The sequence below is a fragment of the Mucilaginibacter sp. genome (assembly GCF_025359345.1).
Classification (GTDB): Bacteria; Bacteroidota; Bacteroidia; order Sphingobacteriales; family Sphingobacteriaceae; genus Mucilaginibacter.
On record NZ_JANYGQ010000009.1, the window covers coordinates 288,358 to 345,554 of the forward strand.

The following is a 57,197-nucleotide window of genomic DNA, read 5'->3' on the forward strand; positions in this document are numbered from 1 at the left end:
CCGCCAAACGCAATTACCTGTTTGGGCTACTGGTAACCATCGGCGATAACACCTTCAATCACTAAAAATTATTCACCCATAAAATCAAAAAAAAATGAAAACTCTAAAATTATGCTTCGCACTCTTGATCATCACATTTGCGGTTAAGGCACAAAGCGCCGATAAGTACACCGCCGCCATGCAAAAAGGTATGGCCCTGGTTGACAGCGCCAACACACCAGAGCAATTTACAAGCGCAGCAAACTTTTTTGAACGGGTTGCTGCCGCCGAAACAAAACAATGGCTGCCGCAATATTATGCTGCCTTTTGCAACCTCCACGTGGCCATAATGGGTAAGCAGGACAATGATACTAAAGACGCCCTGTACGATAAAGCCATGAGCTATGCCGAAAAAGCGGATGCCATAAAACCTGCCAATAGCGAGGTGTTAGTTTTGGAAGGCTATATAACGTTTATGAAGATGTCGGTATTTTCGCAGCAAAGGGCTATGTCGATGATACCAAAAGCAAATGCGCTGCTGGACAAAGCATCAGCAATCGACCCTGAAAACCCGCGCGCCTACCTGGTGAAGGGGCAGGATACATTTTATACCCCTGAAGCATTTGGAGGCGGCAAGGCAAACGCTAGAGGCCTTTTAACAACAGCCGCCGATAAGTATAAAAATCAAAAGACATCGGGATTTGAGCCTGCATGGGGCGCACATCGTTGCCAGGTATTATTGCAGCAATGTAATTAAGCCCGATAGCTAAATTAAAATTTGTAATTTATGCCATGTTTATTTAACAACCACGATGGACACTGAAATAGGTTTTAAAGAGGATAATTTGCTGCGGGCCAACCTGAAATATGGGAGCATTGGGTTGGCCGTAGGTATTATATTAACCGTATTGCACGGCGTATATGATGGCTTTTCGTGGCAAAATGCTTTTATCAATGTGCTTTTCAGTTGCACCATAACGCTTAGCATAACTAACAGCGTATTTATTTACGAATGCTTTTTTAAACCCAAAACAACGGTCTTCTGGAAATTTGTTGCGGGGTTTTATTGCTGCTGCCTGGTGGGCATGTTTATTGGCACAGAGATCTCGCACCTTGTTATGCGGTGGGTATTTAACAAACGCTTTTGCTTTAAAGATGACCTGGCCGATTACAGATTTAATGCTTTTATAGTAATTATAGTGAGCTCGCTGCTGCTGTTATACAAGGCACAACAAATGAACATGCAATCGTTGCTAAAAGCAAAAGAACTCGACCTTGCAAAAGTAAACCAGCTTAAAACCCAGGCCGAACTGCAAACGCTGCAATCAAAAATAAACCCGCATTTTTTATATAATGCGCTTAATTCTATCGCCAGCCTGATACACGAGGACCCGGATAAGGCCGAAGACATGACGCTTAAACTTTCAAAGCTTTTCAGGTACAGCATCAACTCCATGCAAGAAAGTTTTGCTACGGTAAAAGAGGAAATTGAAATATTGAATACCTACCTGGATATCGAAAAAATACGTTTTGGCAAACGGATAAACTTCAGCCTGAATGTTGCCCCCGGTATAGAAGATAGGCTGCTGCCACGTTTCCTGGTGCAACCACTGGTTGAAAACGCCCTTAAACATGGCTTGAAAGATTCTACCGTGGGCGGACGCTTGAGCGTAGACATTACCGGCGATGGAAAAAACCTTGTTGTAACCGTTGCCGACAATGGCATACCTTTCCCTGATGAGTTGAATATTGGCTACGGGCTGCAAAGCACTTATGATAAGTTAGAATTGCTTTATGGCGGGGGTTACGAGATAAAAATCAGCAATGTGCCCGAAAAGAGTATAAAGATTATAATACCCAATAAAAATGAGCGCTAACTGGAAAACGATAATTATTGACGACGAGGAGCTTGCACGCCAACGTTTAAAGCGCCTGCTAAAAAGCTACGACGAATTTGATATAATTGACGAAGCTGAAAACGGCGCCGAAGGTTTATCTCTAATTAATAGCCTAAAGCCCGATCTGGTTTTCCTGGATATAGAAATGCCCGTATTAAACGGCTTCGAAATGCTCGCAAAACTGGCCCAGCCGCCAAGGGTAGTATTCACCACAGCTTACGACCAGTATGCCATAAAAGCTTTTGAAGAAGGGTCGATAGATTACCTGTTAAAGCCGGTAGAAAAGGAACGCCTTGAAAAAACCATAAAAAAACTGCACCAGTTTAGGGCTGCGCCTGCGCCGCTTCCGCTGCAGGAATTAATGCGGCAGTTACAAATAAAAACCATCAGCAAAACCCTCACCGTTAAAATAGGTGACAAAATACTACTGATTAAACTTGCCGACATTATTTATATTGAAGCAGAAGACAAATACGTTTTCCTGCATACTGCCGATGGTAAAAAGCATTTGACCGAATACACCTTATCGGCACTGGAAGAGAAACTGCCTGAACAGTTTATCCGCATCCACAGGGGCGCCATTATAAACACAGAGCACATAAAAGAAATAAGGAAAGGTTTTAATGGCGCTTTTATTTTTGTGATGAATAACACAGCCGAATCAAGGATAACCTCAGGCCGGTCATACGGCGATGAACTTAAAACAAGGTTGGGGCTATAAACCAAAACCCAACGCATTCTGCCATGAACTATGAACCATCAAATATGAACTCTTAGGCCACCAAATTTCCAAACAACTGTATGTGCCAGCTATTCTTAAATGGCACTTCCCATTTGTTCTCAAGCTCGGTTAAATTTTGCACCAGGTTATTAAACACAATGGTATCGGTGTTAATGTCACCTTGCTTTAGCAGTTCTTCAAATTGGGCCCGTGGAGCCGACAGAACTTCACTGCCCTGGCGGTAGGCCAGGTTAAACCTGTCGAACAAATTGATACCAAACTGTGCCTCAATCTGCTGCATAAAATGCACCGATTTATCAATCGAGCAGCCGCTGGCGCCTGCCTGGCTTTCATCTACAATTAAAACTATGAAGCGGTTATACCTTATTTCGGCTTTGGCTTTTAACTGGTTGTTGTGCGCCGTCCAGCCGGTGGTAAAGTTGTCGAGCAATACTTTTATTTGCAGGGCTTCGTTATCAGTTAGTTCCCTGTCGCTTTGATAAACCCAAACTCTCGAATTTTCTGAAAAATGCATGTACAAAACTATGCATTTATTAACTTAGAAATTATTTTTGTTGACGGGTTAACATCAGGAGTTTGTAAAATGAAGAAAATAGGACTATTTGCAGTCGTAATTTGTGCGATAACCGCCATCTGCAGCTTTAAAAGCGGCATGAATGAGCAGGACTGGCTTTTGTGGACGAACAAGTGCCTGATGCAGGCATACAACCCGGTGCCCGATACCAAACTAAAGAAATTCGAGTTCACCGTAACCAGCGACTCCTTTATCCGTTTGCGCAAAACCTATGCGAAAGGCAAAGAGGAATACTACTCCTTTAACCTGCACCAGCTTAATGATATCGATTATTTCGGCAGCACAGTAGCCGGCACCCTGCAATTAAAAACCGTGGCCGACGACATCATCGTACAAACCCGCAACGACCGCAAAGGTGATGTAGATTCGATGACAACAGTGCTCAACGTTCCGGTAAGAAATATGGAACCCGAGCGACTTGATAGTTTACGAGAGGCCTTTAATTTTTTTAAGGGAAAAGGGCTATAAGCCTAGCTTTCGTGGGCCTTTTCTTTCCCTAGCACACTATGGCTATAGCTGTAAGTAAAATAGATTACCAGTCCAATTACCAGCCATATTAAAAACCTAAGCCAGTTGGTATACCCCAGCTCCGTCATCAAATAAAAACAACTTAGCAAGCCAAGCACCGGTATTAACGATAAGTTTTTAACAACAGCCATTACGGTTAATACCGCCGACAGGATAATAAACAAAAAGAATGGGAAATTTTCGTGTGCGTTTTTGCCGGTGAACATATTCCAAACATAATCCCTCGTAAAATATGCGCAGACCACAAATATAACAGGCACAATATACTTTGAATTGATATAAGGCAAATGGAATTTTCCTTTTTGCGCGGCCTCTCTTGGCAGTAATAACACCCCGCCGCAAACCAGCACAAAGGCAAACAACGTTCCGATGCTTGTTAAGTCGGTAACCTCGGTAAGGTTCATAAACAATGCCGGTATAGCCACTACAAAGCCGGTTACAATAGTTGCAAACGATGGAGTACGATATTTAGGGTGAATCCTCGAAAATGCTTTTGGCAACAAACCATCACGGCTCATGCTCATCCATATGCGTGGCTGCCCTAATTGAAATATCAACAACACGCTGGCAGTCGCTATTACAGCGCTGAACGATATAATACCGCTTAGCATGGTTAAGTGCAGCTTGGTAAACACATAAGCTAATGGGTCGCCAACGGCTAATTCTTTATAGCTCACCATGCCGGTAAGCACCAGGGCTATTAAAATGTAAAGCACCGTACAAATAATAAGCGAGTAAATCATCCCCTTGGGCAAATCCTTTTGCGGGTTCTGGCATTCCTCGGCCGTGGTTGATATCGCGTCAAACCCTATGTAGGCAAAAAACACGCCCGAAACCCCCTTCATCACCCCGCCAAAACCGTTAGGCATAAAAGGGTGCCAATTGGCGGGTGTAACGTAAAAGAAGCCGACCGCTATCACAACCAGCACAATCGCTATCTTTAAAAAAACCATGGCGTTGGTGGCTTTCTTGGTTTCACGAATGCCTATGTAAACCAGGTAAGTAATTGCAACAACAATTAGCAATGCGGGTAAATTAGCAATAAGCCTGAAGCCGCCAAAACCGGGTGCGTTGGCCCATGCTATGGCGCCTTGTTTAAGAGTGTCTGTAATTTCAGTAAGTTTGTGTGCGGCTATTAACGTTTGCACCTGCTCATGCGCTTTAAATGCGGTAAAATAGTCCATCGTCAGGTATTCCGGCATATGGATGTGGAAACCTTCCAGCAGGTTTACAAAATAGGTACTCCATGATATGGCTACAGCTATATTGCCTATGGCGTATTCCATTAGCAAATCCCAACCAATAATCCATGCGATTAATTCGCCAAACGATGCATAAGCGTAGGTGTAAGCACTGCCTGCAACCGGTATCCGTGATGCAAATTCGGCATAGCATAAAGCCGAAAAACCGCAGGTTACCGCGGTTAGTACAAAAAGGATGGTTACGCCGGGGCCGCCATTAAACGATGCCAGGCCGATGGTAGAAAATATCCCCGCCCCAACTACGGCGGCTATGCCCATCAGGGTTAAATCTTTTACGGTAAGTTCTTTTTTTAAATGGCCTGAATGTTCTGCATCGCTAAAACCGCTTGCTACATCGGCCAATATTTTATGGATATTTTTTTTACGGAATAAACTTTTCGACATCAGTTATTAATTATTACGGTCAGCCTTGTAAACATAACCATTTTTTCTTTATTCAATAAGTATATGCTTATTTTGCACGATGAAGATAGGAATAAATGATGTTTTAAAACAAGCAAGGCCATTTTTTATACCTTATCTTATTTTAATGGCGGCGTGCGTAATTATTAAGCTGCTGTTTACCAAACACCAAATATATTTTGCTGTAAACGGGCAATACTCCGATTTTGCCGACCAAATTGCACCTTATATAACCGACCTGGGCAACGGGTGGACAATAATAGCCCTATCGGCCATATTGGTATTATTTAATTACCGTACCGCCTTCTTAATGGCCACTACCTACGCAATAACTTCACTTTCAGTACAAATTGTAAAATATATTGCCGACGCATCGCGGCCAGCTTTGCTTTACCAGGATGAACTTAGCCGGATACACCAGGTAAAAGATGTTTACCTGCTCAAATACTACAGCTTTCCTTCGGGGCATACGGTAACCGCTTTTTCAACAGCATTACTGGTTACCTACCTTTTAAAAAATAAAAACTGGGGTTGGCTGCTCTTTCTTGTGGCCATAGCAGTAGGCTATTCGCGGATGTACCTGAGCGAACATTTCTTTGAGGATGTTACCGTAGGTTCGGCGCTTGGGGTGGTTTTGACGATATGGTGGATAAGCTATATCGATAGCAAACAATTCATTCACTCGCCTAAATGGAACAGGGGATTATTGAAAAAGTCCTAAGCCGGTAGTCTGAAGTCGACAATCAAATATGACGGGCAACAAAGAATACTTACTTAGGACTATATATTTTTTCCGAATCCGAAATCAAATTAGCTTAACGAAAGCTTCTTTCTTCTTCGTACTATCGTAACAATTATCAACACCAGCACAATTGCGCCGCCACCAAAAATGGCAACTTTAAGCACGGGCGACAGGCCTTTGGCGTTTGATAAATATTGGTCGTTACGCTGCAATTGTGGCGATAATTTAATTGACGATGCGAATGCTTTGTATTCGTCTTTCACCAATTCTTTTCTTAAATCGGGGTATACATATTCAAAAGTATAGGTTACGTCCTGGGTGTACAGTAACGTAAAGTTTACCATCTGAAGATTGCCTGTACCGTCATCATTTTTCAAGGTAAATAATTTGGCCTTTAATGTTCCGATAGTGGTATCCCGTTGGCGGATCGCACTTGAATAAGCACCCGACTGGCCCTGTATGCTGGCGATGTATTTTTTCAACACTTCGTTAAGGTCGGCTTCCTTTTTTAGGGGTGTATTATTTTTTTCGTTAGGTGCAGCAATCACAGTCATAAAACCATATGATGCGTTGGCTGAATAAATATGCTGGCCTAATGTATCTTTTTTCTGATAGCCGACAGGCAAACTAACTGTAACGAGGCTATCTATCTTTACAGACTGAAGTTTTACCTGGCTAAACGCCGTTATAACATATAATATAAGGGCGAAACTTAATAATATCTTTTTCATATCCTATTAAACTCATAAAAAGCCAATTGGTTTGAATTATATAAGTTATTGTAGCTGTGAAATGATATTTAAGTGACACATTGTGCTATTTTAGAGGTGATTATAATAATTGATCAAATAAATCACATCAGCTAAACGATGTAATTTGCGAGGCCAATTCCCCTTTAATAGCTCTATTCATCGATTTCAATTAACAAATTCGAGCACACAAAAAAAGCGGCCACCTTTACCGGGCAACCGCTTTTTAATTTATTATTAGTCTCAGTTATAGCTTATCCATCTCCCCCTTCACAAACTCCGCCAATTCCTTTACATAGGCAGCGCTAAAATCAAATTTAATACCTGCGGTTTCGTAAATTTCTTTAATGGTTTTGGTGTAGCCAAGCTTCAGGGCGTCCAAATATTGCTGTAAACCTTTTTCGGGGTTTTCCTTGTAGTTTTTCCAAACCGCAATTGCGCCAAGCTGGGCCATGCCATATTCAATGTAATAAAACGGCACCTCGAAAATGTGCAGCTGTTTTTGCCACAGATTTTTCTCGGCTTGCTTGTGCCCGCTCCAGTCGGCAAAGCCTGCACCAAATGGTTCATAAATTTGTTTCCAGGCCTCGGTACGCTGGGCATCGGTATGGTTAGGGTTGGTGTATATCCAATGTTGAAACTGGTCGACAACCGCTACCCAGGGCAATGTTTTCAAAACATCAAAAAGCTGGTCGCGTTTGGCGCGTTTAAGGTCTTCTTCGTTATCAAAGTAAACATCCCAGTTATCCATCGATATCAGTTCCATGCTCATCGAGGCCAGTTCGGCAACCTCGCTTGGGCAATGCTTAAAGTCGTTCAGCTCCAAATCGGCAGTCAGGAAAGTATGTACTGCATGGCCGCCTTCGTGTACCATAGTGGTCAGGTCGCGGAAAGTATTGGCCGAATTCATGAAAATAAACGGGGCGCCGGTTTCTGATAAAGGATAGTTATAACCGCCTGGAGCCTTGCCTTTACGGCTCTCCACATCAAACAGGTTATTATCCTTCATAATCTCCAGCCGCTCGCCCAAATAGCGGTTGATGTTGCTGAAGCATTGGATTGATTTTTCAATCAACTCTTCGCCGCTGTTAAATGGTTTTAACGCCGGTTTGCCTGATATATCAACATCCATATCCCACGGCTTCAGTGATTTTAAGTTTAAAGCCTCTTTACGTTTTTCGGCCTGTTCGCGCAGTATGGGCACTATCTCTTTTTCAATGGCTTCATGAAATGCGTAGCAATCCTGCGGAGTATAGTCAAACCTGCCCAGCGCCTGGAACATATAATCCCTGAAGTTTTCAAAATCGGCGTTAAGTGCAACTTTGTGCCTTAGTTCGCGCAGCTTATCAAAAAGCCTGTCAAGCTTGTCTTTATCCTGTAGGCGGCGCTCGGTTATTTTTTCCCAAACTTCCTGCCTTTTGGCGCGGTCGGTGTCTTTTAAAAATACCGAAGCTTGCTCCAAAGTAAATTCCTTCTCGCCAATATGCACCGACATAGAGCCAGTTATCGACTGGTATTTTTGCTGTTCAACCTGTATCTCGGTTTGCAATGGTATGTTCTCTTCCCTAAAAAGTTCCAGCGATTTTTTTACGCCGCGCAAGTAAATAAAATATTTATCGTGATCAAGTTGATCAAAGTAGTCGCTGGCCACCAGTTTTTTGTTCAGTTCATTGCTATAAGGTGCTATTTTGGGTTCGATCTCGGTAGCGAAATATTGGAACTTTTGCAGCAGTTCTTCGCTGTTTGTATCGCAGGTCATGCGGATATAGCGCCACGCAAAGTCCTCCTCTAAAGCGGCTTCAACTTCGCTGCGGTCATGCAGCCATTTTTCAAGTTCCTGTACTGAATTTATTTCGCGGTCGCGTAGTTCGGTATAAAGGGGTTCCAGGCTTTCCCATTTAATCTCGAAGCCTTCGGGTATATAAGTGCGTGTTTTTTTGTGGATCATGTGTATTTTATTTGCAGATGCACGTTTAATGTGCGGATATGCAAATGTGCGGATGTGCGGATGATAATCAAAGGAATTAGTGCAGAAATGTTTTGATGAGTTATAAAAATTACAATCTAATTTTCTAAATTTATCTTATGACTGTCACTAAATTCGATTCACTACAAGGCATCCCTACTAATTTACTAAAACATAGTATCGAAGTGTTTAGTACCGAACAAGGATTTAAGCGATGGTTAAACACTATTAACTTCTTTTTTGATAAAAAAGCACCGATTGAATTTATAAATACCGCCGAAGGTATTAAGTACATTGATGACCGATTGACTGGAATAGCTTACGGAGATAACGCCTGAAGGTATCTACCAAAATTTCTGTCTTTCCCGACTTTTCGGTCTTTAATGACTTTCCCGTCTTTACTGACTCTTCTTATACAACGTCTCCGACACCACCTTCAACCCATCCTCATAACTTGTGGGTTTAAACTTAAAGGCCTTCTCAAATTTCGATGAATCGAAAATATAATTGTGGTTAAACTGGTAATACATTTCCACAACGCCCATTACCACTTTTTGGAACAGACCGGTAAGCCAAAGCATAATTTTATTTATCGCCATATATTTTGGTGCAACGCCATAAATGCGGGCGGCCATTTCTATAAACTGTTTGCCGGTAATGGCGGGGGCAGTTGGCATATGCCATATTTGGTTATCGCTTTCGGGGTGCTGCCCCAATAAAAACATGCCTTTGCCCATATCCGGGATATAGCTAAAGTTGTGCAGTTTGTTGGGGTTGCCAATCCATTGTGCGGACTGTTTTTTGGCGAATTTATCAAGCACCATCATATCTACAAAGCTGTTCATGTTGTCGGTGCCGTAAAAGTCGGCGCCACGGGCTATGCTGGCGCGGATGTTGCCGGCTTTGGCCTCGGCCATTAGCTTATCGGCAATTTTGGCGCGGATGCTGCCCTTAACGCTGCTTGGCTTGTAGGGTGTATCTTCTTTCATTGGTCCGTCAACAAGGCCGTACATATACACGTTGTCGAAAAATATCAGGCGTGCGCCGGTTTCTTTACCCAGCCTGATAAAATTGTCCATAACAACCGGCCATTGGGCAGCCCAAACTTTTTTATCATAAACCAATCCTGCAGTAAGATAAATAACTGTCGAACCTTTTGAGGCTGCTATCAGTTCATCATAATTAAGCAGGTCCGCCTTTCTCCAGCTTACGTTTTTGTTGTTGCTTTCAATTGGTTTACGGCTAACCAAACGGATGGTTTCGTTAATGTTTTCTAATTCGCGGGTAAGTGCATTTGCTACTGCGCCGCCGGCTCCTAATATAGTGTGCATAATGTTTCGTTTTTGATTTAATCAAAGGTACAGGTAGTTTACAGGCGAAAACGTTAACAAAAGATAAGGATTTGTTAATTTCGGAAGTCGGATTTCCGATGTCGGATTTATTTGAAGGGCGAAGAAGTCAGGTTTACTAAAATTTTCAATTCCGAAATCGAACATCCGACTTCCGAAATTCCCTATTTAGATTCAACCATGATCCTTCTCCTGATTCGGGATAGCGAAACGGGTGTGATTCCCAAAAAATGGGCTATGTAATGCTGCGGCATGCGTTGCAGTATTTCGCGACCGGTGCTTATGCTTAGGAGGTCGAGGTAACGTTCTTCGGGTGTTTTGGTGATGAAGGATGAAACGCGGTCTTCGTAGCAAATTAAGTAATGCTCGGCCAGCAGCCTCCCGAAGCGTTCCATCTTGTAGCCAAGCATGGGGTTTGCCAGCATGGCCTGCATGTTTTTTTGGGTGATGGTTATCAGGTCGGTATCCTCGAGTGCCTGGATATAATGCACCGATGGCGTTTGCGTGAGGAAGCTTTTATACGAGCTTACATATTCGTTTTCGAAGCTAAAATAACCGGTAATTTCCTCGCCGTCTTTAACATGAAAATACCGCACCGAGCCTTTCACAATAAAGCCAACATCTTTACACACAGTGCCGGGTTCGATAAAGTTTTTTTTCTTTTTCAGGGTGACGAATGACAAGTATGGCGCAAAAACTATCCATTCAGCCTCGTTAAAGTCAACGTACTTTTTAAGTTGTTCGCGGAAGATGGCTTGTGCTTTTAGTTCATCCATAGGTTTTTGATGTGCGGATATGCAAATGTGCGGATGTGCGAATACTTATCAAAGCAAATTAAAAAAAAACGTCATGCTGAACTTGTTTCAGCACCTCACATGCTGTGTCTGCGCTACGCATTGCAAGCATTACTTCGCGCGTGACTACCTTTCTAATGGGGTGCCGAAATAAATTCGGCATAACGGACTGGTATGGACTACCTAATCCAAAGCCTGTCCAGCAAAAAGAACACCGCAAATACCACGCTTGCAATGCCATTAGTAGTCATAAATGCAAAGTTAACACGGCTTAAATCGTTAGGTTTAACCAGTAAATGCTGGTAAATAAGCATCGCGCAGAAAAATACAATACCTGCGTAATACAGATATCCAAACCCAACCGGCGTTAAAAATGCAGGCGCAATAACAAACAAGGCCGACAGCACATGCAAAAAGGTAGACAACCTTAAGGCATTTACCTTACCCAGCCAGGCGGGTATAGAGTGCAGGTTTTCGCTGCGGTCGAAATCTTCATCCTGCAACGCATAGATGATATCGAAGCCGCTTACCCAGCACAAAACTGCGAACGAGAAAAACAGCGGCGTTAAAGCAAATTGCCCCGTAATAACTAAATACGCCCCAATTGGCGCCAGCGATAAACCCAAACCCAGCACCAGGTGACAAAGTGCTGTAAACCGTTTGGTGGCGCTATAACCCAACACCACCAGCAATGCCACCGGCGAAAGGTAAAAGCACAAATTATTTATAAACCACGTAGTAATTATAAACAGGAGGCAGTTAACTATCGTAAATGTTAAAGCCGATGTTGGGCTTATCCGTCCTGATGGTATATCCCGCTGTTTGGTGCGCGGGTTTTTTGAGTCGATGTCCCTGTCCAGGTACCTGTTAAAAGCCATGGCCGAGTTGCGCGCAAACACCATGCACAAAATCATCATCACCAGTTTCTCCCAGTCAAACCGGAAACTGGTGGTAGTAACTGCCAAAAAATAGCCGATAAAGGCAAATGGCATTGCAAAAATGGTGTGCGTAAACGTAACTAATGACAGGTACTTTTTCATGTATCTAAACTAAGCCTCTTTGTCATTGCGAGGTACGAAGCAACCGCATGCTATACAGAGCGCTATGCAAAGTTCGCGGTTGCTTCGTACCTCGCAATGACAAGTTGAAGAGGAACATTCAAAATTAATTAAAAATCATTACCATTTCGCTCTTTCGTACTGAACGGGCCATTTTACTTCGTGACCCAACTGGTGAGCAGCACGCAGCGGGAAATAAGGATCGCGTAAAAACTCGCGGGCTATCATTATTAAATCAGCCTGGCCGGTTTGGATGATGTCGTCGGCTTGTTTGGCCTCGGTTATTAATCCAACTGCGCCGGTCAATATCCCGGCCTCTTTTTTTACTTTTTCGGCGAACTCAACCTGGTAGCCCGGCTTCAATGGTATTCTAGCCAGCACGTTGCCACCAGATGAGCAATCAACCAGGTCGATACCTTTATTAATTAAAATTCTAGCCAACGCTACCGAATCATCGGCAGTCCAGCCGGCTTCGGTCCAGTCGCTCGAAGAGATGCGTATAAACAATGGGTTTTCTTTGGGCCACGTTTCCTTTACACTTTCAATAACCTCCAGCAAAAAACGGATGCGGTTTTCAAACGAACCACCATACTCATCGGTCCGATGATTGCTTAATGGCGATAAAAATTCGTTAATCAAATAACCGTGCGCCCCATGAATCTCAATCACTTTAAAACCTGCAGCTAAAGCACGTGCGGCGGCGGCTTTAAAATCGGCTTTTACTTTTTCAATACCGGCTTTATCAAGTTCCAGTGGCATTTCTTCATTTGGACTAAACGAGATAGGACTCGGTGCAACAGTCTTCCAGCCATTTGGCTGCCCCGGCGCCAACCACGCGTTGCCCAGCCATGGCAATTCATGACTGCCCTTGCGCCCTGCATGGGCCAGCTGTACACCAGCTACCGAACCATTTTGATGTATAAAATCAGTTATCTCTTTAAGCTTTTCAATATGCTCGTCTTTATAAATGCCCAAATCGCCGTGCGAAATGCGTCCTTCCGGCGATACGGCCGTAGCCTCGGCAATTACCAACGCTGCACCACCAACGGCGCGACTACCCAAATGCACCAGGTGCCAGTTATTGGCAAAACCGTCCACACAGCTGTATTCACACAAGGGCGACACCACCAGGCGGTTCTTGAACTCGATATTTTTTATTTTTATAGGGGAGAATAGATGTGGCATGATTTATTTTTTGCAAAGATGGGAGAGCGCAGCGACAAATTTCTCATTGAAACGTGATTTTTACGGCAGGATGATGCGAACTTCGCCATCTTGTCCTTGAGGAACTAAGCAATCGCGTAATTGTCTGAACCATGATTTGCTTGGTTTTGCGATTTCTTGATTTGAACGCGTGCACCAGGCATCCTTCAATCCTAAAATCAAGCAAATCACGGTTCAGACAAAAAGTTTGCCGCGCTCGTTCCTCGCTTGCAATGACAATTATTACATTTATTTAATTAAAAACATATTCCCTCCCCCTAACCCCCACCACCGCAGGCACGTGATTTCTCTCAAAAAAATCATACCCCGGTTTAATCGTCTTCCAAAATGGTATTGAACGGCTTGAAGTATATTTTTTCATGTGTTCACTATTCATCCGGAACGGAAAGATATCAACCTGAACGGTTTGCTGCCCGGCTTTAAGCGCGTTGTAAACAAGGGTGTATATCTCGTCAATGCCGGCGTCGGTCATGGCATAACACCCGGCCGACATGCAATTGCCGTGTATCATAACAGAATTACCGGTATAGCCTTTTAAACGTTCAAGCTTGTTGGGGTAGCCCACATTCATAGCCAGGTGGTAATTGCTTACCGGGTTTAATTGCTTCGGCCCGATGGTATAAAACCCTTCCGGGCTTTTATTGTCGCCCTCTACAATTTTTGTGCCTAAGCCGCCGAATAAGTACAAATGGTATACGGCTTAAAAAGCTGGTATTTACTGCCTTTTTTAACCCAAACCTCCAGTAAATACAAATCTTTAAAGAGCCTTATATAAATAGGAGATTTAGGGTTTAAACCCTTACTTTTAAACTCCGCCTGTAGTTTTGGCCAAACGGTTTCCCGCACGGTTTTGGCGCGGCTGCTATCGGGCAAACTATTTTTGGGTTTGATGAACAGCCCGGTCACCAACAACAGGATAAATATTTTAGGCATCACGAAAGGTTTATTTCAGCATAAACGATTGTGTGCCAGTAATATTTTAGTTAAAACTAAAAAAATAGTTAAAAAAACACCTATTAGCTTTAAAGGTGACTTCCACTCTCGCTGCCTGCATCATAATTCATGAATTGCTTCAATCAGCAAGCGATATTATGGTCCAAAGGAATTTTAAAAGTAAATGAAATAAATAGTTAACAAAGCCACTATGCTTATGTTTACGAACAGGAATAATTTATTATCAATAAAAGCTCTCCGTTGATATAACATTACAAGTATAAAAATTTGAATTACAGCAAAAATTGACGACCATAGAATATCGTACCTGCTGCTATCACTCCCTTCGCCGTACAATAGAAATTGAACAAACGACGAAACAACTTGAAAAAAGAAATATACTACAACGTTTATGGCTAATACGAGTATATTAAGAATTGAGCGCTTCATTTTTAACCTGGCTTGTCGGGGTTATCTATTGGATTGTTTCACTCATTTTTTTGAAAAATCCGACATCGAACATCCGACATCCGAAATCAACGTACATCCGATATCAACTCTATATCCCCAACACCTGCTTCAATTTCACATATCCCGTTTTACTAACCGGCACCTTAGCGCCCGATTTTAGTATAGCAAGGTGAGCGTCCTTCTCATAAGGGTCGATACGGGTGATTTGCTGGATGGCTATGATGTATGAGCGGTGCACCCTCACGAAGTATTTAGGGTCGAGTGTTTGCTCAAAGAAGTTCATGGTTTTATTTTTCAGGTACGAGCCCTCTGCAGTGTAAACGCTAACATAGTCGTCATCGGCAGCAAGGTACAACACATCCTGAACAGGGATGATCTTCACTTTGGTACCGGTTTTAACTACAATACGCTCATGCTGCGCCGGCGAGTGCGATGCGGTTTCGAGCAGGTCTTCGGTATGTTTTTTTACCGGGGCTGGTTCTGAGTTTGAGGTTGACAGGTATTTGTCAATAGCCTTGTTAAAACGGTCTTTATTAAAAGGCTTTAGCAGGTAATCAACCGCATGCGCCTCAAATGCTTTTATGGCATATTCATCAAACGCTGTAGTAAATATAACGGCTGGTGGGTTTTCAACCAGCTCCAGCATTTCAAACCCGTTTATTTTGGGCATTTGCACATCCAGGAAAATTAAGTCGGGCTGGTATTGCTGAATGGCTTTGAGGCCTTCAAAACCATCATTGCATTCCTGCATTACTTCAATTTGCGGATAAGCCTGCAAATACTCTAATACAACCATACGGGCCAAAGGCTCATCGTCAATAATTAAGGCACGTTTCATATTTATAACTGCGGTACTTTAATAATAGTTGTAAATATATTATCATTTGCATGAGTTTCCATCAAATCATTTCGTGCAAAAAGCAAATAAAGTCGGCGTTGTACCCCGCGGAGGCCAAAACCGGTGCCTTTACGCGGTCTTGATGTCTGGGGGTCGTATGGGTTTTGTACCATCAGTATCAGGTAGTTGCCATCCATTTCGGCACGTATACTTACCACCACATCGCCAATAGTATCGTACAGGCCAAATTTTATGGCATTTTCAACAATTGGCTGCAAAAGCATCGAAGGCAGTACCGCCTCGCCCGAACTTTTGTCGCAGCTTATCTCCGTTTGCAAACGGTGACCAAAACGTACTTTCTCAATATCAAGGTAAAGGTTAAGATGGGTAAGTTCCTCCGTTAATGGCACCTGCTGCTGGTCGTCCTTTTTTAATGTACCACGTAAAAAGTCCGATAGCTGGTGTATCATCCGTCGCGCCTCATCAGGTTTAAAACCAATCAGGGCGTTTATACTGTTCAAACTGTTAAACAAAAAGTGGGGCTGCAATTGCTGGCGCAGGTTATATAATTCCGCATCGCGGGCCAGCTGTTCCGCTTCGGCTTTGCGTTTCTCATTTTCCTTTTGATCGAGCTGGGTGTAATACAGCATGCTGATCATGGCCACCCACCCTATCGCCAAAAAGTTGATGAAAAAGCGAATGGTTAAGGAGTTTAATAAAAAGTTGGTATACGCCGGACCAGTAGCCAAAAACGGCAGTATCCACCTGGCGCCGAACGTGCATATGGCACCAAGCGCAGCTATCCAGATCAATATGTTCAGGTAGTTGCCTTTTTCGGGCTGGTAGTAGCGCAGGTTATTGTTGATGAGCCAGCAAGCTGATGCGAGTAATATGGAGCAAACTAAACCCTCGGTAGATGCGATGTACCAAATAAAACCAAAACTATGCACCACATAGGTTTGCAGGCCGGCCCATACCAGTCCACACGCTGCGAATGCGGCGTAAAGACGGGGCGTGCTTATGTGATTTGATAGGGCCATTAATAGTTAAGCGGTTTAGTGGGTTGATTGGGTTACCTCTTGGGTTAACTGTTACAAATTAATAACTGCGGATATCTACTCCGGCAAAAATTGAAACGCCCTTTAATACAAGTACCTTTTCGCTCCCAACACTTGCGGTGCTTTTCATCCGCTTGTCTTCGATGCCTGCAAATACAGCGGCAATATCAGGCACTACCTGCCAGTGCGGCGGAACAATCATTTTTACACCGCCAAATATCTGGGTGATATCAATGATAACTTTTCCGTTGATATCAGCCTGGGTAAAATCAAGCTCTGCACCACCAAAAACGTTTACAATTTCGCCACCTCTGAAGTTTTTCGATAGCACAGTTTTCTTTACCGAGCCAAATACCGAAACGGTATCCAGATAATCGTCGCCTGTTGGCGGGTATGGTGAAGGGCCGCCAGGAGGAACATTAGGAGATGTATAATCCACGGTTGGTTCGCCGGGAGTTGGTGGCACGTAAGTGCTGCCATCCCATTTGCCCCAGTTTCCTTTGAAATCCTTCTTCCAGTTTTCCTTGTCAAAATGATGATGGCGCCTTAATATCATCCATAAACCAAAGGCAATAATGGCCAGCGGCCAAACTATCCTGTCGGCACGATCAACGTTTTCGTTTATCAAAAATATAACACCTAAAGCCAGCAGTATAAAAGATGATGGTTTGTGAAAATTTGATTTTGCGCCTACAAAAAGGCCCCAGGCTATAAGCCACATTGGCCAGCTAAATAACCAACCCGGAACAAAAAAGAAATCGAGCTGCTTAATTAGCAGCATGGCTCCTACGGCCAGTAAAATAATCCCTGCCAGGGCTTTGCCATTGCGGGGATTTTGGGGTTGTACTATATCGTTGTCCATTATATTATTAGCAAATTAAATCTTATCCAAAACTAAGGTAACATTATAAGTATGGCAAACAAAAATTGGTGGTATATTTAAAGATGTCGGTAAGATAATGTAAAGTGTCGGTGAAAAAGTTGATGGTCTTAATCTTTTTCCCTGCAAAACCGGGAGGCGTTACTGACAAAATAGTCCGAAGAGCTAAATCTGCACTCAATTTACCCCCACTTCAACACTCCAATCAGCACCACTTTTTACGTGGTAAGTCTTCGCAAAATCGCCCATATTTATGGCGAATGAAAGCTGCAAAAGGCTATTGATATAAGCCAGTGATTTACCCTCTTTCACCTCGCCAAAAGTCTGACTGTAGGGCATATTTCCTTTGTAAACCTGCCTGCCTTTATTGTAGATGGTTACGCGTACTATGTCGCCATATTTAGGGTTTAGCTTGTTGAATAATGTACCCGGAATGTTGGTCCAAACGTTGCCGTATTGCACATCAAGCACCGGGATATCACCCTTAATAATTTTACCATTTATTACCGCCTGCTGGTAAGGGATGCTCACCACTTTTGCCGGCAATACCGGGCCAACCTGCGCATAGGTAATAACGCCGGCAGCGAGCCGTGCGGCGGTAAAAGAATAAACATCGCGCCCATGGAAGGTGTATGATTTTTGCGAGTCCTTACGGCGGTTTACCGCTTCGTTAATTTCCCGTACCTCGTCTATTCCTAATGATTGTGCCACAAGCGTTAAGGTACCATTATCGGGCGTCACGATGTAATGCCCGGTCTTTGTTTTCATCACCACCGATTTACGCGCAGTGCCAACCCCGGGGTCAACTACTGATACAAAAACTGCTCCGGCGGGCCAGTATCTTACGGTCTGCTCCAGCCTGTAGGCTGCTTCCCAGATGTTGTAAGCGGGAATCTCGTGGGTAAGGTCGAACAGCTTCAAATCGGGCGAAACACCCATCGCCACGCCCTTCATGGCCGAAACGGCGCCGTCCTTTAAACCAAAATCCGACTGAAAAACAACTATTTTGTTTTGTGCCGATGACAGTTTTATCGACGATAAAAACAACAATAAACTGAGCCATACTAATCTTTTATTCATGCCGGTTAAAAATTACTGCCGCAAATTAATCGATTTTTATAAATGTATGCCGATATGCGATAAATATCTACATTAGTGCACCTAATTATCAACAATGGAACAGGAATTTACCACCTCCACTTTTTTCAAAATTCTTTACGGATTTCTTGCTATAATACTAATTGGTTTTGCCATATTTTTTTTTAACAACGGTACCGGTAAAGCCGGCCCGGCCCTGTTTATCTTCCCGGTAGTAATGCTCGCGCTTGCAGTTGTAATCATTATCAACCTTTATAAAAGGAAAGTTGTGGTTTCGGATTACGGCGTGGCTTACACCAGTGTTTGGGGCACAAAAGAGCTTGTTAAGACTGATATAAAAGGATTTAGGATTGGTGATAAAGCTACTGTAATTGAACCCGCCGCAGACGGGTATTCCAAAATAACAATAAGGGATTTTTCGAGCATTGGTAATTCCAAAGATTTAATTGCTTTGCTTGGGTACAGCTACTCCGACTTAAACAAAATTGAGTACGACGAACAAAAAGAATTGTTATTACAGGATGAAGAACTTGGGCGCACGGCCGAAGACAGGGCAGGGAAACTTAAAACACTTTCGCGCTATACCACAATTTTTTCGACCGTTGGCTTTGTAATGTTTTTTGTCATCCTGTACCTGCGGTTAAATCATCCCCTGCTGCCGGTTTTTCTTTTAATATACCCGTTGATCGGCATCCTGCTGTTTGGGTTCGGCAAAGGGGTTATCCGGTTGTTCAGTAAAAAAAACAGCCCTTATCCGGCTGTTGGCATCGGGACAGTTTTTTCGGTAATAGCGCTTGTTTTCCAGGCTATGATAAATGACCAGGTACTTGATTACCATAATTTCTGGACTCCGTTCTTCGTCATCGGCATTATGGTACTCGTACTGTTGTGCGCCATGATATTTAAACGGCCCGCAGCTAAAACCGGCGAGCTCATTTTTGCATTATTGATTGCCGTAGGGTACGGCTGGGGTGGCACATTACAGGTTAATTGCGGTTTTGATAATGCAAGTCCGCAGGTTTATAAAGCCACTGTGCTTACTCACCACATTAGTCACGGCAAAACCACCAGCTATCATATACTTTTAAGCGAATGGGGGCAGCATAACCAAACGGAAAGCGTTACCGTGTCGCAATCTTTTTATGAAAACGCCCCTTTAAATTCCCAGGTTAACGTAAATTTAAAAAAGGGGGTGCTTAACATCCCCTGGTATTACCTAACGTTATAAATTGTAAGGAAAAGGTATTTGATAACTTTAAAACATTTCAACATCCATAAATAAAGAAAGCCACCCCAGTCGCCCGGGGCAGCTCTCAACCGCTATGAAAAATCTTTAAATTATGCTTTGTAAGTTGGCTCGTGGTATTGGTCACCGGCATGCCTGCTGTGTTTCATCACCATCCAAGCACCCAAGCCTATTATGGCCATCGGCCACACAACCCTGTCGGCATCGTTAATGTTATCGGTTAGCAAACAGGCTGTACCAAATACGATCAGCCACACCCAAATTGCTTTTTTGAAATTATATTTAGCGCCCATGTACAAACCGTAAGCGATGATAGCCATAGGCCAGCTAATCAGCCAATCGGGAATGAAGAACAGGTTCATCTGGTCGATGAGTAATAAACCACCAATAATGACAATGATTATCCCGGCCATTGTTTTGCCATTATGCTTAACGGGGTTATTTATGTTAGTTTCCATTGTTTTTAGTTTTAAATCTTACCCAATATTACGGCAGTATTAAGGCGTGGACAACGGAATATTGGCGAGGTATTAACAGAAATCGGTAAGTGGCTAAAAAGTGTCGGTGAAAATGGAGTACCTTAAAAACTTTGTCATTGCGAGCGAGGAACGAGCGCGGCAACCGCGAACTTTACAGGGCGAACAGAACGGGAAAGCTTGCATTGGCGGTTGTGCACGGCGTGCGGTTGCCGCGTAGCGCTTGTAATGACGTATTTGTTAGTAACTGATTTTTAGTGGCTAAATTTTGAGTATTTACGCATCCATCATGGGTTTCCCGTCAGCAGATAAGCTTCGGCAGAAAGCCGAAAACGCTGCCGGCCTGTGTGTTGGGCAGGGCATAAGGAACTTTTTGCATACAAGTTATTAAAGCGATTGGGTGGCCCGGCAAAAAGATTCCAGCCCGCAGCGTTTTGGGATTTGTGCGTGAAAAGCCATGTGCGTAAAGAAGCATTTCTGCTGACTTGATTTTTGGTTACTTTGTATCAAGACAAAGTAACAGCCCCCGCGGCAATTGAGCGGGGTGAACACTACGTTCTTAGACGAAATAAAGCTTCGAAGCTACCCGTACGTCATCACCTATTTTTCAGGTAAACCCTGATTGATACACCAATGACAAAATTGATAATTAAGGCACTTATACCTCCGGCTCCTGCTGGCTCAAACAATGAAAGCTGCCCAGCCCCCATATAATATCGGTCGAATCGATACCAACAACCTTCCGGTCAGGGAAACAACCCTGCAGAATATCAAGAGCGATGGCGTCCCTGTCGCAGCGGAAGGTAGGCATAACTACCGCCGAGTTGGCAATGTAAAAGTTAGCGTACGATGCCGGCAGGTGCTGGTCTTCGTAGATCACCTCGCGCGGCATTGGCAGCTCAACAATGTTAAGCTTTTTACCGTTTGGCAGGCGCATTTTTTTAAGCATTTCAAGGTTATCCTGCAGTAGCTGGTAGTTGGTGTCGTCTTTGTCTTCTTCAATAACAGTAACTACGGTATCCTCATTTACAAAACGTACGGTATCGTCAATATGGCCATCAGTATCGTCACCAATAATGCCCTCGCCAACCCACAGCACCTGTTCAACACCATAGTAATTTTGCAGGTATTCTTCAATTTGCTGCTGATTTAAATGCGGGTTACGGTTCTCATTAAGCAAACAGGCGGTTGAGGTAATTAAAGTACCGGCCCCGTTAAAATCAACCGAGCCGCCTTCCATTACAATACCGGGGTGGTAAACCGGCAGACCAAACCGCTCCCCTATTTTTGTTGGAATAACATCATCCAAATCAAACGGCGGATATTTATTGCCCCACGCGTTATACCCCCAATCAACAATGGCCTTCTGTTTGGTTTCAGTATTTATCAAAAATGCAGGACCATGATCGCGGCACCAGGCATCATTGGTTTCAAATTCGAAAAACTCAATTTGTTTTAAATCAACCCCGGCAGCCAATAATTGCTGCTTGGCAAAAGCGGCCATCTGCTCATCCTTTACGTTGATGCGCACCAACTCACCTTCGCTTATCACCTTGATGAACTCGCAATATCGTGGATAAATCAAATCTATCTTACCAGGCCACGAAGCCTCCTTGTGTGGCCAGCTAAGCCAGGTGGCGGTGTGTTTGTGCCATTCGGCAGGGAAGTGGAAGTTATTTTGCTTGGGGGTCATGGGTGATGATATGTAATTTTATGCGCCCGTCATTGCGAGGTACGAAGCAACCTCTACTAAGGACAAGTCGCCAACTTTCATAGTTTGCTCTGTACAGTTTAGAGGTTGCTTCGTACCTCGCAATGACGCGTGGGTTTTAATCCTCGTCAAGAAACCGTTTTGTGATGGGCTGATAACTGTCAATCCTCCTGTCTCTCATAAATGGCCAGTGGCTGCGATAGTAATCTGACTTATCCAAATCCAACTCCTTAACCACAACTTCCTCATCATCAGTTGAAGTTTGATGTATCAGCGCACCAAATGGGTTGGCAAAAAACGAACCGCCCCAAAACTTAACGCCGGCTTCTTCGCCAACACGGTTCACACTTACCACGTGCACGCCGTTTGCTACCGCATGCGAGCGTTGAATGGTTTGCCATGCGTTATATTGCTCAATATTGGTTGCTTCGTCCTGCGTGGTGGCCCAGCCTATGGCTGTTGGGTAAAATAATATTTCGGCGCCCATCATTGCCGTAATACGCGATGCTTCAGGATACCATTGGTCCCAGCAGATCAGTACCCCGATGGTGGCAAACTTGGTTTTAAAAACCTTGTAGCCCAAATCGCCGGGGGTAAAATAAAATTTCTCGTAAAAGCCGGGATCGTCCGGGATATGCATTTTGCGATATTTACCAAGATATGCCCCGTCGGCATCTAAAACTGCGGTGGTATTATGATAAATGCCTTGTGCGCGTTTTTCAAACAACGAGGCAATAATTACCACGCCAAGTTCTTTAGCCACAGCAGAAAGCGCATCGCTTGACGGGCCGGGAATGGCCTCGGCCAGTTTAAAATTATCGTAATCTTCTACATCGCAAAAATAAAGCGATGTAAAAAGCTCCTGCAGGCAAACTATCTGCGCGCCTTTTTGGGCGGCTTCACGCACTTTAACAATAGCTTTATCTAAATTTTCCTGTTTGTTGGCTGTACACGTCATTTGTACAATGCCCACGTTTACTTTACTCATCCCGCTAAAATTTGCGCAAAAATAAGGAATTTTAGAGATTAGAGGTTAGAGTTTGGTGATTAGATTGTAAAATGAAGATTAAGTCTCAAGATAAAAAGGCCGCCTTTAACTAATCTCCAGCCTCTAATCTCTGATCACTAAAAATCAACCCATTCACCGTATCAACCAATTCTTCCAAACCAAAAGGCTTGGTTATAATGGCGTCACAGCCGCAGGCAAGCAAATCGTCCTTATTCAAGTAGGCCGAGCATATTATTACAGGTATATTGCTTAATTGTGGATGGGCCTTCACCTCGCGGCAAATCTCATCGCCCCGTGTGCCGCTCATTTTATAATCGAGCATCAACAGGTCGGGCATATGGGCTCGTATATTCTCAATAATATTTTCGGTTTCAGAAGTGATGGTTACCTCGAATCGTTCATATGATAGTGCTTCCTTTACAATATCCAGCACGTCCTGGTTATCGTCGAGCATTAAAATTCGTTTTCGCATAGTTAGTTGGAAGTTTGGTTGGGTATGTTTTTCGGCTATACGTAACAGACTTATAAGTTAGCAATCGGTTTAATTAGTTAGTTAATATATAACGGCACCTGCGCACTTTTATTTGATTTTGGCGGCAAATTATGCCCATGAAGTGAATTGGTAACAAAAGCTTACCTTTATCATAATGTACAAAAACAAGTTGTTATTTTTTGCCGGTGGATTGGTTGTTGGAGCTGCAATAGGCCTGGCAGTTAACAATCTTGCCGTGGGTATGGGGGTCGGAGCAGCGCTTGGTTTAATATTTGCCCGCCGGATAAGGATGAGGAATAGTTAGTCTGAAGTCGGGAAAGTCCAAAAGATGGATTTCGGTTCGCGCTTACTTCTCCAACATCACTGTTTTTCTTGCGGACTTCCGGACTTTACCGACTTTCCGGAATCTCCTTAAAAATCATGATAAATAGCCCTGAACGTGCTGCGCAGACCGAACGTTACCTGTACCGTGTTGCGGCTACCCAGGTCATTGGTTTCCTTTCTTATCAGGCCACCCAGTTCAAAGCGCAGGTTATATTTCGGGTTGATAAGGTATGATGCCGTTGCTTCGCCAAAATAAAATTTAGTGGGTATACCCTGCCCTACTTTTGTTTCGGTAGTTGATGCCGAAGTTGATGTATAGGTTAACTCGTTGCCATAGTTTTGTCCTGCCGGGTTGCGGCCATATTGGGCGTAATTAACCTGGCCCATAAAATCAAAATTGCCTATCGAGTAATTCAGTATGCCGATAAACTCCCTGAAATTTGCACCAAGCGGGTCGCCCAGCGGTTCGCTGTAATCGGTATAGTTTGTAATTATTTGCGGGCTAGTGTAGGCAAAAGGTTTTACGGTATTGTACTCAACCAAATAGTTAAATCCTTTCACGTTAAACAAGTCGGCACCACGTACGCCCAGCTGGTAACCGTCTGTATTGGTGTTATCCATTAGTAACTGCCCGTAAACAGCGGTTTTATCAAATATTTTATATTTACCGGTAAACCCCGCCAGCACATTATCCGGTTGAGCCTTTGGCCCTATAGAACTTGCAAAAAATAAGGGGTTAAATAAATTGGCATCAAACCCGTGCTGGGTACCGTTATCATCGGCTTCCTGCGCTATCACCGCGTTAAATACGCCTAATGACAGCCGGTTATTTACGTTCCAGTCAAGGTAATGGAAAGCGGCCCATTTACGGCGGTTGCTGCCGTAATTGTCAAAATGCACGGCGTTTATATCGGCCAGGTACGCCCACATTACCATATACTGTACTTTGCCAATGTTTGCTGTTAACCGCAATAACGGGTAGTTAGCGGCAAAGTCCGACAGCAGCAGCGACCGGTAGCCATCGCCAATAAAAGTCTTGTCGGTACCAAGCGTAATGTTTAACTGTTTAATCGGCGTGTACGAAATCACAGCAGTTGCGTACGACCAATCCTGACTGCCCAGCGCAATGCCGTTATAGTTGCGGTTATAAGCCTGACCTGGGATAAACGCATATTTGTTTACTATATCGTTATAATATCCGGCAAATCTGGCCGAATTTTCAAACGCACTGCTATAAAACGACACCTTGCTGCCAATCGTTCCCCCGAGTTGAAAACCGCGGGTGTTCATATAAGTATTGATCTTATCATTAACATCGCGGCCCATCATCAGGTCGGGCAGGTAGTCGGCATAAAAGGTGTAGTCTTTTGTTTTTACGTCGAAAACGTGTTCGTTAAATATCTTACGCACTATCCATGCTTTGCGGTTGCTGTCAACTCCGCGGTTCATAATAGCGTTGTAGGTTGGCGCTAATGTGCTGTCGATTAAAAAAGGCTTTAAAGATGTATGAAGTGAACTTTTTACCGAATAAATATCCGAATTAAATTTCTGGTCGAGCTGGTAAGAATAAGGCATTAAAACAGACTGCGCTTTGCTTAAATTGATCGAAAAATATGTGATTACAAGCAGTATTATTAGTTTTTTCATAAGCTGGCAGGCTGGATTTTACACCGCACCAAAATAACTATTAATTGTGATGAAATAAAAATTTGATTTGGTTGGATTTTTAGGGGCGATTATAACTAATAGTCGTTGTCTTTTATATTTTCTGGTAGTTTAAGCGGCCCAAAGTTGGTTCTTCAAAAGCATCACATTTTTTCAAATACGCTTCCATCGTATTCATATCGTCACCGTAAACAGTTGCGCTAAATTCGTAGGCGCGTAACAGCATCCGGATATAAGAAGCCGGTTCTGCTTGTTTGGTTAGCTTTTTTAACGCCCCCATATAGTCTTCCCTATACACAGTCGGGATAATAATTTTAGATAAGCCTTTCGACGTTAGCTCTGCATTCATCATAACCCGGGCTACCCTTCCGTTACCGTCTAAAAAGGGGTGCACCTCGCTAACCATAAACATCATAAAAGCGGCCCGTGCAAAGGAACTTCGCAGAATAGAATATAGTTCAAATCCCTTTTTTAACGTGCCGGCCACAAGCTGCCAATCCACAAACTCAGTACTGCCGGCCCTGTTATTTTTATCTTTAAAATTGCCGGGGGCTTTTGACGGCCTTGCACTCATTAAAATTGAGTGCCTGTACCTAAGCAAGGTGAGCAATTCGTCAGCCGTTTCGGGCACGCGACTCATCTCCGTTCTGTTCGATACGATTTGATAAGTGCCTAATATATCATGCGAGTCTTCATCCCGTGAAGGCATGGGGGTGGCTGTCAGGATAATTTCCTTCGCTTCTTCAATTTCAAAAATTGTTCCCTCTATGTAATTTGAAAAGTAACTCTCATAAAATGCAAAATTTTGATAAGAGTGGACAGTCTTGTTTTTATCATCAAACTCCGGGTATTCATCTACTGCAAGTTGTTCATAAAGATGGGCAAACAAATCTATCCGCACAGGGTCATAAGGGAACCCCGAAAGCCTGGCTTTGCTGATCGACGATGAAAGTACAACTTTGCTATTGCTTGAAAGCAGCGCGGCAACTATTTTGTTTAGTTGCTCAAATTCTTTATTCATACCAAGTTTCCCGGCAATAATCCTCGCCTCGTCCCTTAAAGTATTTAGCCCTTCTTCCCCCCGTATCCTTATAATAGCGTCCAGCTTATCTTCAACGGCTGTTTTAGATAGTGTTTTTGGCGTATTGTCGGTTTTTCTCGTGGCTTCCAAATTTTCAAGAAAGGCCCTTGCCTCCTGTGAAACATGCAATTCTTTAAAAAAAAAGGTGTCGCCATCTACCGGGCCATGGCCTTTTTGTAATCGAACGATGAGACCTGGCAATACCAGGGTTTTGGTATATTTATAGGTGACAAAAATTTCTCCGGATGAAGATGGCTTAAATTCAAGTGCACTGCGGTGGCTTAACAATGCCCCGGGGAATAGATGGGCAAGTATTTTGTACCAGTTTCTTTTTATGATTATTTCAGGTTCATCAAGTAGGTTCGAAGTATAAATCCGCGGCGCAATTTTTCTAATTTTGCCGGCCTTTTCCAGCCTGCTTATTTGCTGGGAACGCGCTTTATCAGAGCTGCCAAAAATAGTTTCATCTATTTGCGGATGTAGATTTTTTTCTATTAACTGTTTTGACATATGCTAATTTGTAGATTTTTTTCTATTAAAACAAATAAAATGTAGATTTTTTTAGATTAAGCCAAGCGAAATGTAGAATTTTTTAGATTAAAAACCCACTCATGTAGATTTTTTTTGTACTAAAACAGGAGCGACGAGATAAAAACCAGCCCAGTTTATATCAAAGGACATCTCTCTCTATATACTTCCAGACTTTATCGGCTCTACCAACTTCCAGTCTTTACTGTCTTTTCCGACTTTACTGTCTTTCGGCCTTTACTGACTTTCCAGACTTCGGACTTCCCCACTTTTTTACCATATTTGCAGCTTTTAAAGCGATGCAGCCCTTTAATGTGTTAAAAGATGTTAAGCTGAAGCTATTTTAGTGAAAAAAGTGTTAAAAAACCTGATATTTACCCTGCAATAAACCATTATTTGTAATCCATGCAATACAATAAAATAAATAATCTTTTAGGCTGGCTTTGTTTCGTCATAGCTTCAATCACCTACATTTTAACGCTCGAACCATCGGTAAGCTTTTGGGATTGCGGCGAGTTCATTTCCTGCGCGTACCGTTTGCAGGTTGCTCACCAGCCCGGTTACCCTTTGTTTGCCATGCTTGGTAAAGTATTTTCGCTGTTATCATTCGGCAATAATGCAAAGGTGCCTTATTTTACAAATATGGGCTCGGCCATTGCCAGTGGCGCAACTATTATGTTCCTGTTTTGGAGCATAACCGCCATCGCCAAAAAAATGCTGGCCCCTAAGCCGGGCGAAGCTGATGACCAAAGCCGCACTATACTTATTATGGGTGCCGGTTTAGTTGGTGCACTTGCCTTCACTTATACCGATACGTTTTGGTTTTCGGCTGTCGAAACCATCGTGTTTGCGCTTTCAATGCTTTGTACCGCTGTTGTTTTTTGGGCAATATTAAAATGGGACGCCCATGCCGACGAGCCCGGTGCCGATAAATGGCTGGTATTTATCGCCTATGTAATAGGCCTTTCAATAGGTATCCACCTGCTTAACCTGCTCACCATACCGGCAATTGCCATGGTTTATTACTTCCGCCGCGGCCGTAATGTTAACGTAGGTGGTGCAATTGGCACTTTTTTAATAGGTGTTCTGATACTTGTTTTTGTACAATACGGCATACGTGGCTATACCATTAAAATAGCTGCCTATTTCGACCTTTTCTTTGTAAACAATTTAGGCCTTGGCTTCTGGAGCGGCGCTATGGTTTGGTTCCTGATAATTGTGGGCATATTGGTTGCTGGTATTATGTACAGCATCCGCAATAAAAAGCCATTAATGAACCTGGCGTTCTTGTGCGTTTCCTTTGTTTATTTAGGTTACGGCTCATTTGCCTATATCCCCATCAGAGCTGCCGCAGGCACCAATTTGGATAACTCGCACCCCGATAATGCCTTTATTTTGTATGGATACTTAAACCGTATCCAGTATGGCGAAAACCCTTTACTGTTTGGTCAGTATTTTGACGCCAAACCCAAAGTCGATGAAAATGGCAGCCCGATTCAAAATGAAGGCAGTACTATTTACCGTAAAGGCAAAACCAAATATGAAGATGCTGGCAAGAGAACAACTTACCAGTATGACCATACCACCTTTTTACCGCGTATGTACAGCAGCGACGGCCAGGACCCGCAGTTTTACCGCCAATGGTTACAAATGGACGAAAACGCCGCACCTACTTTTAGCGACAATATAAAATGGATGGTTAGTTGGCAAATGTACCAGATGTACTGGCGGTACTTTTTATGGAACTTTGTTGGCCGTTACAACGATTTGGATGGGCAACAAAGCATGGTAGGGGTTGATGGAAACTGGACCAGCGGGATTCTTGATGGCGGCAAACATTTACCAAAATCGGTAGTTGGTGGGCCAAAAATACCGGGCCAGGGTATTCAACTGGGTACAACTTATACACCGCTTTATGCTTTACCATTAATAATTGGATTATTAGGAGCTGCTTACCATTTTCAGCGTAAAAAACGCGATGCATTGGTAGTACTGCTGCTTTTCTTCTTTACCGGCCTGGCTATTGTATTATATGTTAACCAGCCCAGTATACAGCCGCGCGAGCGTGATTACTCGTACGTCGGCTCTTTCTACGCCTTTGCCATTTGGATTGGCCTTGGGGTGGTGGCATTAGCCGAGCTTATCCGCTTAAAAGCAAACGCTAAAACTGCTGCAGTGGTGGCCACGGGTGTTTGCCTGCTGGCAGCCCCGGTAGTTATGGCAAAACAGGAATGGAAAGCCCATGACCGCTCAACCAAAATGACGCCGCATGATATGGCCTATAATTACCTGATATCGTGCCCTAAAAATGCCATATTATTTACTTATGGCGATAATGATACGTACTCACTATGGTACGATCAGGAAGTGGAAGGCATACGCCCTGATGTGCGTATTGTTAACCTCAGCCTGTTTACCGGCGACTGGTACATACACCAGATGCAGGGTAAAATGAACGAATCGGAGCCATTGCCGATAACTATGCCTTACGATAAATACAAAGAAGGTGTGCGCGACGTTATTTATTTTGATGATAAAAAAATAGCCGACCCGGTAGAAGTTAAAGAAGTATTTGATTTCATATCGTCAGACAACCGGGCCGCACAGGTGCAGTTTCAGCCGGGTGGCAGCTACGAGAATTACCTGCCTACAAAAAACTTTAAAATCACCATTAACCCTGATGATGTTTTAAAGAACAATGTAATAACGCCTGAGCAAAAGGATAAACTGGCTACAGTTATGCAATGGAAATATACATCGAACTATGTAACCAAAGAAAACCTGGCCATGTTGGATATATTGGCACATAATAACTGGAAAAGGCCTATTTGCTTTACTACTACCATTGGTAACGAAAACCTGATTGGTTTGCAGCAGTACTTATATAAAGAAGGTTTTACCTATCGTTTGTTACCGCTTAGACCGGATACCAGTACCCGCGACCAGTTAGGCAAAATCAATAGCCTGGTGATGTATGAAAACATCATGACCAAGTTTAAATTTGGCAACTTTAAAACAGCTAAATATTTAGACCACGAGTCGACCACCATGTTTTACCCGGTTATGGTTACGACGTTCCTTGACCTGGCCGACGGCCTTGTTAAAGACGGTCACCCTGACTTAGCCCTAAAAGCTCTGCATAAATTTGACGACGTAATGCCGGATATGACCCCTGGCATTGAAGTTGCCAACCGCAAAATATTCATGGCTCAAACCAGTTATAACCTGCACGATAATGTTTTGGGTAATAAACTGATGACCAGTGTAAACGACTACCTTATCGATCAGCTTGATTATAACTATTACCTGATGAAAGATAACTCCGGCGCATTTGATATACGTACGGTACAATACGGCGTGTCGTTCCTTAATGCGATGGTTGAATTCACAGGCAATAGCCACCAAACGCAGTTAACCAAGAAATTTAATGACGAGCTAAAGGACTATACCAACAAATTTGGCGGAGTGTTGCAAAGGCAGCCACAACAATAAATATTGTTACACCGAAAAGCTAAACGGCCCTGCGAAAACAGGGCCGTTTTTTATTTATCTTGCCGGCATACAAACACGGCATGAAAGTACTTATCCTTGGGGCAACAGGCAGAACCGGCCGACACCTTGTTAGCGAAACATTGAAGTTAGGCTTTGAAATAAACGTGTTAATTCGCGACAAAAGCAAGTTGCCTGCCTATCCACCGGCAGTATCAGTTTTTGAAGGCACGCCACTTGTACAAGCCGATTTGGTGAAAGCCATGCAGGATTGCGATGCCATTTTAAGTTCGCTGAATATATCCAGTACCTCCGATTTCCCTTGGGCAAAATTGCGTACACCGAAAGATTTCCTGTCGGCAAGCATGAAGAATATTATTGCAACCGCTGGCGAGCTCAATATTAAACGGATAATTATAACAACCGCCTGGGGTGTAAACGAAACCAAAAAAGATATTCCGTTTTGGTTTAGGTGGCTTATTGAACACAGCAACATCAGCTACCCCTACCGCGATCACGAGGTGCAGGAAGAATTACTGAAACGATCAAACCTTGATTGGACGGCGGTTCGCCCTACTGGGTTAACAAATTCAACTAAAATCAGGGATGTTGTGGTAAGCCTTAACAATTCGCCTAAACCGGGTTTAGCCGTCAGCCGGCAAAACGTAGCCAGGTTTATGGTTGATTGCCTGAAGAACAATTTGTATGTGAAAGAAAGCCCGGTTGTATCGTAAAGTTGTCAGTCGTTTTCGATACCGCGAATACAATAATTCTCAATTCGCGATTTGAGAATTACTATTTATATCGTGTTATGAAATCGAGGTTTATCTTGCGGCTTATTTCATTTCGGAAAGCTTACTCCTCCTGTACATTGCGGGCGTCTGCCCCGTTTTCGATTTAAAGATCCGGTTAAAAGCTGATTCTGACTGATAACCTACGTTCGCTGCAATTTCGGATATATTGCTGTTGTTCGTCGTTAATAACTTTTGGGCTTGCCTGATACGCCAGTTGGTAAGGTAGCTCAACGGTGTTTCGTGTACTAATTTTTTAAACTGGTTAAAGAAAACAGAACGAGACATACCGATCTCCGATGCAAGAGATTCCAGCGTCCAATCGGTTTGGGGCGAGTCCTGCATCAGTTTTAGCGCTTTGCTGATCCTCGGGTCATTTAATGCGGAAAGGAAACCGGTGCCGGGGGCAGCCTGCTCTAAATATGCCCTTATGATATTGATAAACATAATTTCCGACAGGCTTTTAAGTATTACACCGCTTCCCGGCCTTTCGTTATTAAGTTCGTCCAACATTAATTGTGCAACCTGCTTTAATAAAAGCTGGTTTTCTGTTACATATTGCCTGATATGAATAATTGGCGGCAGATCCTTTAAAAAAGGATGCAGGGGCTGGTAATCAAATTCAAAATGGCCAGCTATAAGGGTAGTTACCTCGCCCCCACTGTTAAAAACCGGGGTCCCGGCCCTGCGGGCCTTCACAAATTCGGGCGAGGGCATGCGTAAACTTGTAGCTTTATCTGCTATCCAGTGGGCGCTGCCGTTAGGCACAAATACCAGGTCGCCCTCCTGCAATTCTATGATACTGCCGTCGGGCGAGCCAACAGTACAGCTGCCGCTTACCAACCGCCAGAATTGCGAATTTTGGTCCTGGATAACATCCAGTCCCCACGGGGCCGACAGGGGGAATTTGCTATAAACAACACTCCTGAGCCGGGTGGCTTCTAATACGGTACTTAAAGCATCCATTTAATAAATTGATACGATTAAGCAAATATACAACACTTTTTAACACTTTAAGTATTGAACCAGAGACTAGCTTTGTGTCATTAATAATCAGAAAAGAAATGACAACACAGGAATTAGCCAATCGCTACTACGAACTTTTTCAACAAAGGCAGGTAGCAGAAATTTATCAACAGCTTTATAGCGCCGACATTGTTTGCACCGAACCCGAGCATGCCCTGGCAATGGGCGTGCCTACTATAACCACCGGTATTGACGCGGTTTTGGCCAAATCAAAAGCCAGGCAGGAAACTATAGCCGAAGTGCACAGCTTTTTTAGCAGCGAACCTGTAGTTGGAGGCAGCTACTTTAGTGTGGCCATGGGCAGAGACATGACCTTAAAAAACGGCCAGAGATTACAGATAGCAGAAATTGCAGTTTTCGGCGTAAAGGACGATAAGATAATATCCGAAACGTTTTTTTATTAGCGATCAGTCGAAAACTGGTTGAATAACTATTGGCCAGTTGAGGCCACCATTAAAAGGGAAGCCTCTTAGATTTTTCTAAGAGGCTTCCGGGTAGCCCAAGCAGATAAAAAGCTATTTAGGGTCCAGCATAATTATAACTATGAAAGAATTTTGCTCATTTTTTTGCTGATCATTGAGGCCGCTGATTTTGGATTAAGGCGGTATAAAAAATCCATGATCTTTGCATCCTTCCCCACCAATACGCGATAACAGTCATTTTCCATGCCTTCAATAATTATTTGAGCTGCTTCTACAGCAGATAAGATTTTATGGGCTTTGGCTTTTTCTCCTGGTTGCTTCGGAATTTCCAAGCCTGAGTTTTTCATAATATTGGTATTCACACCTCCCGGAAATACTACGGTAACTTTAACATTGGTATTTTTTAATTCTGAACTCAGGCCTTCAGTTAACAATTTCACTGCGGCTTTTGAGGCTCCATAAATGGTCTGTCCGGGTACCGGTACAAAACCACCCATGCTGGAAATATCCACAATATGCGCTTCCGGACGTGTAAGAAGGTGGGGCAAAAATGTTTTAATTAAATAAAGCGTACCATAAAAATTGATGTTCATTACCCGTTCAATTACATCATAACCAAGATCATTCACTTTTATAAATGGCTGAATGATGCCGGCGTTATTGATGATGCCGTCCACCGATCCAAACTTTCCAATCACTTTCTCTAATAATCCTTCCACCGCGAGCCTATCAGTAATATCGATTACAAATGTGGCTAAGGCAATTCCCATTTCACCGGCCTGCAACGCGGTTTCTTTTACTGCAGCCTCGTTTATATCTATCGCAGCCACCTTTGCTCCTTTCGCCAGCAGGTTTAGGACTAATTCGCGCCCCATGCCACTGCCGCCACCGGTTACAACAATTACTTTATTTTCAACTTTCATTTTAATGCTTACTTTTTTTTAATTGCTTTTCCTTTAGTTACCCATTTTAACTAAACACATCTATAGCGAAATAATAAGATTTAAACCTGTTTAGACTATAAATACTTATGGTGTCCGCATTTAAAACCTGGTAGCCTTATAAAGCATATTTATAATTTACCTGTTAGTTGATTATAGTAGCCGATCTCCTCTATTACAGATGGCAGGTTACTTGGCCGGTAATCGGCATCTCTTTCAATGTAGATATAGCCCTTGTATTTTTGCCTTTTCAACTCATCAAATGCAGCTTTAAAGTTTACCACCCCTTTGCCCAGGTTTACATCATTGGCTTTAGGATTGTTAAGCTCGTCTGCGTCTTTTAAGTGAATAGCGAGTATATGTCCCTGAAGTTTCCTCAATCCCTCGACAGCGTCGATACCGCTCTTGGGCCAGTGCCCCAGGTCGGGGCAGGCCCCAAAATTAGGATGCCCTTTGATTGCCGCCAATACCGAATCCGGGTGCCAGTAAATGCTCATCCCCTTCCAATGGTTATGAATAGCAACCTTAATGTGATACACCCCGGCCAGGCTGTCGATACTATCCCATAACTCCTTCTGCGGCTCTCCTGTTACGAAGTCCACTTTTAATCTTTTAGCAAGTTCAAACTGACTTTTCCAACTGGCAATTGTTTTGCCGCCAAAAACGTAGATAGACTTCATCTGTAAATGATGGTCATCGAGGTATTTGTTCAGTTTCACAATTCCCTGGTCAGAAATTTGCGTAACTGATGTGTTTTCAATTTCATCGCCCACTTTTTGAAAAGTAGAACCCTCAATATAGTGCACCCCGGCACTATCTGATTTCCTGATCGACTCCGCCAGAGTAAACCTGTGGAAAGTCCAGAGAGCTATGCCCAATTTCCAATTTGCGGGTGCTTTTGGCTTAATCCATGAAACAAAAATGGCAGCGCATAAAACAACGGTCAGCGCGCCTGATATTTGAATTTTTCTCATTTTAGTCGCTGATTATTTACTTTCTTTTTTCCGTGTGCCCTTTGCATCAAACATCCCCAATAAGCTGCCTTTTACATGATCGTCATCTACGGGGTCAAGTGTAAGGGTAACATCATAGCTTTGAATAGTAAAGGCAGCGGTGATAGATTTGTCTTTTTCGTCAATAGTTGTGATTTTCGTCATCTCCTTACCTGTTGAGTCCTGCACGGCGCCTACCAGCTTGCCATCTTTTCTTTCAAAAATAAAGTCCATCTTTGCATCTCCGTTAGGGGTTCCCATAACGGTCACCGTCCATTTACCTGCAAAGTAATCCTTTGTTTGTGCCTTAACTGTTGTTGAAATAAATAGCGCCACCGCTACTGTAAAAATTAGACTTAACTTTTTCATGATTTTTTAACTTTAGTGTTTAATTGATTATTTTTTTCTATTTAATTACTTGATTTGGATTTGTACCGAACTGCCTTGCAGTCCTTTGGCGGCAGCTGTTAATATTGCGGTCCCGTTACTTTGTAAAGGCCTTATGACCACCAGTGCTTTGCCATTATAGGCTTTCTTGTGGGGCTGCTGGAAACTTGACATATCTGAAGGATCACCATTACTTACAGCAGCAATCTCTGCTACCCCGGTAAGCTTAAACTCGATTTCAAGTCCATCAACCGAAGGAACTACATTACCCTTACTATCCACAACTTCCACACTGACAAAAGAAAGATCATTCTGATTGCCGCTTATCTGTTTTCGATCTGCAATAAGACGTATGCCTGCTGGCTTACCAGTTGTCGATAAGGTACTCGAACCCATTTCTTTATCACCGTTGAAGGCTCTTGCGACCAATACTCCAGGTTGATAGTCGATTTGGAACTTGGCAGTTATCGATCCTTCAGGAACATCCTGCACCGCTATTACTTTTCCGTTTAATTCCAGTTTTACCGTTTTGCTCCTGGTATAAACATCAACCTGCATTTTCTTGCCTTCTTGACCCGGCCAAGTCCATGATTTTATTTCATCAGGCATTCCCCAGGTTGCTATTACTTCTTTTTGCCCCGCCGGAATGGGCCGATGCACCAGGATTTCAACCGGGCTGTTGCGCCATACCACATTTTTATAATATGATTCTGTTTTCCGGTCGCCAATCAGATCAAGGTCGCCGCAATAGGCATTATAAACCGTCCAGTTATTTCTATAAAATAATCCGATTCCCACAATTCCCTTTGGTAGTTTTTGTGACTCGGGCACCCTAAGAGAATAACCTAAACCAGCCTCTCCGATATAATCCATAGCTGTCCAGCAAAACCCGCCCAGGAACCAGGGATATTTTTCTGTAGCATCCCAATTTTCCAAAGTTGAGCCAGGTAAATATTCAGTCGACATGTATAGTTTATTTGGGTGTTTCGCGCGTTCTGTTTCGAAACGATGAAGCGTTGCACTATCCCGCTGAAAGTAGATCGATCTATCCAGGAAGTAATTGTACCCGTCGACATCCATGTTGGCCAGATGCGGTTCGTAAGCGGCCCAGGGCCTCTGAGTATAACCAGGTAAAAAGACAATGGCGTCAGTAACCGGGCGGGTAGGGTCCAACTTTCTAATCCCATCCGAAAGACGTTTTGCATTGCGGTAACCCGACGAATCGGGCGCTTCGAATATTTCGTTTCCAATACTCCACATTATCACCGATGGATGGTTCCGGTCCCGCAGTATTATCGATTCCAGGTCGCGCTCCGACCAATCTTTAAAATAAAGATGGTAGTCCTCCGGGTTTTTGGCTTTCTCCCACATGTCGAAAGCCTCGTCCAAAACCAGCATGCCCAGCCGGTCGCAGGCGTTTAAAAAACCGGGCGACGGCGGATTATGACTAAGCCTGATGGCATTGTACCCGGCTTTTTTGATCAGTTCTACTTTACGCTCCTCGGCCCGGTCGATACTCGCAGCCCCTAAAGGACCAAGATCATGATGAACACATCCGCCCTTCAATTTCACCACCTGCCCGTTCAATAACAGGCCCTTTTGCCCATCGAATATTAGGCTTCGGATGCCAAATGGCGTTACCGTTTGGTCGATGACTTTGTTTGCAGCCATCAATGACACCCTGGATTTGTATAATACAGGATTGTCCAAATCCCATAACTTAGGCTTTGTAACTATTAACTTTTGCGATAAAACGGCACTACTGTCGTGAATAGTTAAGGGCTGAATTTTGGAAGCTACAACCTTACCTAAACTATTAAGCAATTCGAATTTTACGCTTATTGCTTTCCGTTGGGATGAGGTGTTCTCCACATTGGTTTGAATATTTACTGTTGCCTGTTTACCCGAGACTTCGGGAGTTGTAATAAAATTACCCCAAAGCTTCGTGTGAACCTGATTTACGGGCAGCAACCATACATGCCGGTAAATACCCGAGCCGGAATACCAGCGGCTGTTCTTCCCTAAATTTTTTGCGCGGACCGCTATTAAGTTCGATTTGCCAATCGGGTTCAGATAGTTAGTTAAATCATAGGAAAACGAAGTATAACCGTATGGATGGTTACCCAAATGGTGCCTGTTGATCCACACATCGGCATCCATGTATACCCCATCAAATAAAATGTATGTTCGTTTTCCTTTATAAGCATTGTCCAGGGTAAACTTCTTACGGTACCAACCTGTCCCGCCTTCTGTAAACCCGGTTGCAGCCTTCCCTATAGAAGCTTTTGTAAACGGCCCCTGCACTTCGCCCTCCTTTTGGTTTGGCAGATCTTCAATGCTCCAGTCATGCGGCAGATTTAACATGCGCCATTCCGAATCATTAAATCCGGGTTTTTCTGCTCCTTTTAGTGTGTCCTTTTTAAATCGCCAGCTTTTGTCAAATGATATCGCGCGGGAATCTTGTGCATAGGATTTGCCTGCCAATGCCAGCACAAAAAATAACGTTGTAAAAAGGGACGCCTGTCTCATAATTTAAATTCCGTATAAAAAACGGAATAAAGATAAGACGCTATTTTCTTATTTCCAAATTATTCCGTACTTTTTACGGAATTAAACTTTTTTGTACCTTTGTATGGTGTTAAGCACCTATTTTTGGCAAATACTGAATGATTAATATGACAAACCCAACAGATGCTGCCGATTTTGCAGCATATTCCGATCAGTTTTTACGAAATGTTGCCGTCGACAACGTCATTTTTGGATATCACGAAAAAGAACTAAAAGTGTTGTTGCAACAGCCTTATACTTTAGATAAGTGGACGGTTACCGGAGGTTATATTAAAAAAACCGAATCCATTGAAGAGGCGGCCAGCCGGATAGCTTTTGACCGCACCGGTCTTAAGGATTTATACCTTAAACAATTTGGCTCGTTTGGAAACCCGCAGCGTGTTATTGACAAAGGCTTCACTCCACAGCATATTAAAGAAGTTACAGGTTTTGAAATTCCGGCCAACTCCTGGATCTTTGACTATTTTGTATCCGTCTGTTTTTACACACTCACTGAGTTTTCCAAAGTCGAATCAACAAAAGGCGAATTGGAAGCCGACTCCAAATGGTGGCCGGTAAGCGAACTCCCGCCTATGATGTTCGATCATGCGCATATAATCAACGAAGCACTATCCGCTTTGCGGCTGCATATTGGGCATTTCCCCATCGGCTATGAGTTATTGCCTGAAAAATTCACCTTACCGGAAATTCATAGCCTCTATGAAACTATTTTAGGCAAATCACTGGATGACCGTAACTTTACCAAAAAGCTACTGCTAACCAAAATAGTCACTAAGCTGGACGAGACAAGAAAAATAGGCCGGCATCGCTCACCCTTTCTTTACAAGTTCGATAAGGAGAAATATGAAGAGGGATTGAAAAGCGGGGTAGCTTTGGTATTTTAAACTGGAATTGATAATCGAAAAACTTTGTAAGTCAAAAGCTTGTATGCAGCGGGAGCGGAACCCGAGCCTCCGGTCAGGCTTCCGGCAATATGAGCGAAACGAAGCCACCAATAAAAGGGAAGCCCCTGGATTCTTTAAGAGGCTTTTTGTGCAATATAATTTTATTGCGCCGAGTTTGACCATAACCGATTAGCGAAAGCCTTTATCCATTTTTAAACAGGCTCTTCGTCTAGAATATTTTGATTAACTAATGTAGGGCTCTTATCTGTCTATCTGCATATAAGTAATAAACGGGTTTTCCGTGCTGTAGCCGCCATTACCTACTGCATGTTCGGCAATGGTCATTAACATGCTTTTGCGGCCGGTGGCATCATAGGCCACACTGGCAAAGTTACTTCGGTAGGTGGTTGACATAGCCACATTTGTCAGGTAACCGCCAACCCCTATAAAATCCTTGGAAAAGAATTTTTCTTTAGCAGCATTATTGGTAAGCCCTAAATTTTTCCAGGCACCATTGGTATAAAACATACCAAAAGCTTCCCAGTTACCAGACCAACCGCCAACTTCAATTACAACCGCCATTTGCCCGTTTGGCCCCTGGCGGGCCTGATAACCATAGATAGAAACACCTTTTTTTTCTACGGCAGTTAATACGTTGGTTTTATTAGTGGCCAAGTTAATATCCCAAACCTGGGCACTCTCCAGCGTTGACGGTTCGGGCAAAAATATGACGTGGTCAGTCCCTTTTTCGTCAACAAGCAAACGCGGCGGGTTATAATAAGTATTAGCGTGCCCGCTTTTGGGATAACTATAAACATACCGTTGGGTGGCACCATCAAAATATTTAATTTTTTGTGCCTTGTCGGCTGCATCTATTTCTTCAAATATCAGATGCGGTTTGCCGGCTTTATCAACATAACCATTTAAATTAATAGCACCATCCTGTTTAGGCGGAAAATCTTTCGGATCAGCCGGTTGGCTGGGCGTGGTAAGGTCCGAATAGGCCGACGGACTTGCACCATTGAGCGTTGCTACCCGCACGTAATCGCAATAATACCAGGAAGCAATATGCTGTTGTTTAACCTGTGCCGGATCGCCCTGTGTCCAAAAAACACAAACTACGCCAGTTGGCGCAACTGTGGCAAACCACGATTGCTGCGCACCTATCATTTCATTAAGTTGTATCGCATTGCTCCAGGCACCTCCGCTTAATACTTTATAGTATAAAGTTCCCATTTCACCACCACCCGGCCCGTCCAGGCTAACATCCGATAAAGTACGTTCAATGCTGCCATACCGCTTCCATATCGCATATATCCTGCCGCTTGCATCCTGCAATATACTCGGGTAGCCAGCACCGTTGCCGGTATTATCGTTACTTAAGGTTACAGGCTTGCTCCAGGTTGCACCCTTGTTGGTTGACGTTGCATAGTAAATAAATTTTGGTTTGCCGTTGTCGGGCGTCTCCTGAAAAACTGCGTGGTATACGCCGTTTTTATCTATCAGGAAATCGCAAAAACCAGCATTATTGAATTGCGATATCTTTTTCTGAACCTGTGCCTGCGCCGTTGTACCCGAATGCGAACATGAAACCAACAAAAAGGTAAAAAACAATAGGTATAATTGTAGTGTTTTCATCTGTGTGTGAGGTTGTTAGTATCCAATAATACACAATATTAATAAAATAATATTTTTAATTTAGAGCCTTGTGCTTAATAATAATTTTATAGCGTCGAGTTTGACCCTGTTTTCGAAAGATTCAATCAAGAGCTCATAATTTCTGCACAACCTTCTATAGTTGTCAAGCCAAGAAAAACGGCTTTCGACCAGCCATCCTTTATAGGTAGGTTTAAATCCGGTTTTCTTATCATCAGAGCGCATAACTATCTGGATAATATAGCCGAGACTTTTCTTTAAAACTACCGCAGTAGGCTTATCTGGAACCTGTTTATGAGCTGCCCGGAGATAAAACACGGCCTTAAAAAGCTGCATTTTGAAGCGCCAGGGTTGAATTAGATGCTGCTTAATAAACTTTGTCATTACGAGTCTCCATCAGGGCTAAACCCTGAAAAAAGAGCAATGAAGTTTAAAAAATATACTGATAATCAGCAACTTAAAAACACGTCATTATACGAAGGAACGACGAAGCAACCTCGTCGCCGTGCACTGTGCACATTAAAAGCGAAGGCCCTCAATCAGGTGTCGAACCTACATTCTTTTTAAAGCGGTATAAGCCCGTCTAACAGTCATTGCAAGCGACAGCCAATCAAAAAAACCTCAAAATAAATTTGCAATCCTCAAACTATTAATCGTAATATTGCGATATAATAATGGGCTTAACAAAAACAGAAATATTTACCGACGAACAGAACCGCCTTGCGGTAATGCTTAAGGCGTTGGCGCATCCTGCGCGCATTGCCATTTTGCAGCAGATTATAAATGCCAATGCCTGCATCTGCGGCGATTTGTCCATCGAGCTGGGCTTGGCGCAAGCCACCATATCGCAGCATTTAAAGGAATTAAAAACTGCAGGACTGATACAGGGCACCATTGAAGGCGTAAGCGTTTGTTATTGTATTGAGCCAAAAAACTGGGAAATGCTGAAACAACAACTCAACAGCTTTTTAAATTTGGTTGATGTAAAGGCTAATTGCTGCTAAAAAAATTTGAATACATCCATCGTAATATTGCAATAAATAAAACAACCATGAACAATACAACATCACTAACCTGGGGCGCTTTTAAGGAGACCTTATTGGCAAACCCCGACCTCGACCTGCAATTTCAATACGCAGAAAATAAATGGGTAGATGCTTCGTATCATATAACCGAAATTAAACAAACCCCCATCACATCGGTTGATTGCGGCGGCGTTATGAATAACTGGACCGAGATTATAGTTCAGCTTTATGAGCCACAGGCTGCCCAACAGGAACGGGCAATGAAAGTTTCAAAAGCGCTGTCGATCATCAACGTAGTTGAGAAAAAACTACCGCTTGATGTAACCGCAACTGTAAAAATCGAATTTGGCAATTCGCAGTTTGATACGCGGCAGATGTACCCTAATGAAATTACCGTTAGCGGTAGCGACTTACTGGTTGATTTGCGCCCTGATACAGTTCAATGCAAAGCTATTGGTCGCGGTGGCAGTTGTGGCACAACTACGGCAGAAAGCGAATGCTGTGCCCCTGCCGTTGAAAAACCAAAAGTTGAATTAGTAAACCTTGCCGTAGCGGCCGAAGCCTGCTGCACACCCGGCGGTGGCTGCTGCTAAATAATATACAATAATGAAAACAGAACAAGCTGATAACTACAGGGAAAGCATCATAGCTTTACTAACGGCCGAAAAATTGCCCACCGCCGATCTGCCCGAAACGCTGGAGACCTTCCTGGTTACCAAACAGGATGATAAAGTTACCGGTGTTGTTGGTTTAGAAATTTATGGCGATTTTGCCTTACTGCGATCACTCGCAGTTGATAAAGCATACCGCAACCAGGGCCTGGCAAATACTTTGCTTACAGAAATTGAAGCACTTGCTGCCTCGAAAAATCTAAAAGCCATTTACCTGCTTACCGAAACCGCACCCGATTATTTTAGCCGTAAAGGTTATGATAAAATTACCCGCGCCGATGTACCGGCCGAAGTACAACAATCAACGGAGTTTAGCCATGTTTGCCCGCAATCGGCAATTGTGATGCGGAAGTTTATCAATAACGTATAATGAGTGTAACTAACTGTGCCCCCGTGGCCGAAAGAAAAAAACTAGGTTTTTTAGACAGGTACCTAACCTTATGGATATTCCTTGCAATGGCGCTGGGTGTGGCTGTGGGGTATTTTGTGCCGTCGTCGTCAGCTTTTATAAACTCTTATTCAAGCGGTACCACCAACATCCCGCTGGCCATTGGCTTAATATTGATGATGTACCCGCCCCTGGCTAAAGTAAAATACGAAAACATGGGCGAAGTATTTAAAGACACCAAAGTGTTAGGCGCATCGCTGGTACTTAACTGGATTGTTGGGCCTATCCTGATGTTTGTTTTGGCGATAACCTTTCTGCACGCTTACCCTGCGTATATGGTAGGGCTGATACTGATTGGCCTGGCCAGGTGCATTGCCATGGTAGTAGTTTGGAACGAACTTGCCGAAGGGAACAGGGAATATGCAGCCGGCCTGATAGCCCTGAACAGTATTTTCCAGGTGTTGCTTTACAGCGTTTATGCCTGGGTGTTTATAACTGTTTTACCGCCACTGTTTGGCTTTAAAGGCCTGGTGGTTAACATTACCATTTTGCAAATTGCAAAAAGTGTGGGCATTTACCTGGGCATTCCTTTCGCCGCCGGGGTAATCAGCCGGTATACGCTGATTAAAATAAAGGGCGAAGAATGGTTTCAAAATAAATTCGTTCCGTTTGTATCGCCCATTACACTTATTGCTCTACTGTTTACCATTGTGGTAATGTTTAGCCTTAAGGGCAATTTAATAGTACATATCCCGCTTGATGTTTTGCGCATAGCGATACCGCTGGTGGTGTACTTTACCATAATGTTCCTGCTCAGCTTTTTTATCGGCAAATCATTCGGCGCCGATTATTCGCGCAGCACATCAATAGCCTTTACGGCTACGGGCAACAATTTCGAGCTGGCCATTGCTGTGGCCATTGGGGTATTCGGCATAAACAGCGGCGAAGCTTTTACAGGGGTGATAGGCCCGCTGGTAGAAGTGCCTGCACTAATAGCCCTGGTGAATGTTGCCTTTTGGCTGCGTAAAAAATATTATCAACCTAAAATAGAAACCGTTTAATGAAAAATATATTAGTACTATGCACCGGCAACAGCTGCCGCAGCCAGTTAGCCGAGGGTTATTTAAGGCATTTTGCAGGCGATAAGGCCGTTATTTACAGCGCCGGCATAGAAACGCACGGCGTAAACCCCAAAGCAATACAGGTTATGGCCGAAGACGGCATTGATATAAGCCACCACACATCAAACAATGTAGATGAATACCTGGCTATCCCGTTTGACTACGTGATAACCGTTTGCGATAACGCAAGCGAAAACTGCCCCTACTTTCCTGGCTCAGTAAAACGTTTCCACCATAACTTCCCCGACCCGGCGAAAGCTACAGGGACTGCTGAACAGGTGATGGATGAGTTCAGAAAAGTGCGCGATATGATAAAAAACTATTCAAAAGAATTTATCAATCAGCATCTTAATACCGATTAAACCAGCGCTATCTTGCCCGGGTAAAATATCTTGTTGTAACTAAAGTAGGTGTTACTGCGTTGGGGCCCGGCGCCATGTTAGTATACGTATAACGTAAAACCAGGTTATTTGCATCTAACAGAACGATGTCCTGCGACTCGTTGTAGGGCTCGCCATTACTGTTTATAGCGAATTGGGCCGGTACATCCGTCACTTTAAACGATACTGTTGAATCAGCAACGCTGTAAGTATAATTCGTTACCCAGTCAAAAAGCACATCGGCATTTAATACTATAATTTTACCACCAAAGCCAAAGTTCCCGCTTTTTGAAATTGTAGCCGTTTTGCCGGCGCTAAACTGGTAAAAATCGGCGCTGGTAAAGCTATCCTCCATAAATGTAGTATCGTGTACAACAGTACTACCTATTGTTTCATGCAGGTTAAGTTTGGTTTGGTGCCATTTACCTACCAGTTCACCCGAACTAACGGAGCCAATGTCTTTTTTGCAGCCATAAAAGCCAATTGCTATGCACATTGCGAGTAACAGCGTATACTTTTTCATTTTTTAGGTGCTTTAGGTTTATTGCCGATTTTAATTCCGGCAGGTAAATAAGGTTGTTAAAGTCAATACGGCTGTATTAAAGGTTTCGCTACAAAGCACTTTAAATATTTTTTTTATAAATTACTGTACCTTAAGGCGTTACTTAACTTTAAACTCTTGGTTATTAAACGGAGGGGTGTCGGGCACCTTAATAACATTAAACTGGTGATGGGTAGTTTGGTGGCAGCTGTTACAGGCCCCGGTTAAAAGCACAAAGCCGGCTTCGAAACGCTGCGGGCTTTTTGCTTTAACGGCATTGTTTACACTATCAACCGCAGGATTTAAAATCGGCAACGATTTTATTTCGGGCCGGTCGGTACAGTACTTATTAATATCATCAAGGGCCTCCTTTATCTCGCCCATCTCAAATTCGGCAAGCTCCCAGTTTTTATTTTTACCTGCAAAATAAAGCTTGGCATGGTGAATTTGTATGCCCAGCATAAATTCGCCTAACCCGGGTTTATAGGTTTGGGCCAGCTGTATTTGCAGGCTATCCACTTTTGCCTGCAACGCACTTGTATCCGGGTTGCCGCAGCTCCAAAAGGCTAGCGCCACTAATACTAAAACCGCTATATTAATACGCTCAATAACGAAACCAAGGGGTGTATCTCTCATTGTATGTATTGCTAACTTATTTTAAATATTCTAATCCACGCTGTTATTGAAACGTAATTTACTTATTTTAGAGACGAATTATCACCATTAACAACCTTAAAGCCGTTATGACAATTGCCGCAACTGCCGAACCTGCACACTGGTCAAACATTCAAAAAATTGCGTTCCGCTTTTTTATGATATTTTTTGTACTGTATGTTTTTTTCAATCCCAATGGCGTATTGCCTTACTACGATTTTGTTGCAGAGTATTATATCAACGTATTTCATAAATTTATCCCCTGGATAGCCCAGCACGTATTGCATTTATCAAAACCCGTGGTAATAGTCCCCACAGGCAGCGGCGATACTACTTACGACTACCTTATCCTGCTTTTAATAACTGTAATAACCGCCATTGGCACCATTATCTGGTCAATTACCGGCCGCAACACGCCCAATTACAACAAGCTGTTTTATTGGCTAACCGTAGTGGTGCGTTATTATGTGGGTATTACCATGCTGGGTTATGGATTTTTTAAAGTGATAAAATTGCAGTTCCCCGGGCCATCATTTGGAAGGCTGATCGAACCTATTGGCGATATGTCGCCTATGGGCCTGGCGTGGACATACATGGGGCACTCAGTTGGTTTTAACTATTTTACCGGGATTGCTGAAATCTCTGTTGGGCTGCTATTGTTTTTCAGGAAAACCAGTACACTGGGGGCTATTGTAGGCTTGGTGGTAGCCGGTAATATTATGGCTATCAATTACTGTTTTGATGTGCCGGTTAAACTACTATCAACCGCCCTGGTAATAATGTGCCTCTTCCTGCTGACACGGGACGCCACGCGGCTGATAAACTTCTTCTTTAAAAATGCTGATGCAAAGCCGTCGAACCTTACGCCCCACCGGTTTAAGGCAAAGTGGAAAAACATTACACTTACCACGCTCAAGGTGTTGCTGATTGCGTATACGTTGATATTGGATTTTACCCAATCGCTCTCGGCCGAGAAGCAATATGGTGAAAAAGCCCCAAAACCGCCACTGTATGGTTTGTATAATGTAGAAACCTTTATAAAAAACCGTGATACATTAAAACCGCTTACAACCGACACCACCCGCTGGAGCAAATTGATGATAAGCTACGAAGGGGGCGCACAAATAAAACTGATGACTGACAGTATGAAATACATCAGCTTTAAGCCGGATATAAAAAAGCATACTATAGTTGCCAATACCTATGCGGATACCGTACATAAATACCACTTAACTTATACCAGCCCCAAACCAGATATTTTAATTTTAAAAGGCAACTGGAAAAAGGATTCCATCAACGTAACACTACGCAAAATTGATGCAACCAAATTCCGCCTGATTAACCGCGGGTTTCATTGGATTAATGAGTTGCCGTATAATAAGTAGACCATAGACGATGTACCATTATTTTGCATTCTGATTATTTGAAGAATGTTTAGTGAAGAAATTGGAAATTGATTATCATCTATTTCTTGAACTTATTCAATATTTTAATCCATTGGGGACTGTTGTAGAAATATGAAGAATAAACTATCAGATCTATTCTTGATCTTATTCAACATATAAAGTATTTTTAATTATTTGGAGAATCCTGGTAGACTTATGAAAAATCAGATTATCGATCAATCTCTTGGACCAATAGAAGGTCCAGTGATTTGTTCTGATTATGTAGAGAATTAGATCAGGAATATGGAGAATTAGAATCTTTGATCTATCTCTTGATCAATTAAGATTCTAAGTATCTGGAGAACTAGATCGGGAATATGGAGAATTAGAATCTTTGATCTATTTCTTGATCAATTAAGATTCTAAGCATTTGGAGAACTAGATCATGAATATGGAGAATTAGAATCTTTGATCTATCTCTTGATCAATTAAGATTCTAAGCATTTGGAGAACTAGATCAGGAATATGGAGAATTAGAACAGGAATATGGAGAATTAGAATCTTTGATCTATCTCTTGATCAATTAAGATTTTAAGCATTTGGAGAACTAGATCAGGAATATGGAGAATTAGAATCTTTGATCTATCTTTTGATCAATTAAGATTCTAAGCATTTGGAGAACTAGAACAGCAATATGGAGAATTAGAATCTTGATCTATCTCTGGATCAATTAAGATTCTAAGCATCTGGAGAACTAGATAAGTAATATGGAGAATTAGAATCTTTGATCTATCTCTGGATAATTAAAGATTCTAAGTATCTGGAGAACTAGATCAGGAATATGGAGAATTAGAATCTTTGATCTATTTCTTGATCAATTAAGATTCTAAGCATTTGGAGAACTAGAACAGCAATATGGAGAATTAGAATCTTGATCTATCTCTCGATCAATTAAGATTCTAAGTATCTGGAGAACTAGATCGGGAATATGGAGAATTAGAATCTTTGATCTATCTCTTGATCAATTAAGATTCTAAGCATCTGGAGAACTAGATCAGGAATATGGAGAATTAGAATCTTTGATCTATCTCTTGATCAATTAAGATTCCAAGCGTCTGGAGAATTCTATTAGAACATAGAGAATCATATTATCCGTCAATCCTATCTTAAATTTGGTAATTCCTTATACAGAAAATTTTATTGATTTGTTTCTACACTACCCTCGTATATATCTCTTAAATAATTTAAAACTCTATTTAATAAAACATCGCCTCTTAAATCGTTAAATTCCTTTGCAAGGAAATATTTTGTGCCTTTACCTAACCCAGATGTCACAATAATATTATCTACGATTAATTTACTTATAAAATATTTTATCTGATTTCTATTTAGAAATAAAGCCAATTTATTTTCTAACTCTCCAATTTTCAAATTATGCCCTTGTAGAACTATTAGCAAACTTTCAATTTCTTTTATCAAGTATCTTTTACCGATCTTTAAAGTTTCATTCTTTAGGTGAAAGTACTCCTCTGATAAAATATAACGATTAGTATGCCCCGCCAGCTTTGAAATTAATCCAAGCTTTTCGAGTTGAATTACAATTGGCATTTTAAGAGATTGAAAAATCCCTTCTCTAATTTTGCAAAGTGTAATTATTTGTTCAACCCCAAGTTGGGGTTCTCTATGACTTATTCGATATCGATTAAGGAATGCATGAAATGCCTTATCTGTTATCTCTGACCGCAAAATTAAAGATACTTGATACATATCCGAATTCTTATAATCGGGCTCAGTTTTACCTTCCGATAAAGTAATTGAAAATATTTTATCAACCCCTTGCCCACTCCTCTCGACCAAACCAGTTTTCTCCAATATTTCAGTCATCAATCTGCTTCGAGGTGTACTGCTAACCGTTAAAATATTCTCTATGGTTACTCCTTTAGGAAATCCCCCGGGATTATTAATGATTATTTGGCTGGGATATTGTTTAACAACAATTTCGCTTGTTATAGTATAATCACGGTGAGCTATTGCATTTAAAATTGCTTCCCTCACTACTTCTTCGTTAAAATCGAATAAATCGAAAATATAAGCATCTGATTGAATAGGGTGCTTTCTGTTAAGCGTCGGCTGATTGATTAACTGCCAAATTTTATCAATAGCTATAAATATCGGATCATCAACAGTTTCTCTAGTATCAAAATATATTTGACCTTCGTTATTTCTAAATTCCCAAACAATTTTACTTTGAGGCAAAATAGTTGCGATCTCTTCTTTTTTTCCAAGCAAAACAAGTGCCGCGTAATTAAGTTCACCGTTTACCAACAATTTCAAATCACTAAGAACCTGTTCTGTGCTTAGTTCGATAAATGAAGAATTCTTTTGTTTTCGTGCATAAGATTCTTTCATTCTGCTAATTGCAGATTCGTCTAAATGAGATAGCTTTAACCCTTTGCAAATCTTAGCCGAGAAATCCGGTTCTTGCTCTTGAATTATAGAGAAATACACCTCATCCGACATTCTTACAAGTTCTTCGCCCACTCTCATAAGCGCTATGTCCTCATATAACAATGTTTTGCCAACAGGCCGGGAAGGAACTTTAATAATCATTACCCGTTTTGACTCTTCATATAACACTTCTATTTGAACCCGAATACCTAGGTCGTTGTAAATATCTTGCTCTAATCCCCCTTCTCTTCCTTCAAAAGCTTTTGAACCAGAAATTTGATGCGGGTAGCTATCATTTACCCCAAAGATTAAATAACCGCCCTTTTCATTTGCCAGAGCAACGGTGTATCCCAAAACACTTTTTCTTTTACCCCGATAAGAATACGTGTTACTTGCTTCTTTGAATTCGACTTTATTTTCGCTTTCCTTTAACAGCTTTAGTTCCGAGATGGTCATAGTGGTAGTGAAGAAATTGCATTAAATTATACGAATATTTATTTTGAAACGAAAATACACTTAAATCTTCTCACCCACCATCTAAAACCAACAAAGGCGGATATCACTATCCGCCTTGCCCTCATTTATTAATCAATCAACCTAATTAATATCTTTTAATTTCAGATTTCGCATTTTCTATTTTGGATTTAGATTAAGGAAATCTCAACTAAAAAAATCCGACATCGAAAATCCGACATCCGAAATCAAACCTAATCTTCCTCTTCGTCGAAGCTTTTCTGGCTGCTTTCCAGGTGCTTTAATATTTTGGCCTCTACGTAAAATATAATTTCTTCAGCAATGTTTTTTGCCTGGTCGCCAACACGCTCAAGCTTACGGAATACTGAAAGTATGTAAAGTGCCTCAGGTATACTGTTTAAATCAGCTTTAATTACTTCGGCAATAGCTACGGGTGCACCTTCGTTGATGGCATCAAGCACATCGTCGCGTTTAAATATACTGCGGGCCAGCACGGTATCTTCTTTTTCAAATGCGGTGCGGGTGTCAATCAAAATATTTATCGCCTCGTCATACATGCGCAAAAGCGAGGTGCTCTCCAATGTCTTAACCTCAAAATTTACCGACGATTCAACTACATACAATGCAATACCTGCAGCTATATCACCTATACGCTCTAAATTGGTATTTATTTTTAGTGCCGCAAGTAAAAACCTCAAATCAACCGCAACAGGGCAGTACAGGGCAAAGATATTTTCGCAATCCCTGTCAATCTTTAGCTCAAAGGAGTTTACCCTTTTTTCCTTTATCAAAACCTCGCGGGCCAGGTCCTTGTCAAATTGTACCATGGCCTCCCTGGCCTTGTTCAACTGCGACTGAACTAGTATCCACATGCTAACCAGTTCTTTTTTAACCGCGTTAATTTCGTTTTCTAATGGTGTCATTTCTTGTTTAGTTTTAAATTAATAGCTGAAAGCTCAAAGCGAAAAGCTTAAAGCCTAAAAGCTTTGGTCTTTATGCTTTAAGCTTTCTGCTTAACTGAACCTTCCTGTTATATAATTTTGTGTGCGTATATCGCTTGGCGCGGTAAACATTTGCTTGGTGTTGTCAAACTCAACCAGTTCGCCTAAGTAAAAAAACGCTGTTTTATCGCTTACACGGGCAGCCTGCTGCATATTGTGTGTTACTATAATAAGCGTATAGTTTTCCTTAAGCTCATGAAACAATTGTTCAACACTGGAGGTAGATATAGGGTCGAGTGCTGAGGTTGGCTCATCAAACAAAATCACCTCGGGTTCCATGGCAATGGCGCGGGCTATGCACAAACGCTGTTGTTGTCCGCCAGATAAAAAAGTACCTTTTTTATGTAACGAATCTTTAACTTCCTTCCACAAAGCAGCTGATGTTAATGATTTTTCAACGATGTTATCCAAATCGGCTTTGGCCATTTTAAGGCCGTTTAATTTGTAGCCGGCAACAACGTTATCATAAATGCTAAGGTTGGGGAAAGGGTTTGGCCTTTGAAAAACCATACCTATTTTATACCTAACGTATATCGGGTTCATGTTATAAACCTCGTCGTCGTACAACTTTAACGATCCTTTTGCCGTTGCACCGGGGATAAGCTCGTGCATGCGGTTTATGCAGCGCAAAAAAGTAGTTTTACCGCAGCCGGACGGCCCCATAACTGCGATTACCTGGTTTTTTTCAATCCCGATGCTAACATCTTTAACAACGTGATTATCGCCAAACCATGCATTAAATTTTGATGCACTTACAACTGTATGTTCCATTTTCTTGTAATCAGTTTTGTGGTTATATTTAATATTAAAACAAACATTAATAGTATGAACGATGCGCCCCAGGCCAAATTGTGCCAATCGTCATAGGGGCTGGTAGCGTAAGTGTATATAACGTGCGGCAAGCTTTCCATCGGCTTGGTAACCGCGTACGACAAGTAAGAGTTGCCCAATGCGGTAAACAGTAACGGTGCAGTTTCACCAATTATACGCGCTACTGACAGCATTATGCCCGACAATATGCCCGCGAAACCACAAGGTACAATAACTTTTATTATTACCCGGTGATACGGTACGCCCAATGATAAGGCGGCCTCTTTTAAAGATGGTGGCAATAAACGTAACGTTTGCTCGGTCGACCGGATTACAATGGGCAGCATCATAATTGCTAGGGCACAGCTACCCGCAATGGCGCTAAACGAGCCCAGCGGCTTAACTATCCAAAGATAAACTACTATGCCTATCACAATTGATGGTACGCCCTGCAAAACGTCGACACACAGGCCGCTCCAGTAAGCCAGCTTGGTATGCGGGTTTTCGCTTAAATATATACCTGTAAGTATTCCAACCGGTATCGATACTACCGATGCCATTCCAACCATCAATAAACTACCTACCAGGGCGTTGGCAATACCACCACCAGGTTCGCCTACCGGCGTTGGCACATGGGTTAAAAAGTGCCAGTTAACTTGTGTAACCCCCTGCTTTATAATATAAAGCAACACAACAATAAGGGGCAGCGTAATTAAAAAGGCCAGAAAAATTATCAGTCCTTTAAACAACATGCTTTTGGTGTTTCTTATTCCTATTCGTGCATCCATAAGATTAGTTGTTAGTAAACCTGGTGATTATACGTTTGCCAATAAGGTTAATAATCACGGTAACAAAAAATAGCACCAGGCCAAGTTCAACCAGTGCCGAAAGGTACTGCTCGTGATCGGCCTCGGTAAATTCGTTGGCTATAACGCTGGCCATGGTATTGCTTGGGCCAAAAATTAAATCCTTAAAATTATGCGCCAGCGTGGGCGTATTACCAATAAGCATGGTAACGGCCATGGTTTCGCCAAGTGCGCGGCCTAATGACAGCAGCACCCCTGCAAATAAACCTGTGCGGGTATAAGGCATAACCACGCTGCGGATAACCTCGAAACGAGTAGCGCCTAATGCATAAGCCCCTTCTTTTAATGCCGAAGGCACCATGCGGATAAGCGTAATGCCTAACGAAGCTGCGTAAGGTATTATCATTACAGCCAATACTAACGATGCAGTTAAAACACCGATACCGTAAGGCGCAACCCCTATTTTGGTCTCAATCTGCCTGATTATAGGCACCAGCACAAACAGTCCCCAAAAACCATAAATAATTGATGGCACAGCTGCAATAAGCTCGATAGAGTTTTTCAACAGGTTTGATAACCAGCCTTTAGGGTTATACTCGCCCAGGTAAATTGATACCGCGTATGAAAATGGTATAGATAGAAGAAGGGCGATAAATGACGTTAACAGCGTGCCTATTAAAAAAGGATAAGCCCCGTATATGTTTTGTACAGGGTCCCAAACCTTGCTCCATAAATACCCGAAGCCTGAAGACTTAACAGATGGAATGGATTCTTTTATCAGTGTTATTAAAATGCCAACAACTATCAGCACCAGCACAACACCCATAAATATCAATAACCGCCTGAAAATGGTTTCCCATTTCATTTGGCTGTACGAGAGGTCTAATCTTTTATTCTTCATTTAATCAAATCGTTATTTGAGCGTAGAGCCCTTTTCGAGCTAAAAGCAGAAAGCTAAAAGTGGGAAGCATTTAATGTTGCTTATCACTTTTAACTCCCTGCTTATGGCTTTTTGCTTTAGTCTTTATGCTTTCGGCTTATAAAATGGCTTTACCATCATAAGTGGCCGATTTCAAAATTTTCTCAGCAACTTTTAAAGCTGACTTTGAAAGCGGTGCATAATTTAAAGGTGCGCAATTTTTCTGACCATCGTGAATGTTGTACCATAATAACTTTAACAGTTGTTTAGCACGGTCGGCACTGCGGTCGCTATATTTTTGCTCTTTGTAAATTAAAGCCCAGGTAAAGCTGGTGATAGGGTAACCTTTAGGGTTATCAGTATTTGTTAACGATACTTCAGCATTTGCTGGCAGCTCAACGTTGCTTGATGCTGTGGTAGTTTCAAGAGTTGGGGTAATAAATTTACCGGTCTTGTTAGCTATATCAGCAAAAGTCATTTTGTTTTGAAGAGCGTAAGCTAACTCGTTGTAACCAATAGCGCCCGGAGTTTGTTTAACCAAACCGGCAACACCTTCGTTACCTTTACCGCCTAAACCGGCTGGCCAGTTAACAGCAGATGCTTTACCTACTTTTGAAGCCCACTCAGGGTTAACTTTCGTTAAAAAGTCGGTAAAAATGAAAGAGGTACCGCTACCGTCAGAACGGTGGATAACTACTATACCTGTTTCAGGCAATTTAGTTCCTTTGTTAAGTGCAGCAATTTTAGGGTCGTTCCAGGTAGTAATTTTACCAAGGTAAATATCACCTAACACAGCACCGTTCAAATTCAAACCTGTTGTAAGGCCCGGTACGTTGTAAGTAATTACAACTGCGCCCGATGCCATTGGGATATGCAATACAGGAACCGCGATTTTTTTAGCCTGATCTGCGTTTAACGGAGCATCTGATCCACCGAAATCAACAGTTTTGTTAGTCAGCTGCAAGATACCGCCGCCTGAACCAATTGACTGGTAATTAACTTTAATGTTTGTTTTAGCAGCATACTCGGCAAATATCTTAGAGAACAATGGGTACACGAATGTACTGCCTGCCCCTAGCAGGGTGTTGTCCTGAGCCGAAGCCGATAACGATAGTGCGCTTGCAGCGATTGCTACGGCAGCTACCTTTAAACTTTTAATTACTTTCATTTTGTTTTTGAGTTTTTTGTTTTTGTTCCTTGGTTACCTATTAATTATTTACCGAATACGTAGTAAACAGTAGCTCTGTAAACCAGGTTGTGGTCAGGGGCAACGTAACCTGTGGTTGATGCATCTCTATTGTCTTTGTAGTTAACTAACCAAATGTTTGGCTCAAAGTGAACGCCTTTAGCTGGTTGGTAATCTAAACCCAAAGTGTAGAAATTTTCTTTAACGGTTGGGTTGTATGAACCGTAGTTAGTGTTAACTGTGTACGAAGCAGTTTTATCGAATTTAGTATCAGGCTGATAAGCATCGAAACGTGCGAAGTAGTTAAGTGTTTTTGAAATTGCTCCTTTTGCAAAAACTGAGAAACCTTGTGCAGTAGCATTTTCAGGAGTGCCAGCTTTGCTAACGCCGCTTGCAAATTTCTGAGTGTATGCCTCAACACCAATTGTAATTGGTTTGGTATTGTATGCTGCAAAAATTTTGAACATGTTATGGTTCTGTCCGTCAGGAATTGGGGTAGACGAAGGAGATGTTTTAACATAATCGGCATAGATATCTACGTAAAGTTTTTTGTTTAAAAACTTACCCCACAAATCGCCGTAGAAAATTTTGTAGAAACCTGTGTTATTATTAGCCGCAGATAATAAGCTTGAAGTGCTGTTGTTACCAACCATAAATACGTAACCAAAGTTTTTAACAGCAGGGTCAAAAGTTCCCTGTAAAGCAGCACCCAAATCATATGAGTTGTTTTTGTGGATATCTGTTATGGTTTTTTCAATTGAACGGTAACCCCAGGTTGCTTCTGATAATGAAGTAGGCGCGTTTGTTCCGGGCTCATTCAATGCAAAGCCGGGAGTTCCCATTTCACCAATAACAAGGTCGGTTCCGTTCCAAAGGTCTCTGATCCTTAAGTTTGCATTTTTGATCCAGAACGCCATTTTACCGTCAACAAGGTTGTCGCCGTTTTGGATAGTATTAGTAGCACCGGCAAAAGAACCAGTGTTAGCGTTAGGCTCAGAAGCCAATAACAATTCTACTTTGAATTTTTTGGTTATTTCATAATCATAACCTAAGTAGATACGACGGAACTGGAAAGCGTTGCGGTATTTAGGTACACCGTTATACTGATTTTCGCCACCTCTGTTGGTTGCATCAGCGTGTGCATTATAATACAAATCGCCAAATACATAACCCCAAATTCTTCTTTGCGGTTTCCATGAAGTATCTTCAGCAGCTTTAGTAGTTTTCTTTACTTCGGCAGGTGCAGTTGTGCCCGCATCAGTAGTAGTAGTTTTTGCGGCCGGAGCGGCGGCTAAAACCGGTGAGTTTGTTTGCGCTTTAACAGTAATAGCACCCAGTGTTAACGTTGCTACGGCTGCTATACTAAAAAGTCTTGTAAACATTGTTTTCATAATCAATTAAGGATTAAATAAATTTTGCCTCAAAAGTGGGGCAGCAGCATTATCTTAATGTTAACACATCATTAATCTTTGATGATATTATTTAAATGTTAACTTAACCTTAAAAGCATCGAAAAACGCTATAAAAACGCAATTTGGTGGATTTTAAAAAATAACAAATAACTGATTTTTAAGCACTTACATTGACTTTTCGTTATACGAAAATTGATAACACAGATTTAACATTGCGCCTATTCTGTTTAATATCCACTTAACAATACAGCCGTATTTTTGGGTTTTCCTAATAATATAACTGTTTATGAGGGTTTTAATCCAGGATTTTCTGCCAAACCGCGAATTGTTCTACGGCCAGCTCGATATGGCTGCTAAAAACGCATTCAATATGGCTACCTTGCTTGTTGGTGTGGTTGACACTGCAGAAGGCGCCGACCGCGATCAGCTGTTTAAACAGGTGGATAAACTGGAGCACCAGGGCGATGACATAACCCACAAAATTTACCTTGCGCTCGACAGGATTGTTTTTACCCCGCTAAACCGTAACGATATACATGTACTGGCAGGCGCAATTGACGATGTTTCCGATATGATAAAGGAAGCAAGCACTCGCATAAACCTGTATAACATAACCGATATTAGCACCCCTATTAATGAACTTACCGCCCTCATACAAAAGGCCTGTGCCGAAATACAAAACAGTGTTGCCCTGCTAAGAAAACATCATGCAGACAATGAAATACTTATTGCCCTCCGCCAGGTAAAACTCTACGAACGCCAGGCCGACCGGATTTACTACAACGCAGTAGCCAACCTGTTTGCAAATGATAAGGACCCCATTAACGTAATTAAATACCGCGAGATACTGCAATCGTTAGAAAACACCATCAACAAATGCAAAAGCACAGCCGATGTGCTGGAAGTGGTTTTGATAAACAGGTGATACAAACAGGGGATGAAAACAAACCCATCCCCTGTTTAACAACTGCTATAACCTTAAATACTTAATGCACAGCCAGCTCTTCGACACCATCCAGCTCATATATGTACCCTAAATTATCCGGACTGCTGCTGCTCACCTTGATATCTTTAACAAGGCCGCTGCTCAAATCTATCACCCAGCCATGCACCTCAAGGTCGGCACGGTTCATCCAGGCGTTTTGGATGATAGATGTTTTGCATAGGTTATACACTTGTTCAGATACGTTCAGTTCCACCAGCCGGTTAAGCTTTTGGGTTTCATCGGTAATACGGTCAAGCTCGTGACTGTGCAGGCGGTAAACATCTTTAATATGCCTTAGCCAATTATCAATTAACCCAAACTGCTTGTTGCTTAATGCAGCAGCTACCCCACCACAACCATAATGCCCGGCCACTATAACGTGTTTTACCTTAAGTACATTAACCGCATAGTCCAGTACGCTTAGCATGTTCATGTCCGAGTGTACACAAACATTGGCAATGTTACGGTGTACAAAAACTTCGCCGGGCTTTGTGCCGGTTACATCGTTTGCAGGTACGCGGCTGTCTGAGCAGCCTATCCAAAGCACTTGCGGGTTTTGGCCTTTTGCGAGCTTATTAAAGTAGTCAGGGTCGTCAGTTAACCTGTCCTTAACCCAATCGCTATTGCCTTTTAAAAGGGCCTTATAGGTGTCTGACTGTGCAAGTTTTACACTGCTTAAATCTATCTGCGGCTTGTTGCCGTTCTTTTTATTTTCTGTAAGTGTCATGTTGTTTCTTAGTTAGCGTTAGTTCGATAT

The 57,197-nt window shown here is 42.5% G+C and carries 56 protein-coding genes (1 of these 56 running past the window's edge); 20 read left to right on the forward strand and 36 right to left on the reverse strand.

What is annotated here, in order from left to right:
- The 4 genes in view from Q0R52_RS05000 to Q0R52_RS05015 are tightly spaced (at most 55 nt apart) and all read left to right on the forward strand, a layout consistent with a single transcriptional unit that may run on beyond the window.
- Positions 1 to 65, forward strand: partial view of a carboxypeptidase-like regulatory domain-containing protein gene (locus Q0R52_RS05000; RefSeq protein ID WP_295792722.1) — the final stretch only. 2,080 nt of this gene lie to the left of the window's left edge; only the last 65 of its 2,145 coding nucleotides appear in the window; the start codon falls outside the window, past its left edge; its stop codon occupies positions 63 to 65.
- 29 nt (positions 66 to 94) lie between these two features.
- A complete protein-coding gene (locus Q0R52_RS05005; RefSeq protein ID WP_295792723.1) occupies positions 95 to 736 on the forward strand; it encodes a hypothetical protein in 642 nt (213 codons plus the stop codon).
- A 55-nt stretch (positions 737 to 791) separates the two neighbouring features.
- The gene (locus Q0R52_RS05010) at positions 792 to 1,856 is read left to right on the forward strand and encodes a histidine kinase (protein WP_295792724.1); all 1,065 of its coding nucleotides are present in this window, start codon (positions 792 to 794) and stop codon (positions 1,854 to 1,856) included.
- Positions 1,846 to 2,598 (forward strand): LytTR family transcriptional regulator DNA-binding domain-containing protein, encoded by a 753-nt coding sequence (locus tag Q0R52_RS05015; RefSeq protein ID WP_295792725.1) that lies wholly within the window; start codon positions 1,846 to 1,848, stop codon positions 2,596 to 2,598. The genes Q0R52_RS05010 and Q0R52_RS05015 overlap by 11 nt, the downstream gene beginning before the upstream one ends.
- A gap of 52 nt (positions 2,599 to 2,650) precedes the next feature.
- Here the strand turns inward: Q0R52_RS05015 and Q0R52_RS05020 are convergent, their stop codons facing one another.
- Entirely contained in the window at positions 2,651 to 3,133 is a 483-nt protein-coding gene (locus tag Q0R52_RS05020; RefSeq protein ID WP_295792727.1) for an ABC transporter ATPase, read from the reverse strand.
- 69 nt (positions 3,134 to 3,202) lie between these two features.
- On the opposite strand from Q0R52_RS05020, the gene Q0R52_RS05025 reads away from it, so the two are divergent.
- Positions 3,203 to 3,661, forward strand: coding sequence for a hypothetical protein (locus Q0R52_RS05025; RefSeq protein WP_295792728.1), 459 nt, complete (start codon positions 3,203 to 3,205; stop codon positions 3,659 to 3,661).
- 2 nt (positions 3,662 to 3,663) lie between these two features.
- Here Q0R52_RS05025 and Q0R52_RS05030 read toward each other — a convergent pair whose 3' ends face one another.
- A complete protein-coding gene (locus Q0R52_RS05030) occupies positions 3,664 to 5,367 on the reverse strand; it encodes an amino acid permease (RefSeq protein WP_295792729.1) in 1,704 nt (567 codons plus the stop codon).
- Positions 5,368 to 5,446: 79 nt separating this feature from the next.
- Between Q0R52_RS05030 and Q0R52_RS05035 the strand changes: the two genes are divergently transcribed.
- Complete coding sequence (locus Q0R52_RS05035) at positions 5,447 to 6,106, forward strand: phosphatase PAP2 family protein (RefSeq protein ID WP_295792731.1); 660 nt, start codon at positions 5,447 to 5,449, stop codon at positions 6,104 to 6,106.
- An 89-nt stretch (positions 6,107 to 6,195) separates the two neighbouring features.
- Here Q0R52_RS05035 and Q0R52_RS05040 read toward each other — a convergent pair whose 3' ends face one another.
- Together Q0R52_RS05040 and Q0R52_RS05045 are read right to left on the reverse strand one after the other, a co-directional pair.
- Entirely contained in the window at positions 6,196 to 6,858 is a 663-nt protein-coding gene (locus Q0R52_RS05040) for a hypothetical protein (RefSeq protein WP_295792732.1), read from the reverse strand.
- Positions 6,859 to 7,123: 265 nt separating this feature from the next.
- A complete protein-coding gene (locus Q0R52_RS05045) occupies positions 7,124 to 8,824 on the reverse strand; it encodes a M3 family oligoendopeptidase (RefSeq protein ID WP_295792735.1) in 1,701 nt (566 codons plus the stop codon).
- 137 nt (positions 8,825 to 8,961) lie between these two features.
- On the opposite strand from Q0R52_RS05045, the gene Q0R52_RS05050 reads away from it, so the two are divergent.
- Complete coding sequence (locus Q0R52_RS05050; RefSeq protein ID WP_295792736.1) at positions 8,962 to 9,180, forward strand: MbcA/ParS/Xre antitoxin family protein; 219 nt, start codon at positions 8,962 to 8,964, stop codon at positions 9,178 to 9,180.
- Between the two features lie 60 nt (positions 9,181 to 9,240).
- Here Q0R52_RS05050 and Q0R52_RS05055 read toward each other — a convergent pair whose 3' ends face one another.
- The 10 genes from Q0R52_RS05055 to Q0R52_RS05100 all read right to left on the reverse strand — a co-directional run bounded on the left by Q0R52_RS05055 (position 9,241) and on the right by Q0R52_RS05100 (position 18,527).
- The gene (locus Q0R52_RS05055; RefSeq protein WP_295792737.1) at positions 9,241 to 10,173 is read right to left on the reverse strand and encodes an NAD-dependent epimerase/dehydratase family protein; all 933 of its coding nucleotides are present in this window, start codon (positions 10,171 to 10,173) and stop codon (positions 9,241 to 9,243) included.
- 182 nt (positions 10,174 to 10,355) lie between these two features.
- Complete coding sequence (locus Q0R52_RS05060; protein WP_295792738.1) at positions 10,356 to 10,967, reverse strand: Crp/Fnr family transcriptional regulator; 612 nt, start codon at positions 10,965 to 10,967, stop codon at positions 10,356 to 10,358.
- Between the two features lie 197 nt (positions 10,968 to 11,164).
- Positions 11,165 to 12,025: a UbiA-like polyprenyltransferase gene (locus Q0R52_RS05065; protein ID WP_295792740.1), complete on the reverse strand. Its 861-nt coding sequence runs from the start codon at positions 12,023 to 12,025 to the stop codon at positions 11,165 to 11,167.
- 138 nt (positions 12,026 to 12,163) lie between these two features.
- Entirely contained in the window at positions 12,164 to 13,228 is a 1,065-nt protein-coding gene (gene namA, locus Q0R52_RS05070; protein ID WP_295792741.1) for an NADPH dehydrogenase NamA, read from the reverse strand.
- Positions 13,229 to 13,499: 271 nt separating this feature from the next.
- Positions 13,500 to 13,955, reverse strand: a complete 456-nt coding sequence (locus tag Q0R52_RS05075; RefSeq protein ID WP_295792743.1) for a L,D-transpeptidase family protein — start codon at positions 13,953 to 13,955, stop codon at positions 13,500 to 13,502.
- On the reverse strand, positions 13,934 to 14,200 hold the full coding sequence (locus Q0R52_RS05080) for a hypothetical protein (RefSeq protein WP_295792745.1): 267 nt from the start codon (positions 14,198 to 14,200) through the stop codon (positions 13,934 to 13,936). The genes Q0R52_RS05075 and Q0R52_RS05080 overlap by 22 nt, the downstream gene beginning before the upstream one ends.
- Positions 14,201 to 14,759: 559 nt before the next feature.
- The gene (locus tag Q0R52_RS05085; protein ID WP_295792747.1) at positions 14,760 to 15,509 is read right to left on the reverse strand and encodes a LytTR family transcriptional regulator DNA-binding domain-containing protein; all 750 of its coding nucleotides are present in this window, start codon (positions 15,507 to 15,509) and stop codon (positions 14,760 to 14,762) included.
- Positions 15,510 to 15,511: 2 nt separating this feature from the next.
- A complete protein-coding gene (locus Q0R52_RS05090) occupies positions 15,512 to 16,549 on the reverse strand; it encodes a histidine kinase (RefSeq protein ID WP_295792749.1) in 1,038 nt (345 codons plus the stop codon).
- A 58-nt stretch (positions 16,550 to 16,607) separates the two neighbouring features.
- Complete coding sequence (locus Q0R52_RS05095) at positions 16,608 to 17,429, reverse strand: LiaF domain-containing protein (protein ID WP_295792751.1); 822 nt, start codon at positions 17,427 to 17,429, stop codon at positions 16,608 to 16,610.
- A 195-nt stretch (positions 17,430 to 17,624) separates the two neighbouring features.
- Positions 17,625 to 18,527, reverse strand: coding sequence for an S-adenosyl-l-methionine hydroxide adenosyltransferase family protein (locus Q0R52_RS05100; protein ID WP_295792752.1), 903 nt, complete (start codon positions 18,525 to 18,527; stop codon positions 17,625 to 17,627).
- A 94-nt stretch (positions 18,528 to 18,621) separates the two neighbouring features.
- On the opposite strand from Q0R52_RS05100, the gene Q0R52_RS05105 reads away from it, so the two are divergent.
- A complete protein-coding gene (locus tag Q0R52_RS05105; protein ID WP_295792754.1) occupies positions 18,622 to 19,773 on the forward strand; it encodes a hypothetical protein in 1,152 nt (383 codons plus the stop codon).
- 110 nt (positions 19,774 to 19,883) lie between these two features.
- Here the strand turns inward: Q0R52_RS05105 and Q0R52_RS05110 are convergent, their stop codons facing one another.
- From Q0R52_RS05110 to Q0R52_RS05125, 4 genes are all read right to left on the reverse strand, one after another.
- Positions 19,884 to 20,249 carry a DUF5668 domain-containing protein gene (locus tag Q0R52_RS05110; RefSeq protein ID WP_295792756.1) on the reverse strand — a complete coding sequence of 122 codons (366 nt, stop codon included), beginning with the start codon at positions 20,247 to 20,249 and terminating at the stop codon, positions 19,884 to 19,886.
- A 676-nt stretch (positions 20,250 to 20,925) separates the two neighbouring features.
- Positions 20,926 to 21,960 (reverse strand): agmatine/peptidylarginine deiminase, encoded by a 1,035-nt coding sequence (locus tag Q0R52_RS05115; protein WP_295792758.1) that lies wholly within the window; start codon positions 21,958 to 21,960, stop codon positions 20,926 to 20,928.
- Positions 21,961 to 22,096: 136 nt separating this feature from the next.
- Positions 22,097 to 22,966: a carbon-nitrogen hydrolase gene (locus Q0R52_RS05120; RefSeq protein ID WP_295792760.1), complete on the reverse strand. Its 870-nt coding sequence runs from the start codon at positions 22,964 to 22,966 to the stop codon at positions 22,097 to 22,099.
- A gap of 109 nt (positions 22,967 to 23,075) precedes the next feature.
- A complete protein-coding gene (locus Q0R52_RS05125; RefSeq protein WP_295792762.1) occupies positions 23,076 to 23,459 on the reverse strand; it encodes a response regulator in 384 nt (127 codons plus the stop codon).
- A gap of 175 nt (positions 23,460 to 23,634) precedes the next feature.
- Here Q0R52_RS05125 and Q0R52_RS05130 point away from each other — a divergent pair, with 175 nt between their 5' ends.
- Positions 23,635 to 23,784, forward strand: coding sequence for a hypothetical protein (locus Q0R52_RS05130; RefSeq protein WP_295792764.1), 150 nt, complete (start codon positions 23,635 to 23,637; stop codon positions 23,782 to 23,784).
- 107 nt (positions 23,785 to 23,891) lie between these two features.
- On the opposite strand, the gene Q0R52_RS05135 is transcribed toward Q0R52_RS05130, so the two are convergent.
- Positions 23,892 to 25,451, reverse strand: a complete 1,560-nt coding sequence (locus Q0R52_RS05135; RefSeq protein WP_295792765.1) for a gliding motility protein RemB — start codon at positions 25,449 to 25,451, stop codon at positions 23,892 to 23,894.
- Positions 25,452 to 25,563: 112 nt separating this feature from the next.
- Positions 25,564 to 27,060: a Fic family protein gene (locus tag Q0R52_RS05140; RefSeq protein ID WP_295792767.1), complete on the reverse strand. Its 1,497-nt coding sequence runs from the start codon at positions 27,058 to 27,060 to the stop codon at positions 25,564 to 25,566.
- Positions 27,061 to 27,483: 423 nt separating this feature from the next.
- Here Q0R52_RS05140 and Q0R52_RS05145 point away from each other — a divergent pair, with 423 nt between their 5' ends.
- Positions 27,484 to 30,570, forward strand: a complete 3,087-nt coding sequence (locus Q0R52_RS05145; protein ID WP_295792769.1) for a DUF2723 domain-containing protein — start codon at positions 27,484 to 27,486, stop codon at positions 30,568 to 30,570.
- Positions 30,571 to 30,650: 80 nt separating this feature from the next.
- Positions 30,651 to 31,301 (forward strand): NAD(P)H-binding protein, encoded by a 651-nt coding sequence (locus tag Q0R52_RS05150; RefSeq protein ID WP_295792772.1) that lies wholly within the window; start codon positions 30,651 to 30,653, stop codon positions 31,299 to 31,301.
- 102 nt (positions 31,302 to 31,403) lie between these two features.
- Here the strand turns inward: Q0R52_RS05150 and Q0R52_RS05155 are convergent, their stop codons facing one another.
- Positions 31,404 to 32,324, reverse strand: coding sequence for an AraC family transcriptional regulator (locus Q0R52_RS05155; protein WP_295792774.1), 921 nt, complete (start codon positions 32,322 to 32,324; stop codon positions 31,404 to 31,406).
- A gap of 98 nt (positions 32,325 to 32,422) precedes the next feature.
- Between Q0R52_RS05155 and Q0R52_RS05160 the strand changes: the two genes are divergently transcribed.
- Positions 32,423 to 32,788 (forward strand): nuclear transport factor 2 family protein, encoded by a 366-nt coding sequence (locus Q0R52_RS05160; RefSeq protein WP_295792776.1) that lies wholly within the window; start codon positions 32,423 to 32,425, stop codon positions 32,786 to 32,788.
- Between the two features lie 137 nt (positions 32,789 to 32,925).
- On the opposite strand, the gene Q0R52_RS05165 is transcribed toward Q0R52_RS05160, so the two are convergent.
- The 4 genes from Q0R52_RS05165 to Q0R52_RS05180 form a co-directional block, all read right to left on the reverse strand.
- A complete protein-coding gene (locus Q0R52_RS05165) occupies positions 32,926 to 33,729 on the reverse strand; it encodes an SDR family oxidoreductase (RefSeq protein WP_295792779.1) in 804 nt (267 codons plus the stop codon).
- A 149-nt stretch (positions 33,730 to 33,878) separates the two neighbouring features.
- Complete coding sequence (locus Q0R52_RS05170) at positions 33,879 to 34,721, reverse strand: sugar phosphate isomerase/epimerase family protein (protein WP_295792780.1); 843 nt, start codon at positions 34,719 to 34,721, stop codon at positions 33,879 to 33,881.
- 12 nt (positions 34,722 to 34,733) lie between these two features.
- Complete coding sequence (locus Q0R52_RS05175) at positions 34,734 to 35,108, reverse strand: hypothetical protein (RefSeq protein ID WP_295792782.1); 375 nt, start codon at positions 35,106 to 35,108, stop codon at positions 34,734 to 34,736.
- A gap of 45 nt (positions 35,109 to 35,153) precedes the next feature.
- Positions 35,154 to 37,655 (reverse strand): glycoside hydrolase family 2 TIM barrel-domain containing protein, encoded by a 2,502-nt coding sequence (locus Q0R52_RS05180; protein WP_295792784.1) that lies wholly within the window; start codon positions 37,653 to 37,655, stop codon positions 35,154 to 35,156.
- 146 nt (positions 37,656 to 37,801) lie between these two features.
- Here Q0R52_RS05180 and Q0R52_RS05185 point away from each other — a divergent pair, with 146 nt between their 5' ends.
- The gene (locus tag Q0R52_RS05185; RefSeq protein WP_295792786.1) at positions 37,802 to 38,578 is read left to right on the forward strand and encodes an NUDIX domain-containing protein; all 777 of its coding nucleotides are present in this window, start codon (positions 37,802 to 37,804) and stop codon (positions 38,576 to 38,578) included.
- Positions 38,579 to 38,839: 261 nt separating this feature from the next.
- On the opposite strand, the gene Q0R52_RS05190 is transcribed toward Q0R52_RS05185, so the two are convergent.
- Entirely contained in the window at positions 38,840 to 40,216 is a 1,377-nt protein-coding gene (locus Q0R52_RS05190) for a sialidase family protein (protein ID WP_295792788.1), read from the reverse strand.
- A gap of 692 nt (positions 40,217 to 40,908) precedes the next feature.
- On the opposite strand from Q0R52_RS05190, the gene Q0R52_RS05195 reads away from it, so the two are divergent.
- Genes Q0R52_RS05195 through Q0R52_RS05215 form a run of 5 tightly spaced genes read left to right on the forward strand, consistent with a single transcriptional unit; the run spans position 40,909 to position 43,801 of the window.
- Positions 40,909 to 41,238, forward strand: a complete 330-nt coding sequence (locus tag Q0R52_RS05195) for a metalloregulator ArsR/SmtB family transcription factor (protein ID WP_295792789.1) — start codon at positions 40,909 to 40,911, stop codon at positions 41,236 to 41,238.
- Positions 41,239 to 41,285: 47 nt separating this feature from the next.
- Entirely contained in the window at positions 41,286 to 41,852 is a 567-nt protein-coding gene (locus tag Q0R52_RS05200; protein WP_295792791.1) for a DUF6428 family protein, read from the forward strand.
- Between the two features lie 13 nt (positions 41,853 to 41,865).
- A complete protein-coding gene (arsN2, locus tag Q0R52_RS05205) occupies positions 41,866 to 42,300 on the forward strand; it encodes an arsenic resistance N-acetyltransferase ArsN2 (RefSeq protein WP_295792792.1) in 435 nt (144 codons plus the stop codon).
- Positions 42,300 to 43,379, forward strand: a complete 1,080-nt coding sequence (arsB, locus tag Q0R52_RS05210; protein ID WP_252788121.1) for an ACR3 family arsenite efflux transporter — start codon at positions 42,300 to 42,302, stop codon at positions 43,377 to 43,379. The genes arsN2 and arsB overlap by 1 nt, the downstream gene beginning before the upstream one ends.
- A complete protein-coding gene (locus Q0R52_RS05215) occupies positions 43,379 to 43,801 on the forward strand; it encodes an arsenate reductase ArsC (RefSeq protein ID WP_295792795.1) in 423 nt (140 codons plus the stop codon). Before arsB ends, Q0R52_RS05215 begins: the two co-directional genes overlap by 1 nt.
- 7 nt (positions 43,802 to 43,808) lie before the next feature.
- Here the strand turns inward: Q0R52_RS05215 and Q0R52_RS05220 are convergent, their stop codons facing one another.
- Together Q0R52_RS05220 and Q0R52_RS05225 are read right to left on the reverse strand one after the other, a co-directional pair.
- Positions 43,809 to 44,342, reverse strand: a complete 534-nt coding sequence (locus Q0R52_RS05220) for a hypothetical protein (protein ID WP_295792797.1) — start codon at positions 44,340 to 44,342, stop codon at positions 43,809 to 43,811.
- A gap of 138 nt (positions 44,343 to 44,480) precedes the next feature.
- On the reverse strand, positions 44,481 to 44,996 hold the full coding sequence (locus Q0R52_RS05225) for a hypothetical protein (RefSeq protein WP_295792799.1): 516 nt from the start codon (positions 44,994 to 44,996) through the stop codon (positions 44,481 to 44,483).
- Positions 44,997 to 45,103: 107 nt separating this feature from the next.
- Between Q0R52_RS05225 and Q0R52_RS05230 the strand changes: the two genes are divergently transcribed.
- Entirely contained in the window at positions 45,104 to 46,399 is a 1,296-nt protein-coding gene (locus tag Q0R52_RS05230; protein ID WP_295792801.1) for a hypothetical protein, read from the forward strand.
- 1,197 nt (positions 46,400 to 47,596) lie between these two features.
- On the opposite strand, the gene Q0R52_RS05235 is transcribed toward Q0R52_RS05230, so the two are convergent.
- From Q0R52_RS05235 to Q0R52_RS05265, 7 genes are all read right to left on the reverse strand, one after another.
- Positions 47,597 to 49,303, reverse strand: coding sequence for an ATP-binding protein (locus Q0R52_RS05235; protein WP_295792803.1), 1,707 nt, complete (start codon positions 49,301 to 49,303; stop codon positions 47,597 to 47,599).
- Between the two features lie 251 nt (positions 49,304 to 49,554).
- Positions 49,555 to 50,244, reverse strand: a complete 690-nt coding sequence (phoU, locus tag Q0R52_RS05240) for a phosphate signaling complex protein PhoU (protein WP_295792805.1) — start codon at positions 50,242 to 50,244, stop codon at positions 49,555 to 49,557.
- 90 nt (positions 50,245 to 50,334) lie between these two features.
- Positions 50,335 to 51,093, reverse strand: a complete 759-nt coding sequence (gene pstB, locus Q0R52_RS05245; RefSeq protein ID WP_252788127.1) for a phosphate ABC transporter ATP-binding protein PstB — start codon at positions 51,091 to 51,093, stop codon at positions 50,335 to 50,337.
- Entirely contained in the window at positions 51,075 to 51,920 is an 846-nt protein-coding gene (gene pstA, locus Q0R52_RS05250) for a phosphate ABC transporter permease PstA (RefSeq protein WP_295792806.1), read from the reverse strand. The genes pstB and pstA overlap by 19 nt, the downstream gene beginning before the upstream one ends.
- 4 nt (positions 51,921 to 51,924) lie before the next feature.
- Positions 51,925 to 52,839 (reverse strand): phosphate ABC transporter permease subunit PstC, encoded by a 915-nt coding sequence (pstC, locus tag Q0R52_RS05255; protein ID WP_295792808.1) that lies wholly within the window; start codon positions 52,837 to 52,839, stop codon positions 51,925 to 51,927.
- Between the two features lie 136 nt (positions 52,840 to 52,975).
- Positions 52,976 to 54,025, reverse strand: coding sequence for a phosphate ABC transporter substrate-binding protein PstS (gene pstS / locus Q0R52_RS05260; RefSeq protein ID WP_295792811.1), 1,050 nt, complete (start codon positions 54,023 to 54,025; stop codon positions 52,976 to 52,978).
- Between the two features lie 44 nt (positions 54,026 to 54,069).
- On the reverse strand, positions 54,070 to 55,425 hold the full coding sequence (locus Q0R52_RS05265) for a hypothetical protein (protein ID WP_295792814.1): 1,356 nt from the start codon (positions 55,423 to 55,425) through the stop codon (positions 54,070 to 54,072).
- A gap of 316 nt (positions 55,426 to 55,741) precedes the next feature.
- Between Q0R52_RS05265 and Q0R52_RS05270 the strand changes: the two genes are divergently transcribed.
- On the forward strand, positions 55,742 to 56,380 hold the full coding sequence (locus tag Q0R52_RS05270) for a DUF47 family protein (RefSeq protein WP_295792816.1): 639 nt from the start codon (positions 55,742 to 55,744) through the stop codon (positions 56,378 to 56,380).
- A gap of 61 nt (positions 56,381 to 56,441) precedes the next feature.
- Here Q0R52_RS05270 and Q0R52_RS05275 read toward each other — a convergent pair whose 3' ends face one another.
- On the reverse strand, positions 56,442 to 57,167 hold the full coding sequence (locus Q0R52_RS05275) for a carbonic anhydrase (RefSeq protein ID WP_295792817.1): 726 nt from the start codon (positions 57,165 to 57,167) through the stop codon (positions 56,442 to 56,444).
- Positions 57,168 to 57,197: the final 30 nt, after the last annotated feature.

What these genes read in the sequence shown, in the direction of transcription:
- Q0R52_RS05200 (WP_295792791.1), top strand. Translation starts at nt 41,286, where the DNA reads ATGAACAATACAACATCACTAACCTGGGGCGCTTTTAAGGAGACCTTA.
- Q0R52_RS05100 (WP_295792752.1), bottom strand. Translation starts at nt 18,527, where the DNA reads ATGAATAAAAGATTAGTATGGCTCAGTTTATTGTTGTTTTTATCGTCG.
- Q0R52_RS05090 (WP_295792749.1), bottom strand. Translation starts at nt 16,549, where the DNA reads ATGGCCCTATCAAATCACATAAGCACGCCCCGTCTTTACGCCGCATTC.
- Q0R52_RS05185 (WP_295792786.1), top strand. Translation starts at nt 37,802, where the DNA reads ATGACAAACCCAACAGATGCTGCCGATTTTGCAGCATATTCCGATCAG.
- phoU (WP_295792805.1), bottom strand. Translation starts at nt 50,244, where the DNA reads ATGACACCATTAGAAAACGAAATTAACGCGGTTAAAAAAGAACTGGTT.
- Q0R52_RS05115 (WP_295792758.1), bottom strand. Translation starts at nt 21,960, where the DNA reads ATGACCCCCAAGCAAAATAACTTCCACTTCCCTGCCGAATGGCACAAA.
- Q0R52_RS05230 (WP_295792801.1), top strand. Translation starts at nt 45,104, where the DNA reads ATGACAATTGCCGCAACTGCCGAACCTGCACACTGGTCAAACATTCAA.
- Q0R52_RS05275 (WP_295792817.1), bottom strand. Translation starts at nt 57,167, where the DNA reads ATGACACTTACAGAAAATAAAAAGAACGGCAACAAGCCGCAGATAGAT.
- Q0R52_RS05110 (WP_295792756.1), bottom strand. Translation starts at nt 20,249, where the DNA reads ATGGAAACTAACATAAATAACCCCGTTAAGCATAATGGCAAAACAATG.
- Q0R52_RS05025 (WP_295792728.1), top strand. Translation starts at nt 3,203, where the DNA reads ATGAAGAAAATAGGACTATTTGCAGTCGTAATTTGTGCGATAACCGCC.
- Q0R52_RS05270 (WP_295792816.1), top strand. Translation starts at nt 55,742, where the DNA reads ATGAGGGTTTTAATCCAGGATTTTCTGCCAAACCGCGAATTGTTCTAC.
- arsN2 (WP_295792792.1), top strand. Translation starts at nt 41,866, where the DNA reads ATGAAAACAGAACAAGCTGATAACTACAGGGAAAGCATCATAGCTTTA.
- Q0R52_RS05220 (WP_295792797.1), bottom strand. Translation starts at nt 44,342, where the DNA reads ATGAAAAAGTATACGCTGTTACTCGCAATGTGCATAGCAATTGGCTTT.
- Q0R52_RS05020 (WP_295792727.1), bottom strand. Translation starts at nt 3,133, where the DNA reads ATGCATTTTTCAGAAAATTCGAGAGTTTGGGTTTATCAAAGCGACAGG.
- Q0R52_RS05055 (WP_295792737.1), bottom strand. Translation starts at nt 10,173, where the DNA reads ATGCACACTATATTAGGAGCCGGCGGCGCAGTAGCAAATGCACTTACC.
- Q0R52_RS05095 (WP_295792751.1), bottom strand. Translation starts at nt 17,429, where the DNA reads ATGGACAACGATATAGTACAACCCCAAAATCCCCGCAATGGCAAAGCC.
- Q0R52_RS05010 (WP_295792724.1), top strand. Translation starts at nt 792, where the DNA reads ATGGACACTGAAATAGGTTTTAAAGAGGATAATTTGCTGCGGGCCAAC.
- Q0R52_RS05035 (WP_295792731.1), top strand. Translation starts at nt 5,447, where the DNA reads ATGAAGATAGGAATAAATGATGTTTTAAAACAAGCAAGGCCATTTTTT.
- Q0R52_RS05175 (WP_295792782.1), bottom strand. Translation starts at nt 35,108, where the DNA reads ATGAAAAAGTTAAGTCTAATTTTTACAGTAGCGGTGGCGCTATTTATT.
- Q0R52_RS05030 (WP_295792729.1), bottom strand. Translation starts at nt 5,367, where the DNA reads ATGTCGAAAAGTTTATTCCGTAAAAAAAATATCCATAAAATATTGGCC.
- Q0R52_RS05135 (WP_295792765.1), bottom strand. Translation starts at nt 25,451, where the DNA reads ATGAAAAAACTAATAATACTGCTTGTAATCACATATTTTTCGATCAAT.
- Q0R52_RS05150 (WP_295792772.1), top strand. Translation starts at nt 30,651, where the DNA reads ATGAAAGTACTTATCCTTGGGGCAACAGGCAGAACCGGCCGACACCTT.
- pstC (WP_295792808.1), bottom strand. Translation starts at nt 52,839, where the DNA reads ATGAAGAATAAAAGATTAGACCTCTCGTACAGCCAAATGAAATGGGAA.
- pstS (WP_295792811.1), bottom strand. Translation starts at nt 54,025, where the DNA reads ATGAAAGTAATTAAAAGTTTAAAGGTAGCTGCCGTAGCAATCGCTGCA.
- Q0R52_RS05165 (WP_295792779.1), bottom strand. Translation starts at nt 33,729, where the DNA reads ATGAAAGTTGAAAATAAAGTAATTGTTGTAACCGGTGGCGGCAGTGGC.
- Q0R52_RS05015 (WP_295792725.1), top strand. Translation starts at nt 1,846, where the DNA reads ATGAGCGCTAACTGGAAAACGATAATTATTGACGACGAGGAGCTTGCA.
- Q0R52_RS05065 (WP_295792740.1), bottom strand. Translation starts at nt 12,025, where the DNA reads ATGAAAAAGTACCTGTCATTAGTTACGTTTACGCACACCATTTTTGCA.
- Q0R52_RS05085 (WP_295792747.1), bottom strand. Translation starts at nt 15,509, where the DNA reads ATGAAACGTGCCTTAATTATTGACGATGAGCCTTTGGCCCGTATGGTT.
- Q0R52_RS05080 (WP_295792745.1), bottom strand. Translation starts at nt 14,200, where the DNA reads ATGCCTAAAATATTTATCCTGTTGTTGGTGACCGGGCTGTTCATCAAA.
- Q0R52_RS05265 (WP_295792814.1), bottom strand. Translation starts at nt 55,425, where the DNA reads ATGTTTACAAGACTTTTTAGTATAGCAGCCGTAGCAACGTTAACACTG.
- Q0R52_RS05195 (WP_295792789.1), top strand. Translation starts at nt 40,909, where the DNA reads ATGGGCTTAACAAAAACAGAAATATTTACCGACGAACAGAACCGCCTT.
- Q0R52_RS05120 (WP_295792760.1), bottom strand. Translation starts at nt 22,966, where the DNA reads ATGAGTAAAGTAAACGTGGGCATTGTACAAATGACGTGTACAGCCAAC.
- Q0R52_RS05130 (WP_295792764.1), top strand. Translation starts at nt 23,635, where the DNA reads ATGTACAAAAACAAGTTGTTATTTTTTGCCGGTGGATTGGTTGTTGGA.
- Q0R52_RS05145 (WP_295792769.1), top strand. Translation starts at nt 27,484, where the DNA reads ATGCAATACAATAAAATAAATAATCTTTTAGGCTGGCTTTGTTTCGTC.
- Q0R52_RS05050 (WP_295792736.1), top strand. Translation starts at nt 8,962, where the DNA reads ATGACTGTCACTAAATTCGATTCACTACAAGGCATCCCTACTAATTTA.
- Q0R52_RS05045 (WP_295792735.1), bottom strand. Translation starts at nt 8,824, where the DNA reads ATGATCCACAAAAAAACACGCACTTATATACCCGAAGGCTTCGAGATT.
- Q0R52_RS05060 (WP_295792738.1), bottom strand. Translation starts at nt 10,967, where the DNA reads ATGGATGAACTAAAAGCACAAGCCATCTTCCGCGAACAACTTAAAAAG.
- arsB (WP_252788121.1), top strand. Translation starts at nt 42,300, where the DNA reads ATGAGTGTAACTAACTGTGCCCCCGTGGCCGAAAGAAAAAAACTAGGT.
- Q0R52_RS05225 (WP_295792799.1), bottom strand. Translation starts at nt 44,996, where the DNA reads ATGAGAGATACACCCCTTGGTTTCGTTATTGAGCGTATTAATATAGCG.
- Q0R52_RS05190 (WP_295792788.1), bottom strand. Translation starts at nt 40,216, where the DNA reads ATGAAAACACTACAATTATACCTATTGTTTTTTACCTTTTTGTTGGTT.
- Q0R52_RS05140 (WP_295792767.1), bottom strand. Translation starts at nt 27,060, where the DNA reads ATGTCAAAACAGTTAATAGAAAAAAATCTACATCCGCAAATAGATGAA.
- Q0R52_RS05180 (WP_295792784.1), bottom strand. Translation starts at nt 37,655, where the DNA reads ATGAGACAGGCGTCCCTTTTTACAACGTTATTTTTTGTGCTGGCATTG.
- Q0R52_RS05215 (WP_295792795.1), top strand. Translation starts at nt 43,379, where the DNA reads ATGAAAAATATATTAGTACTATGCACCGGCAACAGCTGCCGCAGCCAG.
- Q0R52_RS05105 (WP_295792754.1), top strand. Translation starts at nt 18,622, where the DNA reads ATGGAACAGGAATTTACCACCTCCACTTTTTTCAAAATTCTTTACGGA.
- namA (WP_295792741.1), bottom strand. Translation starts at nt 13,228, where the DNA reads ATGCCACATCTATTCTCCCCTATAAAAATAAAAAATATCGAGTTCAAG.
- Q0R52_RS05160 (WP_295792776.1), top strand. Translation starts at nt 32,423, where the DNA reads ATGACAACACAGGAATTAGCCAATCGCTACTACGAACTTTTTCAACAA.
- Q0R52_RS05040 (WP_295792732.1), bottom strand. Translation starts at nt 6,858, where the DNA reads ATGAAAAAGATATTATTAAGTTTCGCCCTTATATTATATGTTATAACG.
- Q0R52_RS05155 (WP_295792774.1), bottom strand. Translation starts at nt 32,324, where the DNA reads ATGGATGCTTTAAGTACCGTATTAGAAGCCACCCGGCTCAGGAGTGTT.
- Q0R52_RS05005 (WP_295792723.1), top strand. Translation starts at nt 95, where the DNA reads ATGAAAACTCTAAAATTATGCTTCGCACTCTTGATCATCACATTTGCG.
- pstB (WP_252788127.1), bottom strand. Translation starts at nt 51,093, where the DNA reads ATGGAACATACAGTTGTAAGTGCATCAAAATTTAATGCATGGTTTGGC.
- pstA (WP_295792806.1), bottom strand. Translation starts at nt 51,920, where the DNA reads ATGGATGCACGAATAGGAATAAGAAACACCAAAAGCATGTTGTTTAAA.
- Q0R52_RS05235 (WP_295792803.1), bottom strand. Translation starts at nt 49,303, where the DNA reads ATGACCATCTCGGAACTAAAGCTGTTAAAGGAAAGCGAAAATAAAGTC.
- Q0R52_RS05125 (WP_295792762.1), bottom strand. Translation starts at nt 23,459, where the DNA reads ATGCGAAAACGAATTTTAATGCTCGACGATAACCAGGACGTGCTGGAT.
- Q0R52_RS05170 (WP_295792780.1), bottom strand. Translation starts at nt 34,721, where the DNA reads ATGAGAAAAATTCAAATATCAGGCGCGCTGACCGTTGTTTTATGCGCT.